Source organism: Verrucomicrobiia bacterium (genome assembly GCA_035629175.1).
Taxonomy (GTDB): Bacteria; Verrucomicrobiota; Verrucomicrobiia; order Limisphaerales; family DASXHY01; genus DASXHY01.
In genome coordinates, this window is sequence record DASPIL010000062.1 from 1 (window position 1) to 57,671 (window position 57,671).

At 58.2% G+C, this 57,671-nt stretch carries 37 protein-coding genes (1 of these 37 running past the window's edge); 24 read left to right on the forward strand and 13 right to left on the reverse strand.

Annotated elements, in window-relative coordinates:
• The 7 genes from VEH04_10270 to VEH04_10300 form a co-directional block, all read right to left on the reverse strand.
• Positions 1-673: VWA domain-containing protein (locus tag VEH04_10270; GenBank protein ID HYG23156.1), on the reverse strand; the 673-nt coding region annotated here is incomplete at its 3' end.
• A gap of 117 nt (positions 674-790) precedes the next feature.
• Positions 791-1,123, reverse strand: a complete 333-nt coding sequence (locus tag VEH04_10275) for a septum formation initiator family protein (GenBank protein HYG23157.1) — start codon at positions 1,121-1,123, stop codon at positions 791-793.
• A gap of 67 nt (positions 1,124-1,190) precedes the next feature.
• On the reverse strand, positions 1,191-1,556 hold the full coding sequence (locus VEH04_10280; protein HYG23158.1) for a hypothetical protein: 366 nt from the start codon (positions 1,554-1,556) through the stop codon (positions 1,191-1,193).
• Between the two features lie 69 nt (positions 1,557-1,625).
• Positions 1,626-2,843 carry an aspartate kinase gene (locus VEH04_10285; protein HYG23159.1) on the reverse strand — a complete coding sequence of 406 codons (1,218 nt, stop codon included), beginning with the start codon at positions 2,841-2,843 and terminating at the stop codon, positions 1,626-1,628.
• Between the two features lie 293 nt (positions 2,844-3,136).
• Entirely contained in the window at positions 3,137-4,171 is a 1,035-nt protein-coding gene (gene lpxD / locus VEH04_10290) for a UDP-3-O-(3-hydroxymyristoyl)glucosamine N-acyltransferase (protein HYG23160.1), read from the reverse strand.
• A gap of 119 nt (positions 4,172-4,290) precedes the next feature.
• The gene (locus VEH04_10295; GenBank protein ID HYG23161.1) at positions 4,291-5,331 is read right to left on the reverse strand and encodes a fatty acid desaturase; all 1,041 of its coding nucleotides are present in this window, start codon (positions 5,329-5,331) and stop codon (positions 4,291-4,293) included.
• A 94-nt stretch (positions 5,332-5,425) separates the two neighbouring features.
• Positions 5,426-6,745 (reverse strand): hypothetical protein, encoded by a 1,320-nt coding sequence (locus tag VEH04_10300; GenBank protein ID HYG23162.1) that lies wholly within the window; start codon positions 6,743-6,745, stop codon positions 5,426-5,428.
• Positions 6,746-7,027: 282 nt separating this feature from the next.
• On the opposite strand from VEH04_10300, the gene VEH04_10305 reads away from it, so the two are divergent.
• From VEH04_10305 to VEH04_10345, 9 genes are all read left to right on the forward strand, one after another.
• Positions 7,028-7,516 (forward strand): VOC family protein, encoded by a 489-nt coding sequence (locus VEH04_10305; protein ID HYG23163.1) that lies wholly within the window; start codon positions 7,028-7,030, stop codon positions 7,514-7,516.
• Between the two features lie 420 nt (positions 7,517-7,936).
• On the forward strand, positions 7,937-8,578 hold the full coding sequence (locus VEH04_10310; GenBank protein ID HYG23164.1) for a PEP-CTERM sorting domain-containing protein: 642 nt from the start codon (positions 7,937-7,939) through the stop codon (positions 8,576-8,578).
• A gap of 53 nt (positions 8,579-8,631) precedes the next feature.
• On the forward strand, positions 8,632-11,826 hold the full coding sequence (locus VEH04_10315; GenBank protein HYG23165.1) for an ATP-binding protein: 3,195 nt from the start codon (positions 8,632-8,634) through the stop codon (positions 11,824-11,826).
• Entirely contained in the window at positions 11,823-12,467 is a 645-nt protein-coding gene (locus VEH04_10320; protein ID HYG23166.1) for a response regulator transcription factor, read from the forward strand. The genes VEH04_10315 and VEH04_10320 overlap by 4 nt, the downstream gene beginning before the upstream one ends.
• Before the next feature lie 190 nt (positions 12,468-12,657).
• Positions 12,658-13,467, forward strand: coding sequence for a prepilin-type N-terminal cleavage/methylation domain-containing protein (locus VEH04_10325; GenBank protein HYG23167.1), 810 nt, complete (start codon positions 12,658-12,660; stop codon positions 13,465-13,467).
• Between the two features lie 240 nt (positions 13,468-13,707).
• Positions 13,708-18,957: a LamG-like jellyroll fold domain-containing protein gene (locus VEH04_10330; GenBank protein ID HYG23168.1), complete on the forward strand. Its 5,250-nt coding sequence runs from the start codon at positions 13,708-13,710 to the stop codon at positions 18,955-18,957.
• A 108-nt stretch (positions 18,958-19,065) separates the two neighbouring features.
• Complete coding sequence (locus tag VEH04_10335; protein ID HYG23169.1) at positions 19,066-21,351, forward strand: tetratricopeptide repeat protein; 2,286 nt, start codon at positions 19,066-19,068, stop codon at positions 21,349-21,351.
• 432 nt (positions 21,352-21,783) lie between these two features.
• A complete protein-coding gene (locus VEH04_10340; protein ID HYG23170.1) occupies positions 21,784-23,757 on the forward strand; it encodes a hypothetical protein in 1,974 nt (657 codons plus the stop codon).
• Positions 23,758-24,137: 380 nt separating this feature from the next.
• Positions 24,138-25,553 (forward strand): Gfo/Idh/MocA family oxidoreductase, encoded by a 1,416-nt coding sequence (locus VEH04_10345; GenBank protein HYG23171.1) that lies wholly within the window; start codon positions 24,138-24,140, stop codon positions 25,551-25,553.
• Here VEH04_10345 and VEH04_10350 read toward each other — a convergent pair.
• Positions 25,548-28,886 carry a two-component regulator propeller domain-containing protein gene (locus tag VEH04_10350; GenBank protein HYG23172.1) on the reverse strand — a complete coding sequence of 1,113 codons (3,339 nt, stop codon included), beginning with the start codon at positions 28,884-28,886 and terminating at the stop codon, positions 25,548-25,550. The genes VEH04_10345 and VEH04_10350 overlap by 6 nt on opposite strands.
• A 477-nt stretch (positions 28,887-29,363) precedes the next feature.
• On the opposite strand from VEH04_10350, the gene VEH04_10355 reads away from it, so the two are divergent.
• Together VEH04_10355 and cas12b are read left to right on the forward strand one after the other, a co-directional pair.
• The gene (locus VEH04_10355; GenBank protein ID HYG23173.1) at positions 29,364-29,927 is read left to right on the forward strand and encodes a hypothetical protein; all 564 of its coding nucleotides are present in this window, start codon (positions 29,364-29,366) and stop codon (positions 29,925-29,927) included.
• A 15-nt stretch (positions 29,928-29,942) separates the two neighbouring features.
• Positions 29,943-34,244, forward strand: coding sequence for a type V CRISPR-associated protein Cas12b (gene cas12b / locus VEH04_10360; protein ID HYG23174.1), 4,302 nt, complete (start codon positions 29,943-29,945; stop codon positions 34,242-34,244).
• A 98-nt stretch (positions 34,245-34,342) separates the two neighbouring features.
• Here the strand turns inward: cas12b and VEH04_10365 are convergent, their stop codons facing one another.
• The gene (locus tag VEH04_10365) at positions 34,343-34,471 is read right to left on the reverse strand and encodes a type II toxin-antitoxin system HicA family toxin (protein ID HYG23175.1); all 129 of its coding nucleotides are present in this window, start codon (positions 34,469-34,471) and stop codon (positions 34,343-34,345) included.
• Entirely contained in the window at positions 34,468-34,671 is a 204-nt protein-coding gene (locus VEH04_10370; GenBank protein ID HYG23176.1) for a type II toxin-antitoxin system HicB family antitoxin, read from the reverse strand. The genes VEH04_10365 and VEH04_10370 overlap by 4 nt, the downstream gene beginning before the upstream one ends.
• Positions 34,672-34,776: 105 nt before the next feature.
• Here VEH04_10370 and cas4 point away from each other — a divergent pair, with 105 nt between their 5' ends.
• The 13 genes from cas4 (at position 34,777) to VEH04_10435 (ending at position 52,111) form a co-directional block, all read left to right on the forward strand.
• On the forward strand, positions 34,777-36,099 hold the full coding sequence (gene cas4, locus VEH04_10375) for a CRISPR-associated protein Cas4 (GenBank protein ID HYG23177.1): 1,323 nt from the start codon (positions 34,777-34,779) through the stop codon (positions 36,097-36,099).
• Positions 36,039-36,587 (forward strand): CRISPR-associated endonuclease Cas1, encoded by a 549-nt coding sequence (cas1, locus tag VEH04_10380; GenBank protein HYG23178.1) that lies wholly within the window; start codon positions 36,039-36,041, stop codon positions 36,585-36,587. The genes cas4 and cas1 overlap by 61 nt, the downstream gene beginning before the upstream one ends.
• Before the next feature lie 35 nt (positions 36,588-36,622).
• Positions 36,623-37,021, forward strand: coding sequence for a CRISPR-associated endonuclease Cas2 (gene cas2 / locus VEH04_10385; GenBank protein ID HYG23179.1), 399 nt, complete (start codon positions 36,623-36,625; stop codon positions 37,019-37,021).
• Between the two features lie 834 nt (positions 37,022-37,855).
• Positions 37,856-39,040 (forward strand): alpha/beta hydrolase-fold protein, encoded by a 1,185-nt coding sequence (locus VEH04_10390; protein HYG23180.1) that lies wholly within the window; start codon positions 37,856-37,858, stop codon positions 39,038-39,040.
• Between the two features lie 53 nt (positions 39,041-39,093).
• Positions 39,094-42,057 carry an alpha-L-arabinofuranosidase C-terminal domain-containing protein gene (locus tag VEH04_10395; GenBank protein HYG23181.1) on the forward strand — a complete coding sequence of 988 codons (2,964 nt, stop codon included), beginning with the start codon at positions 39,094-39,096 and terminating at the stop codon, positions 42,055-42,057.
• A gap of 105 nt (positions 42,058-42,162) precedes the next feature.
• Entirely contained in the window at positions 42,163-43,392 is a 1,230-nt protein-coding gene (locus tag VEH04_10400) for an alpha/beta hydrolase-fold protein (protein HYG23182.1), read from the forward strand.
• A 129-nt stretch (positions 43,393-43,521) separates the two neighbouring features.
• Positions 43,522-44,352 (forward strand): PEP-CTERM sorting domain-containing protein, encoded by an 831-nt coding sequence (locus VEH04_10405; GenBank protein HYG23183.1) that lies wholly within the window; start codon positions 43,522-43,524, stop codon positions 44,350-44,352.
• Positions 44,353-44,486: 134 nt separating this feature from the next.
• Entirely contained in the window at positions 44,487-45,536 is a 1,050-nt protein-coding gene (locus tag VEH04_10410) for a glycoside hydrolase family 97 N-terminal domain-containing protein (GenBank protein HYG23184.1), read from the forward strand.
• Between the two features lie 6 nt (positions 45,537-45,542).
• A complete protein-coding gene (locus VEH04_10415; GenBank protein HYG23185.1) occupies positions 45,543-46,487 on the forward strand; it encodes a glycoside hydrolase family 97 catalytic domain-containing protein in 945 nt (314 codons plus the stop codon).
• A gap of 16 nt (positions 46,488-46,503) precedes the next feature.
• Positions 46,504-47,706 (forward strand): alpha/beta hydrolase-fold protein, encoded by a 1,203-nt coding sequence (locus VEH04_10420; GenBank protein ID HYG23186.1) that lies wholly within the window; start codon positions 46,504-46,506, stop codon positions 47,704-47,706.
• A gap of 69 nt (positions 47,707-47,775) precedes the next feature.
• Positions 47,776-49,176, forward strand: a complete 1,401-nt coding sequence (locus tag VEH04_10425; protein ID HYG23187.1) for an MFS transporter — start codon at positions 47,776-47,778, stop codon at positions 49,174-49,176.
• Positions 49,177-49,202: 26 nt separating this feature from the next.
• A complete protein-coding gene (locus tag VEH04_10430; protein ID HYG23188.1) occupies positions 49,203-50,903 on the forward strand; it encodes a glycoside hydrolase family 43 protein in 1,701 nt (566 codons plus the stop codon).
• A gap of 74 nt (positions 50,904-50,977) precedes the next feature.
• Positions 50,978-52,111 (forward strand): endo-1,4-beta-xylanase, encoded by a 1,134-nt coding sequence (locus VEH04_10435; protein HYG23189.1) that lies wholly within the window; start codon positions 50,978-50,980, stop codon positions 52,109-52,111.
• A gap of 14 nt (positions 52,112-52,125) precedes the next feature.
• Here the strand turns inward: VEH04_10435 and VEH04_10440 are convergent, their stop codons facing one another.
• From VEH04_10440 to VEH04_10450, 3 genes are all read right to left on the reverse strand, one after another.
• Complete coding sequence (locus tag VEH04_10440) at positions 52,126-53,649, reverse strand: family 43 glycosylhydrolase (protein HYG23190.1); 1,524 nt, start codon at positions 53,647-53,649, stop codon at positions 52,126-52,128.
• A gap of 36 nt (positions 53,650-53,685) precedes the next feature.
• Positions 53,686-54,459 carry an acetylxylan esterase gene (locus VEH04_10445; protein ID HYG23191.1) on the reverse strand — a complete coding sequence of 258 codons (774 nt, stop codon included), beginning with the start codon at positions 54,457-54,459 and terminating at the stop codon, positions 53,686-53,688.
• Positions 54,460-54,528: 69 nt separating this feature from the next.
• Positions 54,529-57,671 carry the 3' portion of a family 43 glycosylhydrolase gene (locus VEH04_10450; GenBank protein HYG23192.1) on the reverse strand. The gene runs 1,291 nt beyond the window's last position, so the window shows 3,143 of its 4,434 coding nt (coding positions 1,292-4,434); its start codon lies beyond the right edge, outside the window — the gene reads right to left on this strand; the stop codon is at positions 54,529-54,531.

Consider the following 57,671-nt stretch of genomic DNA (forward strand, 5'->3'; position numbering starts at 1 on the left):
TGTCCTTCACGTAGTAATAATTGGCATCGCTTGCCTCGGCGAGCCCCGCCATGAGGTCTTCGTTGTAATCGTCGCCCAGGCCAATCGTCGTGACCGCGATGCCTTCTGTGCTCAATTCTCGCCCAAGCTGGCGCAGGTCGCGCGTTGAACTTGGGCCGATGTTGGCGAGCCCATCCGAGAGCAGCATCACTCGATTGATGCGGCGCCCCGAAAGATACTCGCGCAACTCAGCCGCGCCGGATTTCACTCCCGCATACAACGCGGTGCTTCCTCCCGCTTCGATTTTTGCGATTTCGCGCCGAAGCTCGGATTTGTCGTCAACGCGGCGGGCGGGAATCAAGACGCGGGCGTTGTCGCTGTAGGCAATCAGGGAGAACACGTCTTCCGAGTCGAGACGATCAACCAATTGCGTTGCGGCCTGTTTTGCCTTTTCCAGCTTGGCGCCCGTCATGGATCCGGATCGGTCCAGCACCACCGCGAGGTTCAAGGGCGTGCGTTTTCCGCGCTTGGTGCGCTCGGCCGCCGCGAGATCGATCTTCACCACGACCTCCGATTTTGAGCCTTTCAGGATCACATCGCGATCCGGTTCCAGCTTGATGCGCAGGGTTTCTCCGGCCGCGGGGCTGCTTGCCAGCGCGAGGACCAGACCAAGAAAGACGAGAGTTCGTTTCATGTCCAAACTCTTGCAGAACGGCGCAACCGATGTGTCAGCCTTGCGCGAAACAGTTGTAAAAATTTTGTGAGGGAATTCGTACGGAGCCGCCGAACGCTTCCAAACTTGAATGATTCGTTACAGCGTCGGGGAGGGCGCGTATCGATTGGTGACCGGCTTTTCGAAGATGATCACTTTTTCGTCCGGCTTCGCGTACCGCAGGCGTTCACGAGCGAGGCGTTCGATCGCTTTGGGATCGTTCTGCAGTGTTTCGGCAGTCGCCTTCAATTGTTTGTTGGCTTCCTTCTCCTGCTGGATGCTGGTCTCAAGGCGCAAGAGTTCGCGCCGCATGCGTTCGTTCTGCTTGATGACGGGAAGGTAGCAGAGGCCGACGTAGAGCACGCCGGCAGCCAGGAGGAGACCGATCACGACATTCGTGAGCTTGCCCCAAATGCCAAGATCCACATTCACGCGCGTGAGTAAATCACGCGGGATTGGGGTGCGGAAGCAGTAAATTCACCCAACTGTTGCCAAATGCTCACCGTGCAAAACGTTTCCAGCTCTGCAAACGGCGCTCAGGATCGAACGTGAGACGCAGATAATAATTGGGCGTTTCCACAATCTCGGGTGCCATCGGGACAGAGTAGCCGTAGGGATATCCGCGAGTGTAATGACTCGGGTAGACGATCGTTCCGCCGCGATCCGTAAGCCATTCGGCTACAGTTGTGCCATCCTGAAGCGTCGCCTGTTTGTCAGGCGGACCGAGTTCCAACACGGCGGAATCGAAGGTATAGTTGCCGACGCGGCTCTCCCAATCAATGCGCTGGGTGGCGCAGCCCGCAAGCAGCGCGATGACAAGGGCAAACAGAGCGGGTTTGAATGTGCCGAACCGTGTGGTTTGCATGCTTCACGATAGAGCGGCGGCGCTTGAAATCAATAGGGCCACAAACGCGGCGTCGAAACGGGTTCCCCGCTATCCCAGAAATGCCGCGTGGACGGCCTTCATCGCCTGGTCGCCCTTTGCGAGGTCAATCACGACCGAAACTTTGATTTCGCTGGTGGAGATCATTTCGATGTTCACACCTTCATTCGCAAGCGTTTCGAACATCCGGCCCGCAATGCCGCTGTGGCTCTTCATGCCGACGCCGACAACCGAGAGCTTGCCGATCTGCTCGGCAACGATCGGTTCGCCGAATCCAATTTCCTGCCGCAAGTCCTCCATGACTTTCCTCGCTTTGAGCAGGTCAGGTTTATCGAGCGTGAACGAAATGTCGGTCGAAGGTGCTCCAGGGTTATGGCTGATGTTCTGGACGATCATGTCGACGTTTACGGCGGCTTCGCCGAGCGCCCTGAAAATGCGGGCGGCGACGCCAGGTTTATCGGGAACGCGCACCAGCGTGATCTTGGCCTGGTTTTTGTCGAGCGAGACGCCGCGCACCACGACGCCTTCCATGCTTTTTGTTTCTTCTTTCACAATGGTTCCGGGATTTTCGTTGAGGCTGGAGCGGACTTCAAAGATGACGCCAAACTTTTTGGCAAATTCAACAGAGCGCGATTGCATCACCTTCGCGCCGAGGCTGGCGAGCTCCAGCATTTCGTCGTAGGAGATTTCCTCAAGCTTGCGCGCCTTGGGAACGATCCGCGGATCCGCGGTATACACGCCGTCCACATCCGTGTAAATCTGGCAGAGGTTCGCCTTCAACGCAGCCGCCAGCGCGATGGCGGTGAGGTCGGAACCGCCGCGTCCGAGGGTTGTGATCTGGCGCTCTGAAGTTTCGCCCTGGAATCCAGCGACGATGACCACCTTGCCCTGGTTCAGCAGGTCATGCGCGGCTTTGGGCGTGATGTTTTGAATCTTCGCCTTGGTATGAACCTGGTCGGTGACAATGCCCGCCTGCGCGCCCGTGAGAGAGACCGCGGGAATGCCGAGCGAATGCAGCGCCATGGCCGTGAGAGCGATCGTGGTTTGTTCACCGGTTGCGAGCAACATGTCCATCTCGCGCTCGGTCGGGAGCGGCATGATCTCCTTTGCCAGCTTGATGAGATTGTCTGTGACACCGCTCATTGCGGAGACAACGACGACAATTTTATCGCCTTGCGCGTGGTATTTAGCGACGCGGGCGGCGACGTTTTTGATGCGGTCGGTGTTGCCTACTGAAGTGCCACCGTACTTTTGAACGATCAATGCCATAAATTCTCGGGGCGCAGGTTCTCAACAGGACCGCGCCCCAAAAGGGAGCGGAAGAGTAGGGAGGGGGGGCGGCTTTGAAAAGTCCGGAGTTCAACCCCGTGGCGGCGGGCATCTTTGCCTGCCGTGGAGCCGGGCTTCCAGCCCGGTGGAAAGAACCTCAAAACGAAGCCGAGCGCATTGAAAGAATCTGAGTGCCTTCGTGTTTAACGTTTTCCCCGGGCGGCAAGGATGCACGCCCCCTACGCGAGGCAAGATGCCTGACGCCGCCCATCCCTCACCCGAATGCGGCGCAGCTAGACCCTCGATCCTGACTCCTTCAGGAGGGCAACTTCCTTCTCAAGTTCTCGCATCCGGCGCATCAATTCGGGCAAATGCTGCAGCGCGATCATCTGCCGTTTTGCTTGTTTATCCGGCGCGGCGGGAATCCCGAGAACTGTTCCTTTGTCAGGAATGTCGCGCATCACGCCCGACTTGGCGCCAACTGTCGCCTGATGTCCCAGACTCAAGTGCCCTGCAATTCCCGATTGTGAAGCGATGACGCAATAGTTCCCGAGTTTCGTGCTGCCGGCGAATCCGCATTGGCCCATCACAAGGCAATGTTCACCGATCACCACGTTGTGCGCGATGTGAACCAGGTTGTCGATCTTTGTGCCCTGGCCGATCACCGTGGAACCTAGCGCGCCGCGATCGATCGCGGTATTCGCGCCGATTTCAACGTCGTCGCCAATCGTGACATTCCCGACCTGCAAGACCTTGCGATGCCGCCCTTCATCAAAGACGTAACCATAGCCATCCGATCCAATCACGGTTCCGGCATGGATGTGAACGCGATTGCCGACCTGGCACTTGGCGTAGATGACCACGTTTGGATAAAGGCAAACATCGGTGCCGATGGTGCAATCGCGGCCAATGGAATTGCCGCCGAGCAGAACGGACCGTGCTCCCAGGCTGGCCCTGTCGCCGACGATGCAGTTCGGTCCGATGTGCGCGGTTGGGTCAATCTGCGCGGACGCCGCAATGGTGGCGCTGGGATGAATTCCCTGCGGATGTTGTTCCACCGGGAAGAAGACGGGGAGCAGCCGCGCGACGGCAATGCGCGGGTTGGCCACACGAATCAACACTTTTTTCGAAGACGCGAACCCGCCATTGACCAGGATGGCAGAGGCGTGGCTGGCTTCCGCTGCGGCGAAGTAACTGTCCTTTTCGGCGAAGGTGAGATCCCCGGGCCGCGCGTGTGCGGCTGACGCGAATCCGGTGATTTGAATCGTGCCATCCCCGAACACTTCACCACGGATTTGGCTGGCAATTTCAGCGGCGGTTAAGGACATAAATTTGAATTTTTGACCGCGGGTTCAGGGAGCTTGGGGTGGCTGTCGAAAAATGATAGTTCAGATCGACCCAACGGTTGGATCGCCGGAGTTTCTCGCCGGACGGGAGAAGGCGGGGATTATTCTGGAGAATCACTGCAGGCGTTCCGGGGGTTCGCGCGCGAATACTGGTCCTCTGCCGCGGGTTTGATCCGCGGGATCGCGATCATGCGTTGCGCTTCGACATCCCAGATCTTCAACCGCAAACAGCGCAGAATCTCCGCCGGGTGCAGTGACGTGGTTTTGGCCTGGCGCAATTCGGGGATCGCACGCATTACTTCCGGCAGACGATAGAACGGAATTTTTGCGTTCAGATGATGGATGTGATGGTAGCCGATGTTTGCCGTGAACCATGCCATGATCGGCCCGGTTTCCATGTAGCTCGAGGAATCCAGCGCCGCCTTGTCATACGCCCATCCCATCCGGTCGTGGAAGGTAACGGCCGGGAAATTGTGTTGCGCGTAAAACAGGTAGGTCCCAATCGCGCAGGCCACAAAATGCGGAATGATCTGCACCAGCAGCAGCGCCTGCCACCCGAGGAAAACGACGAGCGCGGTGGAAATCACGAAATGAACCACGAAAGCAATCGCGCAATCAAAATGTTCCTTCGGCTTGTTGAAGAAAGGGTACAGGCACATTCCAAACAGGAATGCAAAGACGTAGCCGAAGAGAATCGTCAACGGATGGCGAATGAACAGGTATTTGGCCTGGCGCGCGGCCGATGACTTCAAGAACTGCGTGCGGGTCATGACAGGGAAGGATCCGATGTGCGAGCCGCGAAGCTGTGAATTGTGATTGTGATGATGATTGTGGGAACTGCGCCAGATGCTGCTGGGGCTGAGCGCCAGGATTCCAAAGATCCTCATCAGCACCTCGGCCACTCGCGATCGCGCGAGGATCGCGTGATGCTGTTGGTCGTGATAGATCACGAACAGCCGCAGGATCAACAATCCCGAAAGCACGCTGCAGGCGACCTGCCCAACGAGATGAAAGTTCAAGATTGTTCCCACCAGGCTCGCTGCGAGCAGAAAAGCGGTCGAGAGGACATGCCACCAGCTTTTCGCCGCTGAATCAGAGGCGAACGGTTTGGTGGCGAGAATGAGTTCTTTTCCGGTTTTCAAAAGGTGTAGGTCGAACAATCCTCCATATGGGGCAAAATGTCCATGCCGCGCACCAAGTTTCGCGTGGGCGCTCAAAAGCGCAAAGCCGGGAACTTCAGTTTCCTTTTGCCGGCATTGGTGCGATTCGCAATCGAAAGAACTTTTCAGACCCCAAGATCTGCACCATTGGACGCCGCCACGCTCCGTCGCCCGCAGCCGTGCCTGTCGAATGCCAATCGCCTGTTTTGAGATCGGAAGTGAATTCGAGATCGTAAGCAAATCCCGGCTCCGTCGAATACGCAATCTGAAGGTCTTGGTCATCGATCGGTCGCAGGTGAAGAACGGACGGCGATGCTGCGCGTTCCGGATCAGAGGTGGAAACGGCGAGCGATGTGATCACGAACTCCGCGGGGCGCGATTCGGCAACGCCGTAAAGAAGAATGGCCCGATGCTGCGCGATGTCGCCAGCCGTTGTGGTGGTCTCGTCACAACGAACAAAGTACGCTTGTGAAGATGTGGTGCCCGCGAACGCGCCCTGCTGAAAAAGGGAGTGCAGGAAGTTTTCAGCCGCGGCGCGCAGCTGAGTCCAGAGCGGCGTTGCGTTGTGATTGGTGGCGGCAAATGCAACCGACCGTTGGATCGATGCTGCGATCCAGGATCGCGTGCGAATTGCGGCCAGTTGACGATTCTCAAGATCCTGGCGGTCCAGCGTGCGGGCGGACCAGGGCACGATGCCGGTGCCGGCAAAGTTGCGAATGGGATTTATATTGTTCGCCGCGAGCAGATCGGACGCGGCGGAACTCACGATGGGCGTGGTGTTCGCGGCGTTGAGCGGATACGCGGAGCCCGCGGGAACATTCCATGGCGCTTGACCAGCGGCGCTGGTTGCATGGATGGCAGCCATGGCGCCGGACGCCGCGACAGTCACAATTGCGCCGTTCAGGTTGAATTCCAGATAGGGAAAATAGATCGCGCAGTTTTTTGCATTGAGGGGCAACGCGGCGCCCGCCCATTGTATCATCGCTTCCGCGTTTGGTAATCCTGGTGGAGGATCAAGGATCATGAAAATCCTGCGTGGGTTCACGAAGGCATGGAATATGGGGAATGCCGAACTGAACTCCTGCGCGTTGAGAAGTGCGAGTTCGGGAACGATCAACAGGCGGGTATTGCTTAACGGCGCGACGGCATTCAATCCTGTGAGCGCGTTCGAATCGCCAATCAGGTTGTCGTGCAGTGATCCTGTGTCGGTCACGCGAATCACGTGCAACGCGGCACCGCCGTTGGCGAAGAATTGGCAGGCCTGGACTTCGGCCGGCCAACTTGCGGGATTGGTGGAACCAAACGTCGAATGGAATCCTGCTTCGTCGACCCACAGCGGAACTTCAAGAGGTCCGCGGGCGAAACGTCCGAGCAATACCGTCTCAGTGGCAGGCAACGGAGTGATTTCTTGCGCAACCGCGCGTGAGACGAAGGCCATCACAAACATGACCGCTGCGACACAAACGAACCCCGACGGGGAACGGTTTCGAACTGTGATTTCATTTCGCGAGCAGTAGCGATGCTGTGAATTCTCTGCGGGAAGCACGCCGGAGAATACCCATGGATTATGACGATGACGAGCGCAATTGGTCTCCCGCGGGGCCCGCGGGTTGCGCCACGATTCAGAATGGAATTTCGGCTTTGTTCCCTTACAAAAATCACGTAGAGAAGCAGAACCATGACCACGAAGAAGAACACGATTTGCATTTGGTATGACCACGATGCGGAAGAAGCCGCGCGCTTCTACGCGAGGACTTTTCCCGACACCTCGGTTGGTGCTGTACTTCGGGCGCCGGCCGACTACCCAAGCGGCAAGGCAGGCGACGTCCTTACGGTTGAGTTCACCGTATGCGGAGTGCCGTGCATCGGCCTGAATGGCGGCGACGCGTTCAAGCAGACCGAGGCGTTTTCCTTTCAAATCGCCACCGAAGATCAAGCGGAGACCGATCGCTACTGGAACGCCATCGTTGGGAATGGCGGAACGGAGAGCGCGTGCGGGTGGTGCAAGGACAAATGGGGTGTGTCATGGCAGATAACGCCACGCGTCCTTTCTGAGGCGATGGCGAAGGGCGGCGACGTGGCAAAGCGCGCGTTTGAGGCCATGTTGGAAATGGGCAAGATTGACGTCGCCAGGATCGAAGCCGCCGTGCGCGGGGATGCCAAATAGTGGATGCGATAAAACTTCTCCTGCGCTGGGTCGCCGCTTTCCGTGACTTTGAAGCTGATAAAGAGCCCGATGGCCCCGACACTTCCGTTGCGATCCAACACGGCTTGTGCCGCGCTGACGACGCGGTCGTAAAACTTGCCTCGACCCGATTCGGACATCGCCTCGCAGCATGAGTATTCATGCTCATTCCATGAGCCGCCCGTGTCTGCCACTCTCGAGGACCGCTCTTTCAATCTCATGGCTACCGCTCCACAGAGCTCGATCGTTGCCTCGTGCATGTTGGGGGAACGGCTGGTGATGATGCCGACCCGCGTTACTCGCAGCTAGGGTTCAACGGGCAGTCGAACGGGCTGATGCGGTTTGGCATTGATGGAGCGCCTTGATTCCCTGTTTCACAAAAGCAAGCAGTTCAGAAATCCTATGAAGCACAAACACATTGCACTCATCGCGGGTGTATTGACGTCGACCGTCGCCGCCACCGCGCAGCCTATAACTACCTTGGAGAATGCCGATTTCGATGCCGGCGTCGCCAACGTCGCATCGGGCTTTGACAACCCGGGCGCCGATGTTCCCGGATGGCGGAATCATACTGTCATAACCGATTCCGGAGTCGAAGGGCCGGGCGCGTGGTGGAATCCGTATGAAAATTTTTCCGCGTTCATGAAGGGTGGGGAAGCCGCTTACACAATGAGCGATTACACCATCCAGGCAGGTGATCAATTCAGCGTTTCATTTTTTGCAAAGAGCTGGGAATGGACCTCCGCCGGGATTGGTGAGTGGACAGTCACGTTGTTTTACGACAATCCCGCAAATGCGATTGGTTCGTACATAACGCCCGCACTTTCCGACAACAGCACCTGGACGGCTTACACCAGCGGGCCAATCGCAGCGACTGTTGAATCGCAAGGCGGCAAACTGGGTGTTCTGTTTGCCAGCAGCGGCGGGGACATTGCACAACTGGATGAAGTCACGATCAATGTGGTTCCAGAGCCTTCCACGTTCAGTCTTTTGGCGTTGGCGGGACTTGCCTCGTTGCTGGGCCGGCGCCGGCTCGTGAAGTAATCATCAGCGATTCGCCTGGTTGCGATCGCGCCGGCAGGGACGCCGACATCGGTATGCAGAACGTGGCTCTCGCAGGAATTTTCTTTGTGCGCGCTGCCTGTCTCATGCTGTTGTTCTCCCTGCCGGCTTTGGCAGCCCCGACCGGGGCAGGGGCTTCTGACTTTCCGGGCATTACAAATCTGTCGCAGTTGCGGCTGAGCGCGGCTGAGAATATTCGCGTTGTTCGCTCCTTTCGCCTCATCGTCGAGGTGATTGATGTTGACCCGGCCGCCGGAGTGCTGGCGGTTCGTGACAGTTCGGGCACGGAGTTTCTTCGCGTGGAAGGGAGTGATCGCAATATCCACCCTGGCGCGACGTTAAGCATCGAAGGAAAGGGCTGCGGGCTGAAACTGGAGCGCTTCGGGATTGCCATCATTCCCGGCATGGTGGTGGATAATGATGGGATCCATCCACAGGTGACAGAGTCGGGAAGGAGGCATCTCAGGCGGGGACTGAATCCGATCAAGCTTGCCTGGTTCAACTGGTTCGGGGATCAGGGACTGTCAGTCGAGTACGAAGGACCAAACATTCGCCGCCAAACCATTCCAGGTTCCGTGCTCATAAAAAAGAAAACAGAGGCTGCGGCCACAAACTTGTCCCACGGCCTGAACTACAGGTGCTACGAAGGGACGTGGGATTTGTTGCCTGATTTCCGAAAGCTGCAGCCGGTGCAGGTCGGAGTCGCAACACACTTTGACGTGGCTGTGCGAACACGAACCGACGCGGTAGGCATGGAATTTGACGGGTTTATTATGGTTCCCGAGGACGGTGAGTACACGTTTTATGTCAGCTCCGATGACGGCGCCCGCCTGTACGTTGGGGAAGCCTCGCTGGTCTTGCGTGTGTTGCACCAGGGGAACTCCCGTGTGGAGACGGACGTCGAGAAACATGCCCCCAAGGGCGACCGCCGCTGGGTAGTGCTGGAGGGTGTTGCGGGTTCAGCGGGCATTTGGGGCGCAGGCGGGGAACTGCGATTGCGGGTTGGCGATGATGACATACGAGTTGAGCTTTTCCGAGGTGGCCATCTGGTGCCCGATCTCACTTCCTGCCGGCGGGTTCAAGTCTCGGGCCTTTATGAGGATGTGCTGAACCAGGATGGAGAGCTTGGGCCTGGCCGGGTTCTGGCGTTAAGCTGGAAATCCGTAAAACCTGCGGAAGGCGATACCGATCGGGGAGGTTCCGCCGATCTCGCGAATTCGGAAAATGCCTCGGCTTCTTCCCCGGCGCGCCTGACCACGGCAGCGGAGATTAAGGCCCTTTCGTCCAAACGCGCGAGCCAGCGAATCCCGGTGTTGATCCGTGGAGTGGTGACGGCCTTCTCTTCAAAAAATTCAGGCGCTGTCATTCAGGATGCCACGAGGGGCGTCTTTGTTGATGTTTTCCGCTGGCGCGGCGCCGAGCCTTTGCAACGCGGGCAACTGTGCGAGATCGAAGGCGTAACCGACCCGGGCGGGTTTTCTCCCGTCGTGGTCGCACACCGGATCAGGCATCTGGGCCCCGGCAAGCTGCCAAAACCCGTGCGCGCCACGTGGGATCAATTGGTAAACGGAAGCCTGGATACGGAGTTCGCCGAAATCGACGGCGTCGTGACGGAGGTCAAAGGTTCCCAACTCCTGTTGCTCACCGAAGGCGGCAAGATATCGGTGGACTTGAAGGATTTCCGGCCTGAAGCGCTCCTGGCTTTTGAGAACGCGTTGGTTCGGCTTCGTGGCTGCTTCCTGGTCAATTTCAATTTTGGAACGCGCAGGCTTGAAACGGGATCCCTCGTGATCAGCGGCGCCGATGTGGAACTGCTCGAACTGCCGCCTGCAGATCCTTTTGAGACGCCTCGCAGAAGCATTGGCGAGCTGTTGTTTTACGATGCCAAGGCTGCACCGTTCCGTCGCGTGAAGATTGGCGGCCAGGTGATTTACAGCCGGGCTGGAGAGTGCTTTCTGACTGACGGCACGAACAGCGTGCAAGTGAAAGGGCGAAGCGCGGACATCTTTGCCGTGGGTGACCTGGTGGATGCAGTCGGTTTCCTTCAACTCGGTGGCAACGCACCCGAATTGCGTCAAGCTGTGATGCGGAAGACCGGGCACGCGGCCTTGCGTGATCCACGGAAGCTCCCCGCGGACGAACTGTTCCTGGCGCGCAATTCGGGAGGCCTTGTCGAAGTGGACGCAACGTTGATCAATCACTGGCGCGACGCATCGGAACAGGTGTTGGAGCTGCAGTCAGGATTCCTCGCCTTCAAGGCGCGGCTGCACAAGGCCGGGCCCCCGCTTTCACTGCCACCGCTCGGCAGCCGCCTGGCACTAATCGGCGCCTATGCACCTCACGGAAACGCGACGGGCGACGGGTCAGTCAGCGGATTTGATTTGTTGCTCTCTTCGGCGAAAGGGATTCGGGTACTCGCAACCCCGCCGTGGTGGACGCTCAAGAGGGTATTGATCCTGGCCGGGATCCTTGCTGCGATCCTTTTCGGAGTGCTGATTTGGAACAAGGAGTTGCACAGCAAAGTTGAGGAGCGGGGGAGGCTGTTGGAAGCAGAAATCCACAATCGCCAGAGGGCGGAGATGCAGCACGCGGCCGAAGCTGATCGGGCGCGTATCGCGCGGGACTTGCATGACGAGCTGGGCACCGGCCTGACAGAGGTCAGCCTCCTCGCAAGTGCGGGGCTCGGGCAATATCATGATGGCGAAAAAATCCGCAGCCGGTTTCACAACATCGCGGAAAAAGCCCGCGAACTCGTTTCCAGCCTGGATTTCATCGTTTGGGCGATCGATTCAAGACGCAACTCGCTGCAATCGTTCGCGGATTACCTGGGCCATTACTCCAGGGAGCTTATGGGTTCTGCTGGGATAGATTGCCGGCTGAGGATTCGGATGGAACGCGGTGAGATTTCCCTCACCGAAGCCGAACGGCACAGCTTGTTTCTGGCGGTCAAGGAAGCGTTGAACAACGTCATCCGCCATGCCTCCGCGACCCAGGTTGAAGTCCAGGTTTCCCAGGCTGGAGATCGCATGTCCATCGTCATGACCGACGATGGCCGGGGGTTTAATTGGGATACAATCCAGCGCGGGGATGGCATCACAAACCTCCAGGAACGTTTGCAGGCGATGCAGGGCGAATGCCGATTCGATTCCCATCCTGGAAAAGGGACGACCGTCACGTTCATTGTTCCCGTCACGCAAGAACCCCACCGAACCTCATCTGAAATCACATGACCACAGTCGCCATCATCGAGGATAACAGCACGATGCGCCAAATGCTGACCGAACTGGTTGATAGCGAGCCGGGCTATCGCTGCATCTGTGCCTGCTCAACATCGAGACAGGCATTGGTTGACGTGCCGAGGCATCGTCCGGACATCGCGTTAATGGACATCCATCTGCCGGACGAATCCGGCATTGCGTGCACCGCTCGGTTAACGGAGAAGATGCCGGGTTTGCAGGTGATCATGGTTACGGTTTACCAGGACAGCAATCTGATCTTCCAGGCGTTGAAAGCGGGGGCTTGCGGTTACATTTTGAAACGGTTCCGCCCCAACGAAATCATTCAAGCCATTGCGGAAGTGCGGGCGGGGGGGGCGCCGATGACGAGCGAGATTGCCCGCATGGTGGTGCATTCATTCCGCGCACCCGCGGTGGTTCCCGATGGCGGCCTGACGGCGCGCGAGGCTGAGATCCTTGAACTCCTGGCAGAAGGGCTTTCGAACAAGGAAATCGCGAGCAAAAAAAATATTGCCGCCGGAACGGTTCGGAATCATCTCGGCAACATCTTCAAAAAGCTTCATGTCCGCTGCAGAACCGAGGCGACCGCGAAGTACTTTCGGAAAAAGCATGCGGCCCCCGGGGGCAACGCGTGAGTTACCATCGGCGGAGTTGAATGTGGCGTACGTCACATACCAACCGTCCAGTTGTCGGTGTTATCCTGTCCCCGAAATCCATGCTTTCCGCCTCCGCGTCCGAGCGCGGGCGTGTTTTTGACGCTCATTCCGAAGAACACGGGCTGGATGCTGAGATCATCCCGCGGCGAAACAGGCGAACACGAGACTCATGAAAAAGAACTCCTCCCAAAGCCGGCCGAACAGCGGTTTCACATTGATCGAGCTGCTTGTTGTGATTGCAATCATCGCCATTCTGGCGGCGATGCTCCTTCCCGCCCTTGCGAAGGCGAAGGTGAAGGCACAGGGCATCCGTTGCGTGAACAATGGCAAGCAGTTCATTCTGGCCTGGCATATGTATTCCAGCGACTTTTCGGATAAATTAGTCCTGAATCCTGAAAGCGGCGGAGGCAACAATCCCGCTGTCGCGTGGGCCACCGGCGACATGCAAATCCCCGCGCATCGGAACAACCGCGATTACATCGAAAAGGCCCTGTTGTTTCCGTACAGCAAAAGCATTGGGCTCTATAAATGCACGGGCAACACCAAGAAGGACATGCTGCGCGGCGTTTCGATGAACTCCACCATGGGACTGTGCAACAGCAGTGGAAAGTACCTGCCAACGCCGGGTTGGGGCGGAATCGGAGGCGCCTTCAAGACCTTCATGAAATCCTCCGCGATTACGAAACCCGCCGACTATTTCGTCATCATCGACGAGGACGACAACAGCATCAATGACGCACTGTTCCGCGTGGATTTTGCAAACGTTGCCACCAGTTTTCGCCTGAACGACATTCCGGCTGTTTATCACAACAAAGCGAGCGGCATTACGTTTGCCGATGGTCACGCCGAGATGCACAAATGGCGTTCCCTTCGCGTGCCCGTTCCGGGATGGGGAGGCGCGGCGGCAGGGGCGGGCGGTTGGGGTGCCAGCAATCGCGAAGACGCCCAGTGGCTGTTGCAACATACCGGCGAACGATAGTAGCAACTGCGGATTCGTTGACACCTTTTCCATGATTGGATTCCGCTACCTTCAGCAGGATGTGACGTACATCACATTCAAGCCATCAGGCGGGTATGCTAATCATGGTGTCACGATCAGCCCAAATTCACCCGCATTACGTGATTCAGCCATTTCCAGTTTCACTTCAACCAGGATTCCATCCGGTGACAACGCAGGTGATTCAATCGTTAGCAACCAAAACGCCATAACAAAAACCCAATGAAAAGACCGTTGTATAGAAGAGTCGCCCGCTATTTCTGCGTGGCAGCCTTGGGAGCGTGCACGTCGCTGCAAGCTCAGGTCGTCGACAAAACCCCGGTATTGCATTTGTCTTTCGACAGTGTCAGCGGGTCCACCGTTATCAACGGCGGCACGGGGAGTTCGGCGATGAATGGCACCTTGAATGGCACCGCGACGATTGCCGCGGGTGGCCGGTTTGGAAATTGTTTGAGCGTTACCGGGGATGCGGCCAATAGCGGGTCGTGCCGGATTGCGAATGCGGTGGTACCGCTGAATGTCGGAGCCGGAAACACGTGGACGGTAGCCATGTGGGTCAAGACGGCCACGCCAGGCGGTGCCTATGCTTATCAGGGCGGAGGCGGTTGGGCTGAGGCCAACACGATGTTCTACTTGAACCCGGGCAACGCCAGTGCCGGAACCAAGGCTGGAGGTGTTCGCTGGGGTCAAAATTGGGAGACAGGAACTGCCGACATCAACGACAACCAATGGCATCATGTGGTGTTGACGTGCGATGGCACGACGAAGGCGATGTATTTGGATGGGAATCTGGAAACATTCACCGCCAATGGGTGGAACGGCGCTGGTACCGGCAATCAGTTTTGGGTTGGCGGCAGCGGACAAACCGGTGACGGCGGAGCCAACTTGAACGGCTTTGTGGACGAAGTCTATGTGTTCAACAGGGCATTGACGCTCGCTGACGTTCAATTGCTGTACAGCAACAATACTGTCCCGAAGGTGCCGGTTTCAGTAGTGGCGAATCCTGCCAGCGGCTACCGCGGACAATTTGTCACCCTCACCGCAACGGCCACGCCGGTCATTGGCACAGTGACAAATGCGAGAGCAGATCTCAGTGCAATTGGCCTGTCGGCGTCCGCAACCATGGGACAATCCAGCGCCAATGTATTCACCAATTCCTTTACTGTTCCGACCAATGCGCCTGTTGGCGCGGCCAACTTGCGGGTGACGGTGACGAGCACTGAACCGCTCATCGGAAGCAGCGGCGCCACCTACACAGTTTTGGCCCGGCCTCCAACGAATGCGATCATCGTGACCCAACTCACTAACTCGAGCGCCTATGAATACACCAAGGCCTCATTCTATTTTGGCACGACCAACGACGCCCCGAACGACGCCCCCTTCCCGATGACCTACTCGTGGTACAAGAACGGCCAGCTCGTCAGCACCAATCCGATGGGGCCGTACTACTCGTTCCTGACGACCCTTGCTGACAATGGATCGCAGATCTATGCCATCGCGCGCGTGGCGGATACCAATTTCAGCAGCCTTTCGCGCACGAGCGCGGTGGTGACACTTACGGTACTTTCCGGCACCCCGGTATTTACAAATGGTCTCAAGCAGGAATTTTTCGCCGGCGCGACCCGCGCTGACGTTCACATCGGAAATGTCGGTCCCGGGGTTGTGGGCCTGGTTACAAATGCTGACTCGTCCGGTGGATTCGGTGACAACCACTCCCGCCGATACAGCGGCTATTTCATTCCGCCGGCAACGGATGATTATGTCTTCTTTGTGGCGTCGGATGACGATTGCGACGTGTTTTTGAGTACCGACAGTTCTCCGGCTAACAAGCGGCTCATCGCGCAGGAATTGGTTTGGAGCCCGGTGCGCAGCTGGCAGACACCCGGACCGGGAACTCCTGGGCCGTTCGAAGCCTCGCAAAAGCGATCCGACCAATGGTCTCCTGACCCGCAAAACGGCGTACCCGCCCCTTATTCCGCCGGCATCCATCTGATCGGTGGGCAGAAGTATTACTTCGAATCCGTGATGCACAACGGAACGGGCGGCGACAATTGGGCTGTCACCTATCAGACCACGACTGAACTTGGTTTGGAGGGCGCGCCGGCCAATGGCACAGCATCGCGGATGACTGCGGCCAGCAACAACATCGCCGTAATCACGTATCCCGGCAGCGCGCTGACATGGGCACTTCAGCCGCCGTCGGCAGTGACGGTGTATGAAGGCGCCAGCACCAATTTCATCAGCCGCGCGATCAGCGACGCTGAGATGAATCCGACCTACCAATGGTACCTCAACAACGTGCCGATCGCTGGAGCTGTTGGTGCCAATCTGACCATTTCCACTATCCCGACCAGCTACAACGGCGCCCAGGTGAAAGTGGTTGCCCGTCTCCCGGAAAGCAGTCTCAGCATCACCAGCTCGGTGAGCACCATTACCGTCCTCCAGGCGGTATTTGAACCGGGTTTCCTCAAGGTGGAACGCTGGAGTAATCAGAGCACGTTGACTGCATTGCTCGCGGGGACACTTGGGACTCCGAATTACCAGATGGCTGTGCCCGCCTTCGCGGCGAGTATCGATAATCCCAATCTGCCAAACAACTTTGTCCGTCGGGTCAGCGGTTTCTTCGTTCCGCCCCAGACGGCCAACTACGTTTTCTACACGACAGGGGACGACGCCACTCAGTTGTTCATCAGCACGGACAACACTCCTGGCAACAAGCGTTTGGTCGCCCAACAGGCAGGCTGGAACACCGGTGGGAATTGGGCCTGGCTGCAAATTGGCGGTGGCGGGGGAATCGCGGACCAAACCCGGTCGACCACCTGGACCCCGGACAATGGCGTCACATATCCATATGCCAACGGTATTCCGCTGAACGGCGGCCAACGATATTATATCGAGCAAGTCTTCCAACAAGGCGGCGGCGGGGCAAATAATGCCGCGACCTTTGTGCTCTTCGGCGAACCGGATCCACTGCCGGGAACTGAAACCCGGTTCAAAGGGAATCTCATCGGAACGACCGCAGTGCGCAATTCCGGTGTCACGCTGACGCAACAGCCCACCAACACCACCGTTAAGCCGATGGGATATGCCACCTTCTCGGTGAACGGCACGACCGAATCCTCGTTGTCCATTGGCTCGATCTTCGGCGGGGAAGAAAATCAAACGAACAACTTCCTGATCGTTCAGTGGTATAAGAACGGCACGGCAATCCCCGGGGCCACATCCAGGACTGTCACGCTTGGACCGATCATGCCCAGTGACAACGGCGCCGAAATTCGTGCAGCCGTCAGGGCTCTGGGTTTCGCGAATCAGGCCCTGAATCCGATTTGGGTCACCAGCGCGGTCGCAACGGTTACCGTGGCCCCAGAGGCAGTGTTTGAAACAGGAGTGCTGCTCAAGAATTGGTGGACCAACACTACCCGGCCCAATATCGAGGCCGGACTCGCGGGTCTGCCCCAATACACTTACACAACACCGAAGCTCGAAGGGCCGGTGGGTAATACAGGCATGCGGGGTTACGGCACCAGCGGCAACGGTTTCTTTATCCCGCCGACGACCGGTTTTTACACCTTCTTCATCAACTCTGACGGGGACTCCGATCTTTTCCTGAGCACCGACAGTAATCCCGCAAATAAGCGAAAAATTGCCGCGGAAAATATCTGGAGCAATCCGTTCCAATGGAACTCAGCGGGTGCAGGTGGCGCGGTTGCCATTGCGCAGAAGCGATCCGATCAGTTCGTGGACGCGACGGGTGCCGTGCCGAACGCCGGCGGTATTTCTCTGAACGCCGGCCAGAGGTACTACATCGAGGCCGTGTATCGCGCGGGTGGCGGAAACGATCACGTCCAGGTGACTTACAAGCTCATCAACGATCCGGATCCGCTAAACGGCAGCGCTGGGGCAATGAGCGGTGATGTGATCGGCATTTATGCTCCTCGAATCCCGTGGGTGGCGTTCCTCCAGCACCCGACGAATCAGACAGTGTTAAGCGGTGGAAACCCCGTCACCTTCTCGGCGACCGGAACCAATCCCCCTTCGCTGGTGATTGGGACGACAGGCAATCCGTCCTCACTATTCACAAACCCGCCCACTGCGTCACTCCAGTATCAATGGTATAAGAATGGCAATCCCATCCCGGGCGCAACCGCCAGGACCTATACGCAATCCAGCGTGCTGCCCTCGGACAATGGTGCGCAGTTCCATGTCGCCATTCGCGCCTTGGGTTACGCGGACAACGCGCTCAATCGGATTTGGAGCAACAGTATGCCGGCGGTCCTGAACGTCGTGACTGACGCCGTTCCGCCGATGATCAGCTACGCCGCCACGTTCGAGAATTCGAGCCATGTGCCATTTACGGGCATGTCCCAGTTCATTGTAAACGTCACATTCAGCAAATGGATGGACGCGACTACGTTGAGCAATATCGCCAACTATTCGATTGCTGGTGTGACGATCACCAACATCAGTGTCGCCAGCGATCATCGGACCGTCCAATTGCTGGTAAATCAACTGCCGACCCTTCCGTTGAACGTCGTCGTCAGCGGAGTCAAGGATCTGAGCGGCAACACCATTGTCGCCGGGTCAAGCTCACCCATCAACAATGTGAAGCTTACCTTCACTGATGTTGGGACACCCGCAGTCGATCCGGCCTATCCGTCCCTGGTCTCGGTGACTGGGGCAGGCGGATTCATCATCACGGCCCAAGGCAGCGACATCTGGAATACTGCTGATGGTTTCAACTTCGCGTGGGAGTTGAAAACCAACGACTTCGATGTAGCCGTACGTCAGGTGAGCAACGGCCACAGTTCCCACTGGGCGAAGGGCGGCCTGATGGTGCGCGAGAGTCTGGATCCGTCCAGCCGCAACTGGAATATCATCAACGACCCCGCTTCGAGCGATGGCATCATGGCCCCTGACAACAGCGGCTTTGGCGCGAACGTAGTCGAAAGCAATGCGCGTATCCAATACGGCGGCGCCACTGCACCGTGGGACAACATTACACGGCCCGCTGTGGCGTATCCGAACGCATGGGTGCGGCTGAAACGGACAGGGGCTGTCCTGCAAGCGTTCTATTCCACAAACGGCGTGAATTGGATTCAAACCGCATTCACTGACACATCAACCAACGCCTTCGAAGGCCCGTTGGTCAATCCTGTCTATGTCGGCCTCTGCACGACCGCGCGCAACAACGTTTGGGCTGGATTGCCGCCGCCAACGCCGCTGCTGTATTACAACACGGTTGAGTATGCAAACTACAACTCCAGCTTCGTTGTTTCTGCTCCAGCTGCGCAGTTGACGGTCAGCCGCTCCGGAAATTCCATCAATGTCTCATGGACTCCAGCTGGCGGGCATTTGGAATTCAGCCCTGCCATCGGCGGGCCGAATGTAAATTGGCAGCCTGTCGGCGGAGGTAATCCGGCGAGCGTTCCGCTGGGAACGGGTTCGCAGTTCTTCCGGGTTGTGAATCCCTGAGGTTTGCTGACTTGATGACGGTTGACAGAGGCCGCAGGGAAACCTGCGGCCTCTTAGTTTTTCCGACGTTTGAATTGAGTTTTCCATGCGATCCTCAAATCCTGAGGTATGAAGCGAAGGTCCAGCCGCAACCGTGAACGGTCAGTGGCCCGTGCCGGGCGGGCTGCAGACATTCATTCCAAGGCAGGGCTGACCCGCGGACGAAAATGGCTGTTTCGCCTTGTGGCAATTTTCGTGGTGCCCCTGGTTGTCTTCGGAGCAGCGGAAGTTGTCCTGCGGCTTGTCGGGGCGGGATACGATCATCATTTCTTCAAACGGACAAAGGTTGGTGGACGCGATTTGTATGTCGCCAACGAGGATTTTGGCCTCCGATTCTTTCCACGCAGCCAGGCGCGTTTCCCTCCGCCGGTGGTTCTCGATGCCGTCAAACGTCCCGGGACATTCCGGGTTTTCATTTTTGGAGAGTCCGCAGCGATGGGAGATCCTCGCCCGAATTACGGCGTCGCGAATTATTTCGAAGTGCTATTGGCGGAGCGCTTTCCCCAGGCAAAATTTGAGATCATCAACACCGGTGTGACTGCGATCAGTTCCCACGCAATCCTGCCCATTGCCCGAGAATGCGCGGGGCACGCCGGCGACCTTTGGATCATCTATATGGGAAACAATGAGATGGTTGGGCCGTTTGGTGCAGCCACTGTTTTCGGCAGCCGGGCACCGCCCATCTGGATGGTTCGATCGCAACTGCAACTCCAGCGGCTGCGTTTTTTTCAAGTGGCGACCGACTTGGTGGGGAAGTTTCGAAGCGGGGGCTCGGATGTCGCGGGCTGGCAGGGGATGGAGATGTTCGCGAAAAACCAAATCGCTCCAGATGATCAAGGCCGCCAACGGGCGTACCGAAATTTCCAGCGGAACCTGGAGGACATCCTCAAAGCGGGAAAGAATTCCGGCGCCAGAATCCTGCTTTCCACAGTGGCGGTGAATCTCAAAGACTGCGCGCCATTCGGGACACTATCCAGCGGGAACCTGCCTGAGGCGGATCGCAAGACTTTCGACGAACTCTGCGCGGAGGGAATGACGGCCGAAATACAGGGGCGTTGTGCCGCGGGCATTTCCGCCTTCCAGCGGGCAACTGAAATGTTCCCGCATTCCGCGGATGCGTCCTATCATCTCGCAACATGCCAGATGCTGGCGACCAATGACCTGGAGGCTCGACACAATTTCCTCAAGGCTGCGGACAACGACACCTTGCCGTTCCGTGCTGATTCGCGAATCAACGATGTCATTCGGACTGCGGCCAGGCAGAACGAGGAAAAATCTGTGCTCCTGTGCGACGCCGCCGAAACGTTGAATGCGGCGAGCCCGGGAGGAGTTTCTGGGGACGAGTTGTTTTACGAGCATGTCCACCCAAATCCAAATGGCAATTACGCGCTGGCTCTTGCCTGGGCTGAACGGGTTGAGAGCATGTTGCCGCCGGAACTGAAAGCCGGGGCAAAATCATCCTGGCCTTCGCAGGACGAGTGCGAACAGTGGCTCGGGCTTACGGACTGGAATCGTGTCTCGATATTGGAAGACGTTCTCCGGCGCATGGGGCGTCCACCTTTCGTCGGCCGATTCGGCCACTCCAACCAGGTCGCGCGGCTGCAGGCTGCAATCGCCGTTCGACGCCAGCGTATGACGGACGAGGCAGCGGCGCAGGCGCGGGAGGTGTATGTGGACGCCCTGCGGAGGTCGCCTGAGGATTTTCGTTTGCATGCGAACTATGCGGAATTTCTCGAGGACCGGCGCGACTGGAAGCCCGCCATTGCCGCGCGGAGAAAAGTCTGCGAGTTGATTCCCGGCTATTACTTTCCGCATTACGTCCTGGGTGTGGACTTGAAAGAGGCCGGCGAGCTGGCGGAAGCGCGTGAGGCGCTGCTCCGTTCGATCGCGTTGAAGGCCGATGGGTGCGACGTCTGGTTGGAACTGGGCACCGTTTCGGCGCGGCAGGGCGAGTGGGAACGGGCACGGCAGGAACTTGAGTCCGCCCGGGGCTTCGATCCCGCGGAGCCGCGCGCAGCGTTGTTCCTGGGCGAAGTATTGTGGAAACTGGAGCGTCGCGACGAGGCGATGGCCAACTGGCGCGAAGCGATTCAATTAGATCCCATGAACTGGCAGCCGCATTATCGTCTGGCCCGCGGCCTGGCGCAGATGAGTGATTTCTCGGGATCCGCCGCGGAGTATCGTGCAGTGCTCGGCCTGAATCCTGCCAACCTCAAAGCGAAAGTGGAATTCGCAGCCGTTTTGTTGAGCCTCGGGCACCAATTGGAGGCGTTGCAGCAACTGGATGAAACCTTGCGGCTTGATCCGACGAACCGGATGGCTCAGGAACTGGCAGGAAAGATCCGGCAACGGTAATTGCATTCTTCACCGAACTTATGTGGGCCTTATTTCGAGAATTTCTTCAGTTCTGCGCGAGAGAAAAGAAATGGTGGCTGCTTCCGTTTGGGGTCTTGATTTTCCTGATCGCGGTGATTGTCATCTTTTCCACGAGTTCGGGAGTGGTTTGGTCACTGTACCGGTAGGTTCGAGCGAGAGCGCCAGCAGCGCGGACGCCGGTGCCATCCCTCAAGCAGCACCCATTCCCGCGGTTGCGTGCCCTTAAAACTGCGTCATCCTGGCATATGACGTACGTCACATTGCGCCCAGGCTTCCCGTGGTGAGAGTATCGCCGCAATCACACGCAATTACTCGGACCGGTTCTTCGATCGGTCTGCCGCTTAACTGAACAAGCACGTCCACGAAGGTTGGAGGCCGCACCTCCCTAACGTCGGAGAAGAAAAACTCAGCATGAAAACCAAACACGCAGCTGGAATTTTTGTCGCGATGGCACTCGCGGCGGGCGGCGCTTCCCTTAAAGCCCAGTCCACGAACTTGACCCTCTATCCATTCGACACCGACCAGGTTTCGGACACAGGTTACGGAACGATTTGGGCAAACTGGTTCGGCGGCATCTTTGGAGGGGTTGCATGGGATAGCTCGGTTGACGCCAGCAACAATCCGAATTCAGGATCGATGTTGTTGACTCTAAACGCCCTTGGATCCGATCAATACGTTTTATGGGACGGAGCTACTCCCACCTACTTCCCGTTGGATTTAAGCACGTGGACGAACCTTTCGTTTGATATTCGCTACGACATTAATTCGGCGATTCGAACCAATACCGGGGCGGCGGGCCTCAATGGTTCACTCGGGCCTGGGTCTTTGGACTTCGGCTTCATGCGCGTTGGATCCCGGGGGCCGAGCTTCAACCAGAATTGGATTCAATACTTTGCCATTTCAGCCACAAACGGCGCCGGCCTGCCCAACACGAACTGGACGCGGGTGAATGTGGACCTGCGGCAAGTCCCGCAGAATTTCAGCGATCTGAGCGGCGGCCTGGTGGACATCATATTTGGTTTGGACAACGGGGCTTGGGGCAACAATTCGTTGGTGGGACCCCAAACCATCTGGATCGATAATATTCAACTCAACGGTGTGATTGCGACTCCTCCGCCACCCAGGTTGACCATCGAGAAGGCTGTCCCGGCCCTTCGATTATTCGGAGGTTCAGGGCAATTCGGCAGGTCTCAACTCCAGGTGGTTGGGGGGAACGAAAGCTGGGTCGGCGGTGCCTTTCCCGTGACGTATTCGTTCACTGTGCTGGACAACGCCACGTCGCCCGGCGGGCTGGATTATCATATCCATTTCATCCAAGGCAGCTATGGGTATTCCGGGGCCGATTACACGCAACCCAACGTCCTCTGGCTGCAAATCATCAGCGGCAGCGGAACCAACACCGCGGCCGTTGCAAACGTCTCATGGAAAACGAACGCGCCTTCCACCAATCCAGACCAGACCGCAAGCGGAGCCGTTGCCCTGAGAATTACGAATTCGGTTCTGGCCGGGACGTGGACACTGACATTCAACAGCAATACAAACGGCACCCTGACGGCCCCGGGTTCTGCTCCAGTTCCATTCAGCCTCGCACTGACCGAAGAAGACGTTGTGACGTACTTTGGCAATCCACTGGAAGTGCGGTTCGGAATGCAGAACTATGGAAATCCAGCGAACGGCGGCATCCCGCACGATTGGGCAGCAATCTCCGTTTCAGGGACTGCCGGGATTCAGATCAACGAGGATTACACCAAACAGGGAGTCAGCCAGCTTGATCCCGCAGTCTGGGATCTCACGCACAGCGACGGTCTGGATCTGATCAATCTGGTGTCCACCAACGCCGCTTACTGGGTGAAATGGACTTTGCCCGACAGCGGTTTCACCCTTGTCGGCGGCGCCTCTCTCTTGGATCGAACGAATTGGAATAATCTTCCGAATGTCACTCCGATTTCACAGGGCGGCGTTCGATGGGCGCTCGTTCCCCGTGAGTCCCTTCCGTCTGCGAGCTCCAGTTTCTTCGGCTTGATTAAGCGCCCCTTCACTCAACTGCAGGTCCTCCTTCCCGGAGAAACCAATGCGCCGAACACGGCGACCGGAAAAGTCGGCACGCCTGATCCTGTGGCCCTGAGTGCGGGTGGTATCATGGACGTGACCATCAATGCAGTCGATCCGACGTTCCATATCGTCACAGCGGCGCCAGGTAACACAATCGCGCTTACCACCACGGACAACACTGCCGCGCTGCCTGCTCCCGCGGCGTTGGTGAACGGAACGGTCACCCAGCAGATTTTCTTTGGGAGCCCGGGCACTTTCACGGTTACGGCAACGAATGTATCCAATGTCTCCATCCCGAACGCAACCAGTTCGCCGGTGACGGTGGATTTCTAAATTCAACGGCTGAAACTTTTTTCGGACCCCCGTTCGATCGGTTGGAAGAGGGAGCGGAGCGGCGGCTCACCAGCAGAGCCCCGCTCCGTTCCGCTTGAGAATCCACCCAACTTTCTCGAACTTCAGCTCACTCGATGTCAAATCCAGCCGGTATTGTTGCCGTAACTGTATATCACTCTCTTACCCGCCGCTGCGTCCAGCCCTCTCCAGATATGTGACGAATGTCGCATTGCTTTGGAACCTCGTTTTCGTGTGATACTGCGCGTTGTTCCGGCGCAGAATGAAAGAGGCGCAGGGAGCAGAGCAGTTTTTGGATCCACTAGATACGATTTGTCAGCGCAGCCGCGTTGGATATATCCGCGCGCTAAACTAAAAATACAATGCAACAGAAACGTCGCGTCACATCAAACCCTTCGCTCTCCCTTAGCCGCCGCAAGTTCCTGAAGTCGGCTGGGGCCGCAATCATCCTCCCAACCATTCTGCCAGGCAGTGTTCTCGGCCGCGGCGGAGTCGCGCCGTCCGGCAGGATCAACATGGGAGTCGTCGGCTTTGGCGCCCAGGGAAACGCCAATGCGGGATCATTCCTGGGCAATCCCGACTGCCGAATCGTCGCTGTCTGCGACGTGGATAAAAATCATTTGGGTAATGGCGTGGCGGCAGTCAACAAACACTACGAGAACAGCGATTGCGCCTCCTATTCCGATTACCGCGAAATGCTGGCGCGGCCCGACCTCGATGCGATCATGATCGCCACGCCCGACCATTGGCATGCGATGGTCGCCGTCGATGCTGCCAAGCAAGGTCTGGACATCTATGGTGAAAAGCCGCTCGCCCGCACCGTGGCCGAACAGCAGGCGATCGTCAAAGCGGTTCAGGCGAACAAGGTCATCTGGCAGACCGGCTCGTGGCAGCGGTCGCAATTGTCGTTCCGGAAAGCTGCTGAAATTGTTCGCAATGGTTTGATTGGCGAGGTCACCCGCATCGAGGTTGGCCTTCCCGGTGGGCACAGTGACAGCGGTGCGTCCCGGCGCTTGCGCGAGGAACTCAGGGCGCTCCCCGGCGGAGTTACCAATCTCTCCCGCGTCACTCCCGACACCGAGTCGTGGAAAGTCGCCGTGGGCACGCCGCCGCCGGAACTCGACTACGAAATGTGGATTGGACCCTCTCAAATGGAACCCTACATCGCGGCGCGCATCCACTGGAACTGGCGCTGGAATTACAACACGGGCGGCGGACAGCTGCTGGACTGGATCAGCCATCATTGCGATATCGCCCACTGGGGCATGGACTGGGACAACAGCGGCCCGTTGGAGGTCGAAGGGCAGGGGGAATTTCCTCCCAAAGATGCGATCTTCAATACGTCTCCGAGATATCGCGTTGAATTGAAGTATCCCAAGAATGTTACGATGGTGATCGCGGGCGGCCATCGCGATATTCGAATGGGCACGAAATGGATCGGAACGGACGGTTGGGTGTGGGTCGATCGCGGCGGTTTCGACGCATCAAATCCCGAGTGGGCGAAGGGCTGGGTGTTGCCGGACGAGTTGCGCAAGGTCAAGCTTTATGAATCGCGCAATCATTACCGCAATTTTCTCGACTGCATCAAGTCCCGCCAGCCGACCATCACCCCCGTTGAAACCGCCCATCACTCTGCTGTGCCCGGGCATCTCGGATTGATCTCTATGATGACGGGGCGAAAGATCCGCTGGGACGTCAAAACAGAAACGATTCAGGACGACGCAGAAGCCAGCAAGCTCCTCACCCGCGGCTATCGCGGGCCGTGGAAACTTTCATGATGTGATTGATGTAAGCGGAGCAGGGGAGACGCCGCACGCATCGGTGCGTTCCGGCGGGCTAACGGGAACAATGGGTAAATCGAGCATGAACGTGGCGCCTTTTCCCGGCCCTTCGCTGCTGCAATGAAGCACCGCGCCCATCTCTTTTGCTGCCAAAGCACCGCTGTGAAGGCCGAATCCGTGGCCGTTTTTGCGAGTGGTGAAACCGTGGCGGAAGATCAACGCCAGGTTCTCCGCAGGAATCCCGACGCCGTTGTCCACGACCGTGATGTGCAGACGCTGCCCTGCATGCATGACCCGCACACGGATTTCTTTATTATCAGAGGCTGAGTCATTGCACGCGTGTTTTGCGTTTCGAATGAGGTTCAGGAGGATTTGCATCACCTTGTGGCGGTCGACCGTGATCTCCGGCAACGGCCGGTGATAGTCGCGAATGAGCGATATACCGTGATGTTCCAGGGATGCTTCATTCATCCGGAGAGCGTCTTCCACTAGGTCAATCACGTTTTCACGCGTCGTCACTCCCGCCACGCGCGCGTAACTCTGCTGCATGGCGACGATCTGCTTGATGTGATCGATGTGTTTGGTCAGCGACTTCAGCTCGTCGATTGCGCCCTCCTGGTCGCGGGCAAGATGTTTCGCGAGACTGCTTAGGTAGGCTGGAAGCTGTTGTCCTTTCGGGTTCGAATTGAAGAACGATCCCAGGTCAGGCTCGTGCTTTTTCAGCAACTCGGCAACCTGTCCGACGTAGCTGACCCTCGACTTTCGAACAAGCTCCGTCAGAATGGTTGTTGAGACATTGACGCTGTTCAGGACATTCCCGACGTTGTGCAGGACGCCGGTGGCGACTTCAGCCATGCCGGCAAGTCGTGAGGCATCCAGCAGTTTCCGGTGGACGCGCTCGACTTCGGTCTGGATCTGTTTGCGCTCTTCAATTTCCTTTTCGAGCAGGCCGGTTTTGACACGGAGTTCAGATGTGCGATGGCGCACCTCCGCTTCAAGCACCTCCTGCCTGCGTTTCATCACTCGAACGCGCCAGGAATAGGTGCCGGCCAGCGTCGTCGCGCATGCCACGGTGCAAAGGACATAAAACCAGGTTGTTTGATAAACGAACGGGAGGAATTCGACCTCAAAGTGATCAGGTGTTCCGCCTGTTCCATCTCCTCCGAAGGCTTCCACGCGAAACGTGTAGCGGCCCGGTTTCAGGTTCGTAAAGAACGCGGAGCGCCGCGTGCCGGCTTGTTCCCAATTTGATTGATAGCCTTCCAGCTGATACCGGAACTGCAGTTTCTGCGGTGTGACAAACGTGGGCGCCGTGAATTGGACCTCCAGCTCGCCGCGCCCCGGCGGCACTGTGAATTTCCGTGTGTGCTGATATTCCACACCGTTGGCACGCACCATTTCAACTCGAACCGGCGGAACGCTCGCCCCGGCCGCGATCCGGTCCGGATCCACCATGATCAAACCTCCCGGACTGGGGAACCAGATCCGTCCATCACTCGTCATGCAGGCGGAGTATTCGGTTTCGCGAGTGTCAGTGGTTTTAACCGATTCGGGACCGTCGTAAGGCACACATTCCACTTCGCCGGTCTCTTCAAGTTTGTTTTTGCGGACTGAGAATATTCCCTGGTTGGATTGAACCCAGAGCCGGTCATGCCTGTCCGCCACAAACGAGCGAATGAAGTTGTCGAGCAGGCCGTCTTCGCGTGTCCAGCTGCGCACCTGGGTCCCTTTAACGCGCGCCAGACCTCCTGCTGTTCCCGCCCAAATAGCGCCCTGGTTGTCCTCCCAAAGCCAGGTGACGGTGTCCGATGGCAGCCCTTGTGCCCTTCCAACGTGCTCGTAATTCCCGTCCTTGACTCGGAACATTCCATTCACGGTGGAAACGAGGATCGATCCGTCTCGCGCGCATCCGAGATTATTGATCCAGTCAAAGGGCGGTTTCGCGTTGTTCCCGAAATCGTATGCCTGGGTTCCATTCGGAGTTACGCGGACGAGTTCGTTGTGAAACGAAGCGATGACGCCCTGGGCGTCTTCAGTTAAGGCCGTTCCCCACTCACCGTGCCAGGTGTGTCTTGCGATCACTTTCCGATCTCGAAATATTTCGACCTCCCGGTTTGCATTGAGCAGATACACATCACCGTCGCGCGCTTCGAGCACCCTTTTAATCCATGTGCTCGACAATCCCGATTCCCCCGAATAGGTCTCGATTTTCGATCCTTCGTAATGCGCGATTCCCGCGCTGGTCCCTGCCCAAAGTCCTCCCCGGGCTGAGGGATAAAGTGCGAGGCTCCACGCTTTCCAGAGACCTTCCTTCGCTGAAAACAATGGCAGTTTCGCATCGGAAAGAAGAGTCACTCCCGTGCGACCACCCACCCAGAGATTCCCGTCCTGGTCCTCGAATAGCGCAGTGACGTAATCATCCGCCAACCCGTCGGTCTGCCGAAGGGATGTCGAAACACCATTCACGAAACGATGAAGGCCGTCAGTTGTGCCGACCCAAAGGACTCCTTTCGAATCCCATAGCAGCTTCGTGATTGCGGCGCCCAGCCATTTGTCAGAAATGGGTCGAAAGGATGCATCGAAGGTATGAAGGCGGCCGTCTGGCGATCCGATCCAGATTTGGCCCGACGCATCCTCGGTAATAGCCCGCGCCGACTGCTCATTCGTCGTTCCCTGGAGACCGAGCCCCGGTTGTTGGCTGTTCCACCAATAGAGGCCGCCACCGTGACTTCCGAGCCAGACGCGTTTGCTCGAGTCCTCGAAGATGGAACCGCACTCGGTGATATTGGTGAATGCCGATACATCGCCGCCTCTTTTCCAGCGATACGCACCCAGGGTCGCCCCAATCCAGAGCGCGCCGTCGCTTGTCTCTAAAAGATCCCTGACGTTCATTCGAGGATCAATCCACGTTTCGTTCGTGAACGCCTCAAATCCCGTGTCGGGACGGTAGTATGCGAGGGTGCCGTTGCGGATCCCGAGCCACAACCCGTCATCCGCGGAACAGGCCAGTGCGGAGATTTCGGAATACTGGAAGTCCCGCGTCATGGGCAACGCGAGGAGTTTGAACTCCAGGCCGTCGTATCGGATCAATCCTTTGCGCGTCCCCATCCATATGAAACCGTCGCGCGTCTGCTTGATCGAACTGATTTCGTAACTGGGAAAACCGCTTTGCGCCGTCCAGGCGCGGCAGATGTACTGGGAGAGGCTTTGATCGGGCGAGAGCGCGAGCGCGGAGAAATGGAGGATCAACTGGATTGCGGTCGATATGACCGTCCAGTGGACGCGGCAACGCGTGCAATGAACGCGCGCAGACCTGAGGAACCAATTCATTTTCGTGCGCGCCAAGCAACGGGTAAACGCTATTCCCCAGAAACATGAATCCGGCGCAGCTACTGAACACGATGTTCGGGCGTCAAATCACATCGGAACATGACACCACCGCTTGAGATCATTTCAACGGAAGGAGCAAGCCGGTCGCCTTCCCTAATGGTCTAGCGTGAGGCGCGCCAGGCCGCCCTGGTCGGCAGGCACTCGCGGTAACCAACGAGAAAATCCTCAGTGCTCGCCGCCGGAACACAGACGGACACAGGCGAGACTGGCTGCATTGATCGGCGACGATCCGGGATAATTCGCATGGACGCACCATTGTGAATTTGAGATTCGGTGGCGGGCTCAGAAAGGAACTGATGATAACCATTCCACGCTCCGGTGATGCGGGCTGCGAAATCGTTTTGGCTTCTTCTATACGGACGCCTCCGGGCACTCCTGTCCGCCCGCATCGTTCGGCGATCAATTCCGTTCTGCTGTGTGAACGCTGCGTTCCACGGCCGCACCTTCGCCGTTGCGCAGGCTGGGGCATCGCACATGGAACATGTGGTGACGTTCAAGCGCCGTTCGCTGGCAATACCCCCGTTTGATCCCCGCCGGAAAGAACCATGGACCGCAGCCGAACTCAAATTAGTTGGAACGATGCCCGACGAGGAGGTGGCCCGCAGAACGGGGCGTTCGGTTGGTGCGGTCGGCCGCCGCCGTGGTCAGAGCCAGCCGCAGGAACCGGGATCGAAGATTGAACCCTGGACCTCCGAGGAAGACAAACTTCTGGGCACGGTCACCGACAGGGAAGCGGCACGGTTGCTGGATCGGAGTGTGGCGGCGGTCTCGCATCGCCGCGCCCGGTTGGGAATTCCCGCGCGGCATCCAAAGGCAACGCGCCGCTGGACGCGGGATGAGGAGAAATTGCTAGGTACTCAGCCTGATCCTGAAATTGCGCGCCGATTGAACCGCACAACGAAAAGTGTCCTTCACCGCCGCACCCGTCTGAAAATTCCACCATGGCGGCCAGCCTGGAATCTCAAACTCCCAACCAAATAATCGTGAACCTGCACAATGAACCGCATCTACCAAGGAAAAGTCAGCCAAGCAGAACTCCTCGACGCGAAGGGGAACGCCATCGAACCACAGCCGCAGGATTGGGATGGGGAATCCGCGCTCTGGGATCACCATGCGCTGTTTCAGGATGCGGTGAATCACAACACCCTTGCCTTGGCGGCAATGGCAGTGGGCGTGGCGGGCAATGGTGAGCGAGAGAGCGCAGTGCAAGCTTGGGCCAAGGAAGTGCGTGATTCGTGGATGACGGCACGGCGCAAGGCTGTCGTGTTTGACGGACCGCACCAGCGCGTTGCGCCGCTGCTTGGCCTCGATCCAGTGGCGAGCGACTTCGACGCTTGCGCGGCACGGATTCTCGCCGGGAGCAAGGCGACAAAAGAACAAATGGCGGCGGCACTGTTACAGTTACTTGAGGAGGCGAACGCGAGCGACTTGAGCCAGCTTGCGAACGATCGCCTCGGTTGGTTTTGCAGCCCGAAAGGAAAGAACGACAAGACTTCAAAATCCATCGTTGCGGTGCAGGAGACGAAAATGATTGCGGCCATCAAGGCAGTGCATGGTGCCAGCGACACTGAACTCGAAACTGTCGCGTCATCTTTTGAACCCGGCTACTTCGTGACGCAGTTTCCAAAGGAGAGGATGACTGGGGTCGAATCCCGTGCGGAAGCGGAGCGGCAATTCGACATGGCGGCCAAGAAGCACACCGCTCTCATGGGGCTTCGCGAGAGGTTCTGTGTTCGACTCGCCGAGATAGCCGACGGCCTTTCCCTTGCTCGTCTCGGGCGCAGGTCAAAGGGCGCATATCCGTTGGCGGTGGTGTTCAAGCTGTTCCCGATTGCACCTGTAGCTGCGGTTTTTCGCGAAGCAACAGCAACGATGGCAAAGAGGCGGCCTTCGGCAGCAGGTGCCGACAGGATTGCCGAGGCGCGGGTGGACGACACTCCCGTGTTTGAATACTTCACCAACCGAGTTCTCAATCGGGACGTGAACAACGACAATGCTGCCGTGTGGGGTGAGTTCGATCACGCTGCGTTTGTTGAGGCCATCAAATCTCCTCACCGCTATTTTCAAGACACACAAAAGCGTGAGAAGGCGGCGGACGAGTTGCGGACAAAGCTGGTTGCAATGGAAGGCGAGGGCGGAAAGCTTGATGACGAGAACGACGAAGATGAGAGGGAGGGGCGGGCGATAGGTTTCGCAGGTGATTCGAGGATCACACTTATCACGAAGCTCGTTTTCAGCACGCATTACGTCGGTGAGGAGGGCGACCATCACTCGGAGGTTGCGCTGCGTCCGTTCATTCGCGATGTGCTCACGCAGGCCGGTATCAAGGTCGAGCCAAACCGCCCCGAATACACCATCCAGGAGCGCACGCTGCGCGGCTGGGGCGAAGTGCGAAAGAAATGGCGCACACTTGCTGCGAAAGGTCCGGTGACGGAGCAGCAACTCCTCGCCGCGCAGGCGGAGGAACAGGGTAAACACCGCGATGACTACGGCAGTGCCTCACTCTACACAGCGTTGGCAAAACCGGAGTTCCATCCAGTCTGGATGGAACCAGGCGCGGACAAACCGAAGTGGCACGCCGACGATCCGCTGCGGGCTTGGTGCGCCTACCGGGAACTTCGTTTCGAACTGGCCGACAAGACGCGGCCAATCCGCTTCACGCCCGCGCATCCGGTCGAGTCGCCGCGTTATTTCATCATTCCGAAAGCTGGACGCTTCGGCACCGAGCATCTACCCGGCAGGCTCGCGCTCACTTGCGGCATCGTGTGGAGAACGGAGCACGGCTTGGAGCCGTGCGCGGTGCGGCTGACGTATTCCGCCCCGCGTCTTTGTCGCGATGAGTTGCGTTCGGACGGTGATGCAAACCTAGCCGCTGTGAATTGGCTCCAGCCGATGATGAAGGCGCTCGGCATCCCGAATTCCGACATGCAGGATTTTTCCAATTGCCGCGTGACGCTTCAGCCGTCCGGGCCGAAGAACATCCAACTCACATTCCCGGTCGAGATGGAGGTAGGGAAACTCCAGGCTGCGCTGAAACACAAAGAGCGATGGAGCTACCAAGCATCGGGAAAGGCCGGGCAGATGAACTTCGCCCAGTTCAACTACTCCGCTGAAGAGCCGCGCTATGAAGTCTCGTTACGCTGGCCGAGTGATATTCAGCATTCCAAAGATGCCGGCCAACCGAGGAAGCGAGAACCCGAGCCGTGGCACCAAAAGTTCGACTCCTTCACTTGTCTCGCCACCGACCTCGGCCAGCGCGATGCTGGAGCGTTTGCATTGCTAGACGTGAAGGCGAATTCCGACTTCAACGGGAAGCCGTTTCGGTTCATTGGCGAAACGCCAGGCAAGCAGTGGCGGGCTCGTCTTGCAGCGAGCGGGATTTTCCGTCTACCAGGCGAAGACCGCAAGGAGTGGCGCGCGCCTACGCGTGCGGAAGAGCAGCGCGGCGAAAGCGGTTTTGCATTCCGGCCCGAGTTGTGGGGTGAGCGCGGGCGGGCAGCAACTCCCCACGAGACAGAGGATTGTGCGCGGCTGCTCGCAGCATTTGCCTGTGCCGAGGTGGACTTGATGCCGGATGACTGGCGCACTTCGCTTTCCTTCCCCGAGCGGAACGACAAGTTGCTTCGTGCCGCCGGCCGCGCGCAGTCGCGTGCGGCGCGGCTGCATCGCTGGTGCTGGTTCCTCACCGACGAAAAGCTCAAGGGCAGAGTCGAGGGCATGCTGAAGGAAATCGCGGAACTCGAAGACGAGTGCTTGCTGCCGGATACAACAAAGAAGCTCGCCACGGCCGAAAAGACAAAGGAACTGGTGGTCGCGCTGTCTGGCGAATTGCGCAGTTTGCGGGACAAACTGCCCGGCCTGCTTGTCCGTGTTGCCAATCGCTGCGCGCCATTGCGCGGACGCTCGTGGCACTGGGGCGCACATCCACGCAAACCCGACGATTGTTTTCTTCTCTCGCAGGAAGGCTCCGCGTGCCCGAACGCAAAGCAGCGCCGGCCCGATGCCACCGAGCGCGACGTGACGTGGATTCGGGGGCAGCGCGGCCTCTCTTTCGAGCGCATCGAGCAGATTGAATCGTTGCGCCAGCGTTTCCAGTCGTTGAATCAAGTGATGCGGCGTGACATCGGCAGCCCGCCAAAGAAGCGGCGTGATGACGCCATTCCCGATCCGTGCCCCGACCTGCTCGACAAGCTCGACGCTTTGAAAGAGCAGCGCGTGAACCAGACCGCGCACATGATCCTCGCCGAGGCCCTCGGCGTGCGGCTTGCGTCGCCGCCAGCGGACAAGGCGCGCTTGCGTGCCGAGTGCGACCAGCACGGCGTCTATGTCCGCATACGTCCGCCGGTGGATTTCATCGTCATCGAAGATCTATCGCGCTACCGGGCCAGCCAGGGTCGCGCGCCGCGTGAGAACTCACGGCTGATGAAGTGGTGTCACGGCCAGGTTCGCGGAAAGCTCAAGCAACTCTGCGAAGTCTTCGGACTGCCTGTCGTGGAAGCGCCCGCCGCTTGGAGTTCCCGTTTCTGCGCGCGGAGCGGGGTGCCGGGCTTTCGTGCCGTGGAGGTTCATCCCGCGATGAAAGATTCCGCGCCCTGGCGCTGGCATCTGGAACGGCTGGCGAAATACGAGCATGACGCGAAAGCAAATCCGCTCAAGCCGAAGGCGCTTCGAGAATGCCGTGCGGTGCATGAGCTTTTCCGACAGCTCGACGAACTCAACGCAAGCGTGGATCGCACTGCGCTACGTCCAAAATGGCGCACACTTCTTGCACCTGTCGCGGGCGGCCCTATTTTCGTTCCACTCTACGACCGTGCGCTTCTCGCCTCTGGCGAGACACTCCAACCTGCTGTTGTGCAGGCAGACATCAATGCCGCCATCAACCTCGCTCTGCGCGCCATCGCTGACCCGCGACTATGGAGCATCCACCCGCGACTTCGCACTGCCCGCACTGAGGCTGAGGCGAAAAGCGGTGTGAAAAAGGGCGCGCGGAACAAGGTTGCGGTGACGGAACCAGCACCGGATGGCACGTTGCTTTTCTTCACGCGCGAGAAGCGAAAGTTTGGCGAGAAGCAGCAGCGGCTCACCGTGCCCAGCCCATCGAAAGAACTGCGGGAAACCACCGGTTCACCAAACTTTTTCGCCTTCCTGGCAGATCGCCGTCGAGAGGCAGGGGAGGCATTCCTGCCCGAAGGTGACGTGCGCCTTCTCAGCGGATCGAAACTTTGGGGCACCGTGAAGGCATTGCAGTGGTGGCGCTGCACGATGCTGAACAAGCGCCGCGGCAAACACCAGTTATGAGCGACGCGCCCGTTCAAACCCAAGGCGGATTGGAACCGCAACCGTCGTTGCCGGTGCGGCGGCGCCACAAATTCATCTATTGCCCGCAGGAGAAGCGCTCATCGAAAGTCGTCCACGTTCAATCCGCTTCCTTCGATGATGCTCTTGAGGGTGCCGATCGGAATGGGTTTGTTGCCGTGCATCGCGACAATCACTTGCCATCCACAAACTGGAAAGCGTTCGCTCACGTGAGCGCGACTTCCACCACTTTAGCGCCTGCGGGAATTGAATCAGGCGACGGTTCGAACCACAGTGCCAACGCTTCTTTCGCGTTGCGAATGGCCTCCTCCTCACTATCGCCAGCGGAGGCACAACCAGGTAGTTCTGGGAAGAACGCGGACCAGCGTTTCGTTTCCTGGTCGTGCTCCACGACCAATCGCAGTTTCATAGCGGGAAAGATAGGCGCGCACAGGACCGCGGACAAGGCAGCAGTCCCTTTGATTCTGAAACCATCGAAACCAGGACACCAGGCCCTGGCACACGCTGTCAGGCCATGAGCGACGCTCCGGTTCAAACCCAAGGCGGACTGGAATCGCAGCCGCCGTTGCCGGTGCGTCGGCTTCACAACTTCATCTATTGCCCGCGCCTATTTTATTTCCAGTGGGTTGAAAACATTTTCCAGGAGGATGCGGACACCGTGGCGGGCAGCCATGTTCATCGCAACGTGGATGCGCCGTCCAGGCTGGACGATCCAAAGGAACTCGGTCTGCCGGAAGGCGCAAAGCTCCGCAGCCTGCGCCTGGAAAGTGAGTCGCTCGGGCTCATCGGCGTGGTGGACATTGTCGAAGGCGGGCTGGACGGCGCGGAGATCATTGATTACAAACGCGGTTCAGCCCGGCGCGATTCCGAAGGCGAGCGCGTGGCCAAGGAACCGGACGCCATGCAGGTTGCCGCACACGCGCTGCTCTTGCGCGAACATGGCCTCAATGCGGTCAGTGGAGCAATCTATTACGCGGCGGACAAGCGCCGCGTGCCGGTGGAATTGACGGAGGAATTGTTTGCCAAGGTCAGGACTTCTATTGAGGATGCAAAGCGTATTGCCCGCAGCGGAACCTGCCCGCCGCCGTTGAAGAACGATGCGCGCTGTCTGTACTGCTCCGCGTATCCAATTTGTCTGCCCAACGAATCGCATTGGTGGGCGAAGGCGAAAAAAGCCGTCGCCACCGACAAGCAGCTTCATTTCGGCTTCTCCCCATTCGCTGCATCCAACGAAGACGCCGTACGGGATCGCATCCTGGAGGCTTTGGACTTTGCCGCCGAATCCGGCAAGGGCGCGCCGACATTGGAACCGCCGCGGCCTGGCGGTGACGACAGCGAAGTCCTGGTGGTGCAGACGCCCGGCGCGCAGATCGGACAGAGGGGCGAGCAGTTGATCGTGAGCGTCAAGGGCGAGGATATGCGCAAGATTCCAAGTCAGCAGGTCCGCGCGATCTTTTGCTATGGCGCCGTTCAGATCACCGCGCAGGCCGTTGAAACATGTCTCGATCTGGGGATTGATGTTTCCTACTTCTCCCCCGCTGGACGTTTTCTTGGGCTTCTGCGCGGGTTGCCGGCCAGCGGGGTGGATGCGCGGCGCGGCCAGTATCGGCTGTTTGAGTTGCCAGGCGTCCGCCTGCAGCTCGCGAAGGAATCGATTCGCGCCAAGATTCACAACCAGCGCGTCATGCTCATGCGCAATGGCGAGGTGCCGGATCGCGTGTTGAAGCTCATGGCAGGTTTCCGCGACGCCGCGGCGTCCGCCCGTGATTTGACGGAATGCTCGGCATCGAAGGCAGCGCCGCCGCACTCTACTTCGAGCAATTCGAATCGATGTTGAAACAGCGCGACGACTGGAAATTCGACTGGCGCGGGCGGAATCGACGGCCGCCGCGCGACCCGGTAAACGCGCTGCTGTCTCTGGGATATTCCATGCTCGCGAAGGAACTGACGGGAGTCTGCCACACGGTGGGATTGGATCCGTTTCTTGGTTTCATGCACCAACCGCGTTACGGGCGTCCCGCGCTGGCGCTGGATCTGATGGAGGAGTTTCGACCGCTCATTGCGGACAGTGTTGCCATCTCATTGATCAATCGCAGCGAACTCGGCCCGGAAGATTTTATTCGCAATGCCAATGGAACATTCCTCAACGACCGTGGAAGGAAAGCGTTTTGGGAAGCATGGTTTCGCAGACTGGATGCGGAGGTGAGTCATCCGGAGTTCAGCTACAAAATGGCCTATCGCCGGATGCTGGAAGTGCAGGGCCGCCAGTTGTGGCGTTTCGTTCGCGGGGAAGCGACGGCATATCACGGTTTCACAACACGCTGACACGTTGCACGTGAACCGCCGATGGCAAATGGCAGATGGCAGATGGAGCAGCAAAAGGTGCCGATGAAGTCGCTGAATCCAACGATCTTGGACCCGTTGGCCATTTGTACTATGCCATTGGTCATGGCGAACGAAGTGAGCGCATGAGCCGAATCCGTTATCTGGTCAGCTACGACATCAGCAATCCTAAACGGCTGCGACGGGTGGCAAGGGTGTTGGAAGGGTTCGGAGTTCGGCTGCAATACTCGGTTTTTGAATGTCCTCTGGACGGGACGCGGCTGGCTATGCTTCAGGCGGCTCTGCAGCCGATCATCAAGGAAGATGAAGACCAGGTGCTCTTCGTTTCGCTCGGGCCGAGTTCGGGGGATGCGAGTTTGATCATTGATGCCCTGGGCCTGCCCTATGTAGTGCGCTCGCGGGTGACAATTATTTAAGCTGACCGGAGCTTTCGCCGCATTTTTGAAAGTCGAGATTGACGAACCGGGCCAAGCTTGCTGTTATTTCGCCGGGGATTCCCCACCGACCATCAACCTTCCGCCATTGGGTTGACATGTTTTTTGAAATCGCGAACGACTGCGCCTGATTTTTGCGGCCACGCGGTTCGAGTGCGGCAGTGCTGGCGCTCGCCCGCACGGACGCTCGCATAGTAGATTTCCACACATTCGGAGGCGTTTATGCACAAGGACTGCTGAACCTCCATATGATTCCCGGCCAGAGCTGCCTTGCGCTCGCAAAAATGCAAGGCAGACGCTGGCCTTCAACAGGTTCCGTGGCGTGACTCGCAGTCTCCGCGCTTTCAGGAATCGTGAGGCGGTCTGGGGATTCTCGAAGCGGAGCGTCTTCGACTTCCACCGTCTTCCCCCATTAAAGAATCGTAACGCGTGGACCCCTGCGGGCATTTGGCAAGCAGCCAGGTAATAATCCGTTTTTTCCGGACATGCAGGCTTTAGCGAGTGCGGCGCACTGGGTGTCGGGGTCGTTGGTATGCTGGGGCAACCGAAAGATAACGTGTCCTTCCGGACATCAAAATCATTGCAATTTGCTGGCGGGCGCAGGAGGAAACCTTTGCCCTGTGCCGTTTGTCCTATTGGAGATCCGATGGCCTTGCTTTAGCGTCGGCGGCACCCGATGTGTCGCAGCCGCTTTTTGCCTTGCGTGAACCAGCCTGACGTTACGTTCAGCTGGAAGAAATCCAATCAGCTGTCGCCTTGCCGCCCCTGTAGCATCTACAACCCGACATCCAAAATCGTTCCCTTCCTAGCCCAACAATGAACCCAAAGCTATATCTCCTGGCGCTGGCCTCCCTCGTAATGGCTGCCCACCCTTGCGCCGCGCAGACAAATGCGCCAGCCGACGATTGGAAGCCCGCGACATCCAATCAGCGGGGGAAAAATTATCCGCAGGTCAACTCTGAAGGACGCGTCCGCGCGCGAGTGATCGCGCCGCAAGCGCACAGCGTCGCGCTCGACATCGGAGGCGTGAAGTATCCGCTCGCGAAGGGCGAAGATGGCGCGTGGATCGGCGATTCCAATCCGCAGGACGAAGGGTTTCATTACTACCAGCTGGTGATCGATGGCGCACAGGTGCCCGATCCGAACAGCCTTTACTATTATGGCGCAAGCCGCTGGGGCAGCGGTGTTGAAGTGCCTGCGCAGGACCAGGAAATCTATGCGTTGAAGAACATTCCGCATGGCCAGCTTCGGGAAGTTCTGTTTTATTCCGCCAGCGCGAAGACCAACCTGCGCTGCTTCGTTTACACACCGCCTGATTACGACAAAGACACCACAAAGCGCTATCCAGTCCTGTATTTGCAGCATGGCGGTGGCGAAGATGAAACGAGCTGGGGACGCCAGGGTTGTGCGGGACTTATCATGGACAACATGATCGCATCGGGGAAGTCGAAGCCGTTTATTATTGTAATGGCGAACAGCTACGTTCCGGGAACGAGCTTTGGTTTTGGGGGCACCAATCAACCCGCTGCAACCAACAGCTCGTACTCCCGCTCCATCTCTGGCCCCGGCGGACGCAGCTATAATCCCGCCGCCTTTGCGCAAATGCTCGTTGAAGACTTGATCCCCTGCATTGATGCGAACTTCCGCACGCGGGCCGATCAGCCGAATCGCGCGATGGCAGGCTTTTCAATGGGCGGCATGCAGACCCGCGCGATCGCGCTGGCGAATCTCGACCGCTTTTCGCACATCGGAATCCTGAGCGGCGGGAGCATTGCGCTTGCGGACATCCCCGACCTCGCGGCGTTCAAGCAGAAGGTAAAGTGCGTTTTCGTCAGCTACGGCAGTCGCGAAAACGGGAGAACGTCGGCCAAACCAAACGTCGAAGCACTAAACCAGGCGGGAACCAAAAGCGTTTACTACGAATCGCCAAACACGGGTCACGAGTGGCAGAGCCTGCGCCGGAGTTTGTATCAATTCGCACCGATGCTGTTTCAGAATTAAGCGTTCCAAACGTTCGTACGCTACAACCGCCATCCCAAAACAAATCGATCGCAATGAGAACCCTGATACTGTTGCTCGTCTTTCTCACACTCCCCTGCAGGATCCTGGCAGCGGACGTGACGGGTACCTGGAAATCTGAATTCGATTCTCAGATCGGGCATCAGAAATACACGTTCACGCTCAAGCAGGAGGGCGCCGCGCTGACGGGCAAAGCCAGCTCCGAAGTCGATGACCGCAAGCGCGAAGCGGAACTCAGGGACGGCAAGGTCGATGGCGGCAATGTCTCCTTCGTGGAGCCGCTTTCGATCCAGGAAAACGAGATTCGCATTGTCTACACAGGGAAACTTTCGGCCGACGGGAATGAAATCAAGTTCACGCGTGAAGTGGGAGATTTCGGCAAGACCGAGATTGTTGCAAAGCGAGAGGCTGCTGGCGGCGCTGCAGCTACCGCTCCGAAGGCGATCCGCATCAAGGCGGGTGCCATCTCACCGGTCACGGATGCGGATGGAAATGTTTGGCTTGCTGATCAGGGTTTCCAAGGGGGCGAGATCACGGAGCGCCCGGACGTTCCCATCGCTGGCTCAAAGAGCCCGGCGCTCTATCGCTCGGAACATTACAGCATGGAATCCTTCTCGTGGCCTGTGCCAAACGGGAAGTATGTTGTGAAGCTTCATTTCGCCGAAACCTTCGAAGGAATCAACGGCCCGGGTGAACGCATCTTCTCCTTCAACGTCCAGGGGAAAGAGTTCAAGAATTTTGACGTCATGGCCGTGGCTGGCGCCCATTCCAAGGCTTACGTCGAGACCGTGCCGGTCGAAGTCACTGACGGCAAAATTACGATTACATTTACGCCGCAGGTTGAAAACCCCCAGATCTGCGCGATCGAGATCATCCCGCAGGATGGCCAGGTGATCCCTGCGGCGACTTCCTCCTCCACCGCAGCGCAACCGGCGACGCAAACGGCCTCGACCTCGGCTCCGACGCCAGCTGCCACATCGACTGCAACCTCCACGTCCACAGGCCCAATCGTTCTGAATATCGATGCCAGCAAGGTCACAGGCAAGGTCAGCCCGATGCTTTACGGCTTGATGACTGAAGAAATTAATTTTGCGTACGAAGGGGGGCTTTACGCGGAGCTGATTCGAAATCGCTCGTTCAAGGCCGATGCCATCGTGCCGCGTGTGAGTCCAACCAATTACGTTGCGGGAGAGTATCTTCCAGTCACGTTTGCGGCCAATACAAAGCCGAGATTCTGGACCGAGGTTGGCGGTGCCTCGATGGTGCTGGATACGAACACACCGTTGAACGAATTCTTGAACGTCAGCCTCAAGCTCGACGCTTCGACGGCATCGCCAACTTCTCCCGCAGGTGTGGCGAACGGCGGCTTCTGGGGGATTCCTGTGAAGCCCAGCACCACATATCGCGTGACGTTCTTTGCCAGGGCAGTTGATGGCTTCAAAGGGCCAGTAACGGTGAGCCTCGCCAGTGCGGATGGCCAGACGACGTTCGCGAGTGCGAAAGTCTCGGGGTTGACCGGCAAGTGGAAGAAGTTCGAAACAACGCTCAAGACCAGGCGCGTCGCGGAGTCGAAAGACAATGTCTTCAAGCTCACAACGAGCACGCCGGGAACGTTGTGGCTGCAAAACGTCTCGCTCTTCCCGCCCACCTACAAGAATCGCGAGAACGGATTTCGTCCTGATCTCATGCAGTTGATGGCCGACATGAAGCCGAAGTTCCTGCGTTTTCCCGGCGGGAATTATCTTGAAGGCAATGCCTTCAATCAACGGTTCATCTGGAAGGAAACCATCGGGCCGGTGGAGCGGCGCCCGGGTCATCCGAGTCCCTGGGGATATTGGTCGACCGACGGGATGGGATTGCTCGAGTTTGCGGAATGGTGCGAAGACATCGATGTGGAGCCGATCCTTGGCGTGTTTGCGGGGTATTGCCTTGGCCGTGGCGGGGTCATCCCGACTGGTCCTGCGCTCGAACCTTATGTGCAGGAGGCGCTCGAGGAAATTGAGTATCTCATCGGCGACTCCAAAAGCACCAGGTGGGGCGCGCAGCGCGCGAAGGACGGCCATCCCAAGCCGTTCAAGCTTACTTACGTTGAGGTGGGCAATGAGGATTTCTTTGATCGCAGCGGCAGCTACGACGGCCGCTTTGCGCAGTTTTACGACGCCATCAAAAAGAAATATCCACACCTGCAGGTGATTTCTTCCGTCGGCTATGAGCAACCAAGGAACCTGTGGGTCAAGAGCCGCACGCCAGACTTGGTGGACGAACACTTTTACCGCAACATGGAAGAAATGATGGCCCAGTCGTTCCGCTACGACACGTATTCGCGAACGAATCCGACGAAGATCTTCGTCGGGGAATGGGCGACGCGGGTGGGTTCACCAACCCCGAACATGGCTGGCGCGCTGGGCGATGGCGCATGGATGACCTGCATGGAGCGCAATTCCGACATCGTTCTGCTCTCGTGTTACGCGCCACTGTTCGTGAATGTGAGCCAGTTGACGGGGAACGGACGTTCGATGCAGTGGAGCTCCGACCTGATCGGTTACGATGCGTTGAACAGCTATGGTTCGCCTGCGTATCACGTTCAAAAGATGTTCAGCACGCTGCATGGAAACGAGATTCTCGCGGCCGATTCGGAGAACATCCCCATGCGCACTTGGGAACGGCGGGGTCGCGGCGGTGCGTCCGGGACGTCGGAGCAGTTGCGGGAAGTCTTCTTCAACGCCACACGGGCTGCGAAGAGCAAAGTGATTTATCTTAAAATCGTGAACACCGCTGGAGCGCCTCGTCAGATCAACGTTCAAATCAAAGGTACGAAGACGATCAGTTCCAAGGGTGAAGCGGTGGTGCTGTCAGCCAGCAAAATCGACGACACCAACAGCATCACTGAGCCAGACAAAATCGTGCCCCGAACCGAAACGTTCGATGGGTTGAGCGCCAACTTCAGCCGCGAGTTCCCGGCGTATTCCGTTACAGTGCTGAAACTGAAGTCCAGGTAACCGCCAGTTGGGCGCGTTTCTAGCGGCGATAAATATCACGGCCATGCAAGTCGGAAACTTGCCGGATACACAAGTTTGGAAACCTGCGTTGCGACAATTTTGAACATGAAAACGGCAATCCTAATTACATTCCTCGTGACCGGCCTGACAGCTTTTGGCCAAACCAATGACGTTATCCTGGAGGACTTCAAGCCGTCGGTGTTGAACCAGCCAGGGCAACTTTACCCGCAGGTCAATTCCCAGCGCTATGCGCGGTTTCGCGTCGTGGCACCCGGCGCCCAAAGCGTCCGGGCGAGCCTTGGACTCGGCGGACGCGGCGGCACGACGCTCACGAAGGCGGAGGACGGTGTCTGGGTGGGGACGACTGCCGGGCCGTTGGACGAAGGGTTTCATTATTACCGCCTCACCGTTGACGGCGGTTCATTCAATGATCCTGGCGCGTTGAATTTTTACGGTTCCACGCGGTGGGAAAGCGGCATTGAAATCCCAGCGCATGACCAGGATTTTTACGCGCTTAAGGATGTGCCTCATGGCCGGATTCAAATGGTGCTCTTCCCGTCGAAGATCACCAATTCGGTGATCGCCCGGCCCGCCTACGTTTACACCCCGCCCGATTACGACAAGGACCCAAGCAAGCGCTACCCCGTCCTCTACTTGCAGCATGGCTGGGGCGAAAACGAATACGCATGGTGGAATCAAGGCCGCGCGAATCTGATCATGGATAACCTGATCGCAGAGGGTAAGTGCAAGCCGTTCATCATCGTAATGACCTACGGCTTGACCAACGAAGGACCGGGCCCCGGTGCTCGACGCGGAGCAAGGCCGGACGCCGCGGGTACGAACGCCGCGCCTGGCGGCACCAACGCGCCTGTTGCTGGAGGTCCAGGCAGGACCGCGGGGGCGAATCCGTTTGCGGCCGCAGCGGCGGTTTTCGAGAGTGTCCTTGTCGGCGAGTTGATCCCTTACATCGATGCCAGCTTCCGTACGCTCACCGATCAACCGAATCGCGCAATGGCGGGCCTTTCCATGGGCGGAATGCAAACGAAGATGATCACCCTGAAGAACCTGGACAAGTTTTCGCACATCGGCCTGTTCAGCGGCGGCGTCATCACTCCGGCAGACGTGCAAGCCGCGCCGGAATTCAAAGACAAAGTGAAGGTGGTGTTTGCGAGCTGCGGCAGCCGCGAGAATCCGCAGAACATCCGCTCGAATCACGAGGCTCTCAAGGCAGCCGGCATTAAAAATACCGCATACGTGTCGCCCGAAACGGCGCACGAGTTCCTGACCTGGCGGCGCAGCTTGCGTGAATTCGCGCCGTTGCTGTTTGCGAATTAGGCTTTTCAGCTGCAATGCAGGAAAGACCGGCGGTAAAGGCCTACGACGAATGTCGTATTACATACCCTGCGGGCTGACCTATAGTCGCGGCATCAGCATCGGAACCCACAATTCACCAACAACCCTATTATGAACCCTTCGAATCGCGGTCTGTTCTCACAGCTCAGAAATCGGCGCGGTCTGGCGATTTCCGCTGTCGTCGCCCTTGGGGCAACGTGTTCCACCTTTGGCGTGGACGTCACGGTATCCGGAATCAGCCAGGAGCGTAATCAGGACATCCTCAATTTCCTCCAGCAGAACTTTCAGGATGTGAACATTACCTTCGGAGACTACAGCAATCCCGCCAACATTCCCGCCGGCACCGACTTGTTTGTCGTCGGACGAATCGTGTCCAGCAGTGCTTATGGCAATGCCGCGAATGCCGCGATTTTTAATGGTCTCAGTATTCCAGTTGTCTCGCTCACGAGTTATGTGACTCGTCCCGATGGTGACCGCTGGAATTGGCACTCGGGTGGTGTGGCAAACGGCGGGAATGTGAGTGGCAGCGAAACCACGATCACCCTCGCGGGCCAAAACGCTTTCGGAGCGTCGGGCACGGCTGATTGGTGGACGGTCACCGATGCCGGCTCGGGCTTTAACGCTGCTGGCACGGGGACCGTTGGAACGGGCGACATCCTAGCGACGATGGGTGGGAACATTCTCGCCGCGGGCTGGGATGCCGGAGACACGTCCGCGGGCGGTGTCGTCTTCTCTTCCAGCCGCCTGTTGTTCAACCTTCCGGATTCCGATCCCAACGCCGGCAACGGAGTGGTCCCTGACACCGCGGCCGGCCGGCAGGCGTTCATCGATGCGTTTGAGACCTACACGCCGCTCGTTGCCATTCCGGAGCCATCTGCAATGGCGCTGTTTGGCATCGGAGCCGCAACCGTGGCCTTCATGGTCCGCCGTCGCCGCAGCTAGGATTTATTCCCCCGACCAACAGCCGCTGTCGCGAGGCAGCGGCTGTTTGCATTCGGGGGTCTCACGGTGAGTGCCTGCCCGTAGGATAATCGTCGTATTCCTTGTCACGAGGCAAACGGCCATTCTTCGCGCAAATGCAAGAGACATTTCCAACCCGCTGCGTGCGGCGCAATGAAACGGCTTTCTTCGGAACCCTTCGTCAACCCAGCTTCTGGTTTGCGGCCGCAATGCTGGCAATCGTCACCCCAGCATTGACGGCGCAGGAAGTCGCAAGCCCGGGCCGGAATGTGGTGGCAAATGTTGCGCTCACCAACGGTGCCCTCACGTATGACGTCCGCCTGCGCGGCAAAACGTTTCTCGAACCCTCGCCGCTTGGACTGGAAACAAGCATTGGCAGTTTTGCATCGGGCCTGGCGTTGGCCGGGTCAGAGATCAGGTCGCTGGATGAAGCCTATGAACTGCCACACGGGAAAGTCAGGCGCGTGCACTACAAGGCAAACGAGCTGACGAGTCGTTTCACGAATGCGCAGAACGATTCATTGGAAGTGATTTTCCGCGTCAGTGACCGGGACGTCGCCTTTGCGTATCGGATTTCGTCCTCGCGCAAACGACGGGTTGTGATTCAGCGCGAGCTCACCGGTTTCAAATTGCCTTCCACCGCCACCGCATTTGTCACGCCTCAGGTGCGATGGGGCGGGGGATTCGCCGCTTCCAAGCCGAGTTACGAAGAGGCGTATATGATGGAGGTGGCGGTTGGCACGAAGTCGCGGACGACGCTTGGCTTCACGTTTCCAGCGCTCTTTCGGAATGCCGACGCAGGCTGGATGCTGATTTCAGAAACGGGAGTTTCATCCGGTTACGCGGGAACGCGATTGAGTGACCCAACGTCCGACGGCCTTTATTCCGTCGCATTTCCAGATGCTGCGGAGAATGGCGGGGTGGGAGACGCGACGGTTTCCGGCGCGTTGCCGTTGCTGACTTCCTGGAAGACAATCACGGTTGGAGAAACGCTTGCCCCGATTGTTGAAACCACGGTGGCCACCGACGTCGTGAAGCCGCTGTATGAACCATCGCAGGTCTATCGGCCGGGCCGCGCCACCTGGAGCTGGCTCTTGTGGCAGGATCCAAGCATGAACGTCGCGGATCAGCAACGATTCATCAAACTCGCTGCTGACCTCGGCTAGGAGTACATGTTGATCGACGCGTTTTGGGACCAGAAGATCGGGCGCGAAAAAATGGCGGATCTGGTCCGGGAAGCCCGTGCGCAAAAAGTCGACGTGCTGCTCTGGTACAATTCCAATGGCTCGTGGAACGACGCCCCGCAAACGCCATTGCACGGCATGGACACCGCGCCCGCGCGCCATCGCGAAATGGCCTGGATGAAATCGATCGGCGTCAAGGGGATCAAGGTGGATTTCTTCGGAGGAGACAAACAGGTGACGATGAAGCTCTACGAGGACATTTTGACCGACGCCAACGTGCATGGGTTGCACGTAAATTTCCACGGCGCGACGCTGCCTCGCGGGTGGGAAAGGATGTATCCCAATCACATGACGAGCGAAGCCGTGACGGCTTCCGAGAACCTCGTCTTCAGCCAGGGCTTCGCGGATCGGGAAGCGTTCAACAGCACTGTGTTTCCGTTCGTTCGCAATCCTGTGAGTGCGATGGATTACGGCCCCCTCGTGCTGAACAAGCGATTCTCGCGGGACCAGCGCCGCGGCACGGAACGCAAGACGACGGACGCGTTCCAGCTTGCGACGGCCGTGCTGTATCAGTCGCCAGTGCAGCACTTTGGCCTGGCGCCAAACAACCTTGAGGAACAGCCTGCGCACGTGATCGATTTCTTGAAGCGCGTGCCGGTTGTCTGGGACGAGACGCGCTTCGTGGACGGGTACCCCGGCCGCTTCGCCGTTCTTGCGCGGCGGTCAGGGGAGCAATGGTATGTGGCCGCCACACACGCCGGGCGGGAGCGACGGGAGTTGACGATCTCGTTGCCGTGGCTGGAGGGAAAGACACTTTCCTTGATTCACGATCAATCGGATCGATCGGCGGGGATCAAGCAGGTGACCGTTCATCGTGACGGCGTCGTGCCGCTTGTGCTGGAGCCGGGCGGCGGCGCGGTTTTGTTCCAATGACAATCGAGGTCCTCGCATGAAACCAAACTCTGGCGCATCGAAGTACCACGTTCTCACCGCCGTTCTGTGTGTTATCGGAATGGCAACGGCATCCGGGCAGCAGGCCAATGTGAACCTTGACCATAACCCGCAGAAGAACACGGAAAACCTGGTTCCATTCAGTGCGCCGCTGAATTCTCCCGATGTGCGGGATGATCGGACGGTGACATTCCGATTGCGGGCGCCCACCGCGAAGGAGGTGCGATTGGCCGGGGTCGCAGTCCTCACCGGTATCGGAACGAATCAGCCGGTGCCGTTCACGAAGGGCGATGACGGCATCTGGACGTTAACCATCGGTCCACTGCGACCTGACATGTATGCGTATCATCTAAGTGTCGACGGCGTGCAGATGGCAGATCCGAACAACACATACGCTGCGTTCACTGCGATGCCCCCGTACAGCCAGTTGATTGTGCACGGGAGCGGGCCTGCCTACTACGATGCACGCAACGTTCCGCATGGGAACGTGACGCGCCATGTTTATCGTTCCGAAGTCACCCGGGGCGAACGGGAACTTTATGTTTACACGCCGCCCGGTTATGACCGCACCAATACGTATCCAGTGCTCTACCTGGTCGGCGGAAGCGGGGAGTTGCCGTCAAATTGGATTTACGATGGACGCGTGAATTTCATCATGGACAATTTGCTCGCGGAGAAGAAGGCGCTCCCCATGGTGATCGTCATTCCGAACAATCAGGTGGTTCATCGGAATCATCGGCAACACGCAGAACTGACCTTTAAGACGTTTGAGGCGGAACTCCGGCAGCACGTCATTCCGCTCGCGGAACGGGAGTATTCGATCCGTCGCGATCCAAAAGGCAGGGCGCTTTCGGGCCTCTCCATGGGTGGCCGTCATGCCATGTTTGTGGGATTCAACTCGCTCGATCTGTTTGCCTCGTTCGGTGTCCTCAGCGCTGGTGATATGGAAGCCGAGAAATCGCTCGCCACGTTCCTCAACGACGCGGACGCAAACCGCAAGATCGATTACCTGTTCGTGGGCGAGGGTTCACTGGAAGCGGAAGGCCGATTCGGCGCGCGCGTGGCTGCGCTGGTGAAGGCGCTGAAGTCGCACGGGATCGAGCATGAGTATTATGCCGGCGGACACGGAGGGCACGACTGGGCAACGTGGCGGCACTTGTTGTATCACCGATTTCTCCCCAACCTGTGGCGCACCGAATGACGTCGAACCACCGCAGGCTCGTGAAGCTTCCGTCACGTTCACGGACGCTGCCTGACACCACCAAGCATCGTGACTACATCGTCCACCACGCCGCAGCACGACGGGCTTAAAGTTCGCGAGTACGTCGGTTACGCGCTGGGCGACACCGCGTCGAATTTCTTTTTCCAGACGTTCAACATTTTTCTCATCTACTACTTCGTGGATGTGTGGGGAATTCCCGCAGGCGCGATTGCCACCATGATGCTCCTCACGCGGTTGTGGGACGCAATCAATGATCCCATGATGGGCCTCATTGCCGACCGCACCCAAAGCCGCTGGGGCAAGTTCCGTCCTTACCTGCTTTGGGGTGCCATTCCCTACGGAGTGTGCGGCTATCTGTTGTTTGCAGGACCTGAGCTCGATGCAAACGGCAAGCTCATCTACGCGTATGTCACCTACACCCTGATGCTCATGGCCTACACGGTGATCAATGTGCCGTATTCATCGCTGCTGGGCGTCATCAGTCCGTCATCGCGCACCCGCGGAGTGGCTTCGAGCTTTCGTTTCGTCGGCGCGTTTGCCGGAGGTTTCCTCGTGTCGCTGCTCTGCCGGCCGCTGGTGAAGCATCTGGGTGGGGGCAACGACGTGCTGGGTTTTCAATATACGATTGCGATCTTTGCCGTCGCTTCGGTGCTGATGTTCTGGATTTGTTTTGCCATGACGCGCGAGCGTGTGAGCCCGCCGCCGCACCAAAAATCTAACGTCCGTGCCGAACTCGGCGAACTCCTGCGCAATCGTGCGTGGCTGATGCTCCTGATCGCCACGATCTTTTCGACTACCTTTATTGCGCTTCGGCAAGGCAGCACGATTTTCTATTTCAAGTATGTCGCGGGCGACGACGGCTCGCCGATCCTGTTTGGAACGCTCGATCGCAGCACGGTGTTCCTCGCCACCGGGATGTTGGGCCAGATTCTCGGCACCATGACGCTTGGTTTTGTTGTGAGGCGCGTGGACAAGAAGAAGCTGGCCGCGGTGTTGAGTTGGATCACGGGCATCAGCTTTGCGACGTTCTTTGCTTTGCCGCCGGACAACTACTGGCTGCTCGTTGCTGTAAACGCAATTGGCACGTTCTGCATGGGTCCGACCTCCGCGCTCACTTGGGCGATGTATGGCGATGTCGCGGATTATGGCGAATGGAAATTCCACCGCCGCTCGACAGCCCTTGTTTATTCGGCATCCTTGTTTTCAATCATGACGGGCATCATGATCGGCGGCTTCCTCGTGCCGGTGTTCCTCGGGCAATTCGGGTTCATGAGCAACATGGAGCAAACTGCAACGGCCCTGCTTGGGATCACGCTCGCGTTCTCAGTGATGCCCGGATTGTTCGCGGCGCTGAAGGGTGTGGCTCTTTGGATTTACCCGCTCGACCAGGGGCGAGTGGATGAAATCGAACGTGACCTGGCCGCCAGGAGGGGGGCAGCTGCCGCTTGACGTTTTTGTGACGAAAACATGCGCCTATGATCATTCGCAATCCCATTCTCCGCGGCTTTAATCCTGACCCGTCGATTGTGCGCGTCGGCGAGGATTATTACATCGCGACTTCCACCTTCGAGTGGTATCCCGGCGTGCAGATTCATCATTCGCGGGACCTTGTTAACTGGAAGCTGCTCACGCGTCCCCTCAATCGATCGAGCCAGCTGAATATGCTGGGGGCTCCCGATTCCTGCGGCGTGTGGGCGCCGTGCCTCACCTTTGCCGATTACACCGACGTAAAACGCTATGGCCGCACGACGGTTGGCGGGGCAAGCGGTGCGTCGCTGCGCGACTTTCACAATTACCTCGTCACAAGTTCACGCGTGGATGGCGAGTGGTCGGATCCGGTTTGCCTGAACAGCAGCGGTTTCGACCCCTCGCTCTTTCACGATGACGATGGACGCAAGTATTTGCTGAACATGCTGTGGGATCATCGGCCCGGGAACAATCGATTCGCCGGGATTGTGCTGCAGCAATACTCCGTTGCGGAACGCAAGCTCATTGGGGAACGCGTCAATATTTTCAAAGGCACAGCCCTGGGTTTTACCGAAGCGCCGCATCTCTACAGGCGTGGCGGCTGGTATTACTTGATCACCGCAGAAGGCGGAACGGGGTGGGGGCACGCCGTAACCATGGCACGTTCGCGGAATCTCACGGGACCTTACGAGCTGCATCCTGACACTTGCATCCTGAGCGCGCGGCACCGGCCTGACGTGGCGCTGCAGCGGGCGGGCCATGCTGACCTGGTTGAGACGCCGGCGGGCGACACCTACATGGTTTACCTTTGCGGCAGGCCGCTGCGGAATCGCGGCCGATGCACGCTTGGCCGTGAGACCGCGATTCAGAAGATGGCCTGGGACGCGGATGGCTGGTTGCGGACCTTGGACGGGCAGGGGATTCCGACGACCGAAACGCCTGCACCATCGGAGTGTGAAAGCCTTCTCTCCCCAGCGCTCTCCTCCATTCCGAATGGAGGAGAGGGTGGCGGCGGGCTGGGTAAGGAGGTTTTGACTCACCGGTCTCATTCGTCCTGCCGCTATGAATTCGATTCACCGCAGCTTCCAATTGACTTTCAATGGCTGCGCACGCCATGGCCGGAGGAGTTGTTCAGCCTTGCGGCGCGACCCGGGTTTTTGCGGTTGTTCGGTCGCGAAAGCATCGGCAGCCAGTTCAAGCAATCGCTCGTCGCGCGCCGCCAGCAATCGCATTGCTTCAGCGCGAGCACCGTCATCGAGTTTGAGCCGGAACATTTCCAGCAGGGCGCGGGGCTGGTCTGTTACTACAACAGCGCCAAGTTTCATTACCTCCATCTCTCGCACGATGAAACCATCGGGAAACATTTGCGCGTGATGACCTGCACGCCCGACTCGCCGCAGGCCGATGCCTTCACGCCGCCGATTCCGATTTCATCCGGAAAACCTGTGCAACTGCGCGTGGAAGTCGATTACGAACGCCTCCGTTTTGCCTATCGCGTTGCAGGTGTGGATCAGGACTGGCACTGGCTGCCGCAACAGTTCGATGCGAGCATCCTTTCCGATGAAGCAACTGCGCCGGGCCAGCCGAATTTCACGGGTGCATTCGTCGGCGTAGCCTGCCAGGACACGGCCGGAACAGCGCGTACCGCGGATTTCGATTTCTTCGAATACCAGGAGCGGGATTACTGCGCTGAACTTCCACCCCATTAAGGATCATTCCAGATCTTACCGAGTCACCTGTTCCTTGTCGCAAGCGTCTGTGATCAACTGAACCCTTACCCAAAATGAAGCAATACATCACCTTCGGCCTGATTGCGTGCGGGCTATTTACTTGTCAGGCCTTCGCCCAAACCAACGACAGCGTCAACTTGACGGCAGCGCCAGTGGCGGCGTTGAAGGACGCCTATGCGGGCAAGTTTCTCATCGGCTGTGCGGGAGACCTCAGGGGGTTCTCGGCTGCGGAACTCGAGAACATCAAGACGCATTACAACGTCATCACTCCGGAGAATTCCATGAAGCCCCAGCCGACGCATCCTTCCGAGGACGAATACAACTTCACCACGCCGGATGCATTGGTGAAGTGGGCGGGTGAGAACGGCCTGAAGGTCTGGGGACACACGCTTGTCTGGCACGCGCAAACGGGAAGATGGTTCTTCGAGGGAGGAACCAATGGACAGCCGGTCACGCGTGAACTGGCGCTGGAACGTTTGAAGAAACACATCATGACGGTCGCCGGTCGATACAAGGGCAGGGTCATTGGGTGGGACGTTGTGAACGAATCCATCGCTGACCGGAATGCGGGGGAAACCGAGAATCTTCGGAATTCAAGCTGGTATCGCGTGGTCGGGCCGGACGTTCTGACATTCGCCTTCAAGTGGGCGCATGAGGCCGATCCAGGCGCGCAACTGTATTACAACGATTACAACATCGAGCAGGGCGCAGTATCGAACACAGGCAAACACGCCAGTTCGTTGCTGCTGCTGAAACGCCTCAAGGCGGAAGGCGCTCCCATTCATGGAGTGGGAATCCAGGGTCACTGGCATCTCAACACAAACCTGGAAGACGTCGACCAAGCCATTGAGAACTATGCCTCCCTCGGGCTTCGGGTTGCCATCACGGAACTCGACGTCACCGCGTTTGGTGAGAACAGCGGCGCATTTCCTTCCGGGGAGCAGGCGGCAACGATGTCAGCCGCCGCGCTTCAAAAGCAGGCGGACGTCTACGCCCGGCTTTTCCAAATCTTCAAGAAACATGAGAAGTCGATCGACCGAGTTACCTTCTGGGGCATCAGTGACCGCCGATCATGGCGCGCCCGTCAGCGGCCGCTGCTGTTCGATGCGCAACTGCAACCCAAACCGGCGTTTGAAGCTGTTGTCAACGTTGGCCTGGGCAAAGCCACGACACCCAAGTCCCAATAAACGCGTTAACGCAATCAGTTCGGCGATCTAAGGCTCCAGCGCGCTTTGTCGCTGGCGGGATCAAACTTAGTGAGACTTGGAGTGCTGCCGCCAACAGCAGTGAGGGCGAGCGGTTCGTCAGTGCCGGGCACCGCCTTGGGCATGATGCGGTAAGTGCCATCCGTCAATTGATCAATGCGCCACAATTGTTCGGGAGCGCCGGTAAATTTGGGTGCCGTGACAACCTCGCGCTCCGCAGTCGCAGTGAGCGAACGATCCGTTCCCGCGATGCTGATCCTGTAGCACGGCGACCCCAAATATCCCCCGGCATTGGTCACCGCAGTGATGGACCACTTCTGATGCGGCCGAAGCATGTAATCGCCCATCCTGACGTCGATGTTTCCAGCGGGCCAGTTCATCGACACCTCCCCAAGCGTCTGGAGCGGGATGGAAGTCACAGTGGCTGCGGCTGCGCTGGCACCACTCGCTGATCCCGGGGCACCCGGCGCATTCGTGCTGCCAGCGGCACTGGGACCGCCAGGACCGCCGAATCCCCCGCGGCGGCCGGGCATCCGCACGAAATCCACAGCCAGTTCGAGCGCGTAACCTTTTCGCTCCGAATGGATCTGAAAATCACCGCCCCTGAAGTTCTCACCTGCAACAGGCCAGCCGTCTTTCCAAAGCAGCGCGCGAATGTCCAGGATGCTGCGGCCACTGCGGTCCAGGTCAGCTTCGTAATGACAGGAAAATTTCTGGACGCCATCTCCAAGGTTGATCCAACCGAAGTGCCCGGGTCCGAGATAGCGCCCGTTCGCGGCGACCACGAGCTTGCCGCCGCCCTTGAGCATATCGATGCCCATGTTATCCAGAAACGGGCCCGTCACTTTCCTGGATCGGCCCACACGGATGTTATAGGTGGAGTTGGCGCCGTCGCAGCAGGTGCCATGTGTTCCCAGGAGATAATACCAGCCCTCATGATACATCAGCGCGGTGGCTTCACAGTCGATCGCGATATTCACAGCCTCATTCCCCGAAACGCGCGCTCCTGTTTTTGGATCAAGTTCGACAATGCGAATAAATCCAAAATACGTGCCGTAGGTGAGCCACAGCCGCCCGTCGTTCGGATCGAGCAGGAGTGACGGATCGATTGCGTCGCAGTCTTCAATGCCATCGCTCGATGCAACGACGATTGCTTCCGTGTATTGGAAGTCCGGCGAATTCGGATCGAGCGTTCTGTTCCACATCGTGAGGATTCGGCCGTTATGGCCGCCGCCCAAACCGCCTCCTGTCGCGCCATAGGCGATAAGATACCGATCTCCAATTTTAACGACATCAGGAGCCGCGCCGCCGCCCGGCCGAACTCCACCGCTGCGCCACGTCCAGCCATCCTCGGAAATCAATCCGCCTCTCCCTGTGCCGAACGTGTAAAACTTGCCGTCACATTCCATAATCGTGGACGGATCGTGGATGTAAGGTTCCCCGTCGAGGGCAACGGCTGAACTCGATACGCAAAGAGCGCACAGGCTGGCAACTGCGAACGCTGGAATTCGGGATTTCATGAATTCAGGGACGAAACAAAACCAAAATCGGAAGCCTCATTGAATTTCGGCTGTCGCAACTTTCAACGAAAGATCTGTAATCGCATCACCATTTTCATCGATGAACCGCGCGCAGAAGTCGCTCATACCCGGGCCGTTGATGACGGCGCCGCGAATGATGTTCGTGCCCTTGTTGAGCGTGAGACGTTTCGAGACGCAGTCGTCCATCACCATGCGCCGATCTCCAGAAAGCACAACCGCCTCCCGCCCGTTCACCCACCATAGGGATGCTGAATTCGAGCCGACCGCGAGTCGCACGTTCTTCATCTCGCGTGGGGACTCGACGACGGTAACAGCCCAGAAAAGAACGCCGTAAGTGGGCTTGTGAACACCATCCGCGAAGCGGAACAATTTGACGTTGAAGTTTGTGGTGTCGAGAGCGTGCCACGCCAGTTCTTCGCCCGCGACTGTCACCGTGTCACCGTGGCGTGGCACAACCGTAAACTGGTTTGGAAAATATTCTGCGTGAAAGGCATCGCGAATGTAGCTGTCCGTGAACACGGTGTTGCTGCGATTCGGCTTCCGGATCGGCTCCAGCAGCGTCCACCGCTGCAGAAAACCTTCCTTGTCAGGCGCCTTCGGAGCCGCTGTTGCCGGAGTAAAGTAAGGTGCGAGGCTTCGCGGATGATCGGGCGTGTAGTCGCGAGCGCCTGGACCGGATGAAGGACGGTTGGTCGCATTGCCTGCGGGCGGGCTGGGTTCGGCGGAGAAGGCTTGAGACGCTGATACCGCCAGGACACAAACCACAATACCGATTGTTTTTCGAAGCATAGTTTCAGCAGGGTTCGCCGGGGATTCTCCCGGCATTTCTGATCGACTCAATTGCCACTACACCCGCGTTTATCTGGTCAAACGATAAAACGTCCCCGGAATGTTTTCTGAAACCGGCAAGACCAATTGCCATTGTCCGTCTATGATCTGCGGTGCCGGCGAGGTCACATTCAACCAGTCCCCGAGCACGAGGTTCGTGCGGGATTGAACCGTGAATCCGGCCGACGCCAATGGCCAGGTCATCGTCAATGTCGTGGGTGTTGCGGCCACGCTGAGCGGCGGGTGGGCGTTGCTTAACAACTCGTTGGCACCCAGCGCGTGCATCGCGGCGATTTCCGCGGCCGTGTGCGACACACTGTAAATGCGGAACTCGTCGAACGTGGAATTCAAATACGCATCGCCTGCATATTGGGATCGCGCCAGGTAGTTGTTCACCGTGCTGCCCAGGCTCGCAGGCTTGAGTGTCAGCGCGTTGGTTCCCACCGGAACTCCGTTCAAATACAACGTTCCCGTGTTGCCGTTGAGCGTCACAGCGACGTGATGCCAGACGCCCGCGCTCAAACTTGTGCTGCCATTGATCTGCTGCTCGCCGCCAGCACCGCCCGTCGTGATTGCAAACCGCAGGCGGCTCGTGCTTCCGTTTTGCGGCGTCAGGAACATGTAGCTCGTGGTGTTGTTTCCGAAATCGAAGATGCGCGTCCAGTTTGCGACGGAATTCAGACGAACCCACGTGGTGATCGTGAAATTGCTCAACGTACTGACGATCCCTGCCGGGAGTCTCACGTATTGTTGCGCACCGGAGGCGAGCGTCAATTGGCCGCTCGCGAACGTCCCGCCATTGAACACGGTTCCGTTCCAACCGAGGCCGCCCTCGGAATCTGCTGCGATCGTTCCGCCGGTCTCGCTAAAACTGTAACGGTGCGCCAACGCCGCAAGCGGCACGGTGCTGAAGCTCCAGATTCGGCCCAAGTTGGTGTTGCCCCCGGCGATTTCGTCCACGCGCCAGTAATACGTGGTCCCGCCAAATAGTGCTGGCGTGAACACGGTGTTGGTCAACATGCCCCTGAATTCGGGCGATGCAGCAGCCGCTTGCGCAACAGCGTTGGAACTTGTGCCGAGATAAATCGCGTGCGCCAACGCGTTGCTGCCTGGTAACCAACTTAACGTGGCGCTGAGCGGCACACTCGTGGCATTCACTTCGGGCGACGGATCGCTGGCCGCTCCCACATTGACAAATTTGTCCAACACCACCGTCGTCAGCGACGCGGGCGGCATCGTCAACTGGGATCCTGCCGCGCCAAGGAACTGAAACTTGTTCGTGCCGGCCGTTTGAAAGACGCTTGAGTTAACGAATGGAAATGAAGCGAAGTTGAGATCCACCGTGGACGTTGCGCTGCTGCTGCGATTGATGAATACCGCCACAAGGCGCAGGTTGTCCGCCGTGACGTATGCCGATACGCGCACATTGGGATCCGTGGCGCTCGCCGCGACCCGCCGGCTTCCAGGCGTGATGTAGTAGGAGAAATGTTTCATCGCCCAATAGCTGGGCGACAGCCAGTAACCGCGCGACTGCGTCGGCGTTCCGGGCGGGGCATTGGTCCATTGAGCCTGATTCCATGGAAACTCAATCTGGATCAATCCTCCATCCGTCCCCGGCCAGATCAGGCTCCAGTGGTTGTATCCGCTGGCCAATCCTTCGGTCAGGCAGTTGTGGATCAACGTCGCGGAATCCACCATGTTGGAAACGCCGTACTCCGTCATGAAGTGCGGCTTGCCGGGGAAAATATTGGTGGAGGATCGCAGACTCCCGTTATAGCCATCGATCGTGCCATCGGTGCTGTCGCCATAAAGATGATACGCTACGCCGTAAAAATGATTCGGGTTCAACGTGGCCGCATAGTTCGCCAGCGTGTTGTAACGAATGTGAACCACTTCCGGCGCGAGAAGCTTTGGCGCCGACGGCAAATTCGTCAGCCTTGAATAGACCGCGTCGAGCGCCTTCGAATAGCTCGCGTAGTTCGTGCCATTCACCACACCTTCGGCCGGACGAAAAATGCACGAGTCATAGCTCGCTTCCCAGTCAGGTTCGTTCTGGATGCTGATCCATGTGGGTGAAACGCCAACGGCGCGATACGCGACCAGGGCGTCGTGCCAGTAGTTGGCAAACGCGCTGTAGGCAAAGCCGCCGTTCGTGAAGATCAGCGTCCCGCCGTTGCCGACCTGTCCGTTGCTTTTAAGAAACGCGGGCGGCGCCCAAGAGCTCATGTAAACCGGCACCGGCCGTCCAAGGATTTGACTGGCGCGTGCAACAAATTCAGGGGCGTCGGGATCGAAGTTGGGCGTTCCCTGGTAGCGGAACCAGTTTCCCAGCCGCAGCATCGACAGGTTCAGGCCTGCAAAGGCGTTCGTATAAATCTCGTTCTTGTAAGGATGCGCCGTCACCCATCCGTTGTAGAAGCAAATCGCGCCGCCGAACCCTTCAATGGTTTGAAACACATTACTCGTGTTTACCGTCGCGGTGGGCATGGGCGCCGTGCCCGTTCCGCCAGCGTCGAGATTCGCGACGGTAAAGTTGAAGCCCGATGGTCCAAATGCGAACTGGTCCAGGTCGAGGCCATCCTCGCGCGCGCCGATTTGAAACGTTTGGGTCAAGCCGCCGGGCGGCACAGTAAACGTAATGGGCGTCTCTCCGCCGCCTGTCGTGAATTGCGATAGGTTAACCCATTTCCACACGCCGCCGCCCGCTTCCCCGCTGCCGGCAACGACTTCGCTGGGGCTCGCAAAACCCGCGATGGCGAGGCCGTTGACGAAAATCCAGTCTCCGTTCGACGTCGGGGATTTGGCGCCAAAACCATTCGCGTAAAACAAACTGTCGTCGTTAAATCCCCCGGGTCCGACACGAAGCCGTGCGTAAAGGTTGTAGGTGCCCGCCGCCGGGAACGTGACCGTGTAACTCGCAATACGCGCAGCGCTGCCGGGATTTCCCGTGTTGACGTTCGTGGTCGATATCGAAACGAACTGCACACCGCCCGCGATTCCATTGGTGAAGTTGGCTCCCAGCGTTGCCGACTCGGCTTCGATGGTTAACGGCGACGCGTTGCCAGTTCCCGAACCGTATTGAAATTGCCACCAGTTGAGGTTGAACAGTTCGCCGGGGCCGCCGCCAAATCGAAGATAAAGATCGTGCACTCCCGATGCGCCGCTGACTGCCG

Bases quoted from the DNA above. Each gene is read 5' to 3' on its own strand.
- VEH04_10345 (HYG23171.1), top strand. From the start codon at position 24,138: ATGCAACAGAAACGTCGCGTCACATCAAACCCTTCGCTCTCCCTTAGC.
- VEH04_10395 (HYG23181.1), top strand. From the start codon at position 39,094: ATGAGAACCCTGATACTGTTGCTCGTCTTTCTCACACTCCCCTGCAGG.
- VEH04_10285 (HYG23159.1), bottom strand. From the start codon at position 2,843: ATGGCATTGATCGTTCAAAAGTACGGTGGCACTTCAGTAGGCAACACC.
- VEH04_10305 (HYG23163.1), top strand. From the start codon at position 7,028: ATGACCACGAAGAAGAACACGATTTGCATTTGGTATGACCACGATGCG.
- VEH04_10310 (HYG23164.1), top strand. From the start codon at position 7,937: ATGAAGCACAAACACATTGCACTCATCGCGGGTGTATTGACGTCGACC.
- VEH04_10430 (HYG23188.1), top strand. From the start codon at position 49,203: ATGATCATTCGCAATCCCATTCTCCGCGGCTTTAATCCTGACCCGTCG.
- VEH04_10440 (HYG23190.1), bottom strand. From the start codon at position 53,649: ATGAAATCCCGAATTCCAGCGTTCGCAGTTGCCAGCCTGTGCGCTCTT.
- VEH04_10350 (HYG23172.1), bottom strand. From the start codon at position 28,886: ATGAATTGGTTCCTCAGGTCTGCGCGCGTTCATTGCACGCGTTGCCGC.
- VEH04_10435 (HYG23189.1), top strand. From the start codon at position 50,978: ATGAAGCAATACATCACCTTCGGCCTGATTGCGTGCGGGCTATTTACT.
- VEH04_10280 (HYG23158.1), bottom strand. From the start codon at position 1,556: ATGCAAACCACACGGTTCGGCACATTCAAACCCGCTCTGTTTGCCCTT.
- VEH04_10340 (HYG23170.1), top strand. From the start codon at position 21,784: ATGAAAACCAAACACGCAGCTGGAATTTTTGTCGCGATGGCACTCGCG.
- VEH04_10420 (HYG23186.1), top strand. From the start codon at position 46,504: ATGAAACCAAACTCTGGCGCATCGAAGTACCACGTTCTCACCGCCGTT.
- VEH04_10315 (HYG23165.1), top strand. From the start codon at position 8,632: ATGCAGAACGTGGCTCTCGCAGGAATTTTCTTTGTGCGCGCTGCCTGT.
- VEH04_10445 (HYG23191.1), bottom strand. From the start codon at position 54,459: ATGCTTCGAAAAACAATCGGTATTGTGGTTTGTGTCCTGGCGGTATCA.
- cas12b (HYG23174.1), top strand. From the start codon at position 29,943: ATGAACCGCATCTACCAAGGAAAAGTCAGCCAAGCAGAACTCCTCGAC.
- cas1 (HYG23178.1), top strand. From the start codon at position 36,039: ATGCTCGGCATCGAAGGCAGCGCCGCCGCACTCTACTTCGAGCAATTC.
- VEH04_10320 (HYG23166.1), top strand. From the start codon at position 11,823: ATGACCACAGTCGCCATCATCGAGGATAACAGCACGATGCGCCAAATG.
- VEH04_10330 (HYG23168.1), top strand. From the start codon at position 13,708: ATGAAAAGACCGTTGTATAGAAGAGTCGCCCGCTATTTCTGCGTGGCA.
- lpxD (HYG23160.1), bottom strand. From the start codon at position 4,171: ATGTCCTTAACCGCCGCTGAAATTGCCAGCCAAATCCGTGGTGAAGTG.
- cas4 (HYG23177.1), top strand. From the start codon at position 34,777: ATGAGCGACGCTCCGGTTCAAACCCAAGGCGGACTGGAATCGCAGCCG.
- VEH04_10325 (HYG23167.1), top strand. From the start codon at position 12,658: ATGAAAAAGAACTCCTCCCAAAGCCGGCCGAACAGCGGTTTCACATTG.
- VEH04_10405 (HYG23183.1), top strand. From the start codon at position 43,522: ATGAACCCTTCGAATCGCGGTCTGTTCTCACAGCTCAGAAATCGGCGC.
- VEH04_10390 (HYG23180.1), top strand. From the start codon at position 37,856: ATGAACCCAAAGCTATATCTCCTGGCGCTGGCCTCCCTCGTAATGGCT.
- VEH04_10410 (HYG23184.1), top strand. From the start codon at position 44,487: ATGCAAGAGACATTTCCAACCCGCTGCGTGCGGCGCAATGAAACGGCT.
- VEH04_10415 (HYG23185.1), top strand. From the start codon at position 45,543: ATGTTGATCGACGCGTTTTGGGACCAGAAGATCGGGCGCGAAAAAATG.
- VEH04_10400 (HYG23182.1), top strand. From the start codon at position 42,163: ATGAAAACGGCAATCCTAATTACATTCCTCGTGACCGGCCTGACAGCT.
- VEH04_10370 (HYG23176.1), bottom strand. From the start codon at position 34,671: ATGAAACTGCGATTGGTCGTGGAGCACGACCAGGAAACGAAACGCTGG.
- cas2 (HYG23179.1), top strand. From the start codon at position 36,623: ATGGCAGATGGAGCAGCAAAAGGTGCCGATGAAGTCGCTGAATCCAAC.
- VEH04_10335 (HYG23169.1), top strand. From the start codon at position 19,066: ATGAAGCGAAGGTCCAGCCGCAACCGTGAACGGTCAGTGGCCCGTGCC.